The organism is Longimicrobiales bacterium (assembly GCA_035764935.1).
Classification (GTDB): domain Bacteria; phylum Gemmatimonadota; class Gemmatimonadetes; order Longimicrobiales; family RSA9; genus DASTYK01.
Map to the genome: position 1 here is coordinate 1 of DASTYK010000143.1, position 53,149 is coordinate 53,149.

At 68.4% G+C, this 53,149-nt stretch carries 47 protein-coding genes; 21 read left to right on the forward strand and 26 right to left on the reverse strand.

The window, feature by feature from the left end; translation table 11 throughout:
* Positions 1–112 precede the first annotated feature (112 nt).
* The 3 genes from VFU06_11535 to VFU06_11545 form a co-directional block, all read right to left on the reverse strand.
* Positions 113–2,257, reverse strand: coding sequence for a heavy metal translocating P-type ATPase (locus tag VFU06_11535; protein ID HEU5210013.1), 2,145 nt, complete (start codon positions 2,255–2,257; stop codon positions 113–115).
* A gap of 202 nt (positions 2,258–2,459) precedes the next feature.
* Entirely contained in the window at positions 2,460–3,872 is a 1,413-nt protein-coding gene (locus tag VFU06_11540) for a dicarboxylate/amino acid:cation symporter (GenBank protein ID HEU5210014.1), read from the reverse strand.
* A 202-nt stretch (positions 3,873–4,074) separates the two neighbouring features.
* On the reverse strand, positions 4,075–4,641 hold the full coding sequence (locus VFU06_11545; GenBank protein ID HEU5210015.1) for a hypothetical protein: 567 nt from the start codon (positions 4,639–4,641) through the stop codon (positions 4,075–4,077).
* 92 nt (positions 4,642–4,733) lie between these two features.
* On the opposite strand from VFU06_11545, the gene VFU06_11550 reads away from it, so the two are divergent.
* Positions 4,734–5,579 (forward strand): hypothetical protein, encoded by an 846-nt coding sequence (locus VFU06_11550; GenBank protein ID HEU5210016.1) that lies wholly within the window; start codon positions 4,734–4,736, stop codon positions 5,577–5,579.
* Between the two features lie 97 nt (positions 5,580–5,676).
* Here VFU06_11550 and VFU06_11555 read toward each other — a convergent pair whose 3' ends face one another.
* The 6 genes from VFU06_11555 to VFU06_11580 all read right to left on the reverse strand — a co-directional run bounded on the left by VFU06_11555 (position 5,677) and on the right by VFU06_11580 (position 11,565).
* A complete protein-coding gene (locus VFU06_11555; protein ID HEU5210017.1) occupies positions 5,677–6,078 on the reverse strand; it encodes a cupin domain-containing protein in 402 nt (133 codons plus the stop codon).
* Between the two features lies 1 nt (position 6,079).
* Positions 6,080–7,669 carry a PLP-dependent aminotransferase family protein gene (locus VFU06_11560; protein HEU5210018.1) on the reverse strand — a complete coding sequence of 530 codons (1,590 nt, stop codon included), beginning with the start codon at positions 7,667–7,669 and terminating at the stop codon, positions 6,080–6,082.
* A gap of 22 nt (positions 7,670–7,691) precedes the next feature.
* A complete protein-coding gene (locus VFU06_11565) occupies positions 7,692–8,156 on the reverse strand; it encodes a rhodanese-like domain-containing protein (GenBank protein ID HEU5210019.1) in 465 nt (154 codons plus the stop codon).
* Between the two features lie 233 nt (positions 8,157–8,389).
* Complete coding sequence (locus tag VFU06_11570) at positions 8,390–9,364, reverse strand: TIGR03885 family FMN-dependent LLM class oxidoreductase (protein HEU5210020.1); 975 nt, start codon at positions 9,362–9,364, stop codon at positions 8,390–8,392.
* A gap of 9 nt (positions 9,365–9,373) precedes the next feature.
* A complete protein-coding gene (locus VFU06_11575; protein HEU5210021.1) occupies positions 9,374–11,041 on the reverse strand; it encodes an alpha-amylase family protein in 1,668 nt (555 codons plus the stop codon).
* 125 nt (positions 11,042–11,166) lie between these two features.
* A complete protein-coding gene (locus VFU06_11580) occupies positions 11,167–11,565 on the reverse strand; it encodes a helix-turn-helix domain-containing protein (protein HEU5210022.1) in 399 nt (132 codons plus the stop codon).
* Between the two features lie 118 nt (positions 11,566–11,683).
* Here VFU06_11580 and VFU06_11585 point away from each other — a divergent pair, with 118 nt between their 5' ends.
* The 13 genes from VFU06_11585 to VFU06_11645 all read left to right on the forward strand — a co-directional run bounded on the left by VFU06_11585 (position 11,684) and on the right by VFU06_11645 (position 24,312).
* Positions 11,684–12,199, forward strand: coding sequence for a nuclear transport factor 2 family protein (locus tag VFU06_11585; GenBank protein HEU5210023.1), 516 nt, complete (start codon positions 11,684–11,686; stop codon positions 12,197–12,199).
* Positions 12,200–12,412: 213 nt separating this feature from the next.
* Positions 12,413–13,417, forward strand: coding sequence for a transglycosylase SLT domain-containing protein (locus tag VFU06_11590; protein HEU5210024.1), 1,005 nt, complete (start codon positions 12,413–12,415; stop codon positions 13,415–13,417).
* A gap of 94 nt (positions 13,418–13,511) precedes the next feature.
* Positions 13,512–14,075 (forward strand): type 1 glutamine amidotransferase domain-containing protein, encoded by a 564-nt coding sequence (locus VFU06_11595; protein ID HEU5210025.1) that lies wholly within the window; start codon positions 13,512–13,514, stop codon positions 14,073–14,075.
* A gap of 48 nt (positions 14,076–14,123) precedes the next feature.
* Positions 14,124–14,567 (forward strand): YiiD C-terminal domain-containing protein, encoded by a 444-nt coding sequence (locus VFU06_11600; GenBank protein HEU5210026.1) that lies wholly within the window; start codon positions 14,124–14,126, stop codon positions 14,565–14,567.
* A 211-nt stretch (positions 14,568–14,778) separates the two neighbouring features.
* Positions 14,779–15,285, forward strand: a complete 507-nt coding sequence (locus VFU06_11605; protein HEU5210027.1) for a CHRD domain-containing protein — start codon at positions 14,779–14,781, stop codon at positions 15,283–15,285.
* Between the two features lie 214 nt (positions 15,286–15,499).
* Positions 15,500–16,831, forward strand: coding sequence for a Gfo/Idh/MocA family oxidoreductase (locus tag VFU06_11610; GenBank protein HEU5210028.1), 1,332 nt, complete (start codon positions 15,500–15,502; stop codon positions 16,829–16,831).
* A complete protein-coding gene (locus tag VFU06_11615; protein HEU5210029.1) occupies positions 16,828–17,637 on the forward strand; it encodes an HAD-IIB family hydrolase in 810 nt (269 codons plus the stop codon). The genes VFU06_11610 and VFU06_11615 overlap by 4 nt, the downstream gene beginning before the upstream one ends.
* 45 nt (positions 17,638–17,682) lie before the next feature.
* Positions 17,683–19,167: a trehalose-6-phosphate synthase gene (locus VFU06_11620; GenBank protein HEU5210030.1), complete on the forward strand. Its 1,485-nt coding sequence runs from the start codon at positions 17,683–17,685 to the stop codon at positions 19,165–19,167.
* A 20-nt stretch (positions 19,168–19,187) separates the two neighbouring features.
* The gene (locus tag VFU06_11625; GenBank protein HEU5210031.1) at positions 19,188–20,264 is read left to right on the forward strand and encodes an HD domain-containing phosphohydrolase; all 1,077 of its coding nucleotides are present in this window, start codon (positions 19,188–19,190) and stop codon (positions 20,262–20,264) included.
* Between the two features lie 13 nt (positions 20,265–20,277).
* Positions 20,278–21,264, forward strand: coding sequence for a hypothetical protein (locus tag VFU06_11630; GenBank protein HEU5210032.1), 987 nt, complete (start codon positions 20,278–20,280; stop codon positions 21,262–21,264).
* Between the two features lie 246 nt (positions 21,265–21,510).
* Complete coding sequence (locus VFU06_11635; protein HEU5210033.1) at positions 21,511–22,638, forward strand: alkaline phosphatase; 1,128 nt, start codon at positions 21,511–21,513, stop codon at positions 22,636–22,638.
* Complete coding sequence (locus VFU06_11640; protein ID HEU5210034.1) at positions 22,635–23,258, forward strand: YigZ family protein; 624 nt, start codon at positions 22,635–22,637, stop codon at positions 23,256–23,258. The genes VFU06_11635 and VFU06_11640 overlap by 4 nt, the downstream gene beginning before the upstream one ends.
* 49 nt (positions 23,259–23,307) lie before the next feature.
* Positions 23,308–24,312, forward strand: coding sequence for a trypsin-like peptidase domain-containing protein (locus tag VFU06_11645; protein HEU5210035.1), 1,005 nt, complete (start codon positions 23,308–23,310; stop codon positions 24,310–24,312).
* A gap of 106 nt (positions 24,313–24,418) precedes the next feature.
* Here the strand turns inward: VFU06_11645 and VFU06_11650 are convergent, their stop codons facing one another.
* Positions 24,419–24,826 (reverse strand): four-helix bundle copper-binding protein, encoded by a 408-nt coding sequence (locus VFU06_11650; GenBank protein ID HEU5210036.1) that lies wholly within the window; start codon positions 24,824–24,826, stop codon positions 24,419–24,421.
* Between the two features lie 19 nt (positions 24,827–24,845).
* Positions 24,846–25,052, reverse strand: coding sequence for a hypothetical protein (locus VFU06_11655; GenBank protein HEU5210037.1), 207 nt, complete (start codon positions 25,050–25,052; stop codon positions 24,846–24,848).
* Positions 25,053–25,222: 170 nt separating this feature from the next.
* On the opposite strand from VFU06_11655, the gene VFU06_11660 reads away from it, so the two are divergent.
* The 5 genes from VFU06_11660 to VFU06_11680 all read left to right on the forward strand — a co-directional run bounded on the left by VFU06_11660 (position 25,223) and on the right by VFU06_11680 (position 28,557).
* Positions 25,223–25,408: a hypothetical protein gene (locus VFU06_11660; GenBank protein ID HEU5210038.1), complete on the forward strand. Its 186-nt coding sequence runs from the start codon at positions 25,223–25,225 to the stop codon at positions 25,406–25,408.
* Positions 25,380–25,733 (forward strand): DUF983 domain-containing protein, encoded by a 354-nt coding sequence (locus tag VFU06_11665; GenBank protein ID HEU5210039.1) that lies wholly within the window; start codon positions 25,380–25,382, stop codon positions 25,731–25,733. Before VFU06_11660 ends, VFU06_11665 begins: the two co-directional genes overlap by 29 nt.
* 50 nt (positions 25,734–25,783) lie before the next feature.
* Positions 25,784–26,500, forward strand: a complete 717-nt coding sequence (locus VFU06_11670) for a chlorite dismutase family protein (GenBank protein HEU5210040.1) — start codon at positions 25,784–25,786, stop codon at positions 26,498–26,500.
* Between the two features lie 39 nt (positions 26,501–26,539).
* On the forward strand, positions 26,540–27,487 hold the full coding sequence (locus tag VFU06_11675) for an SMP-30/gluconolactonase/LRE family protein (GenBank protein HEU5210041.1): 948 nt from the start codon (positions 26,540–26,542) through the stop codon (positions 27,485–27,487).
* 182 nt (positions 27,488–27,669) lie between these two features.
* The gene (locus VFU06_11680; GenBank protein ID HEU5210042.1) at positions 27,670–28,557 is read left to right on the forward strand and encodes a YihY/virulence factor BrkB family protein; all 888 of its coding nucleotides are present in this window, start codon (positions 27,670–27,672) and stop codon (positions 28,555–28,557) included.
* A gap of 36 nt (positions 28,558–28,593) precedes the next feature.
* On the opposite strand, the gene hybB is transcribed toward VFU06_11680, so the two are convergent.
* The 11 genes from hybB to VFU06_11735 form a co-directional block, all read right to left on the reverse strand.
* Positions 28,594–29,811, reverse strand: a complete 1,218-nt coding sequence (hybB, locus tag VFU06_11685; GenBank protein ID HEU5210043.1) for a Ni/Fe-hydrogenase cytochrome b subunit — start codon at positions 29,809–29,811, stop codon at positions 28,594–28,596.
* Positions 29,812–29,813: 2 nt separating this feature from the next.
* Positions 29,814–30,707: a hydrogenase 2 operon protein HybA gene (gene hybA / locus VFU06_11690; protein HEU5210044.1), complete on the reverse strand. Its 894-nt coding sequence runs from the start codon at positions 30,705–30,707 to the stop codon at positions 29,814–29,816.
* Between the two features lie 2 nt (positions 30,708–30,709).
* The gene (locus VFU06_11695; protein HEU5210045.1) at positions 30,710–31,285 is read right to left on the reverse strand and encodes a hydrogenase maturation protease; all 576 of its coding nucleotides are present in this window, start codon (positions 31,283–31,285) and stop codon (positions 30,710–30,712) included.
* Positions 31,282–32,988, reverse strand: a complete 1,707-nt coding sequence (locus VFU06_11700; protein HEU5210046.1) for a nickel-dependent hydrogenase large subunit — start codon at positions 32,986–32,988, stop codon at positions 31,282–31,284. The genes VFU06_11695 and VFU06_11700 overlap by 4 nt, the downstream gene beginning before the upstream one ends.
* Positions 32,985–34,100: a hydrogenase small subunit gene (locus tag VFU06_11705; protein ID HEU5210047.1), complete on the reverse strand. Its 1,116-nt coding sequence runs from the start codon at positions 34,098–34,100 to the stop codon at positions 32,985–32,987. Before VFU06_11705 ends, VFU06_11700 begins: the two co-directional genes overlap by 4 nt.
* 349 nt (positions 34,101–34,449) lie before the next feature.
* Positions 34,450–35,505, reverse strand: coding sequence for a hydrogenase expression/formation protein HypE (hypE, locus tag VFU06_11710; protein HEU5210048.1), 1,056 nt, complete (start codon positions 35,503–35,505; stop codon positions 34,450–34,452).
* The gene (gene hypD, locus VFU06_11715; GenBank protein ID HEU5210049.1) at positions 35,502–36,593 is read right to left on the reverse strand and encodes a hydrogenase formation protein HypD; all 1,092 of its coding nucleotides are present in this window, start codon (positions 36,591–36,593) and stop codon (positions 35,502–35,504) included. The genes hypE and hypD overlap by 4 nt, the downstream gene beginning before the upstream one ends.
* Positions 36,590–36,856: a HypC/HybG/HupF family hydrogenase formation chaperone gene (locus VFU06_11720; GenBank protein ID HEU5210050.1), complete on the reverse strand. Its 267-nt coding sequence runs from the start codon at positions 36,854–36,856 to the stop codon at positions 36,590–36,592. Before VFU06_11720 ends, hypD begins: the two co-directional genes overlap by 4 nt.
* Before the next feature lies 1 nt (position 36,857).
* Positions 36,858–39,158 (reverse strand): carbamoyltransferase HypF, encoded by a 2,301-nt coding sequence (hypF, locus tag VFU06_11725; protein ID HEU5210051.1) that lies wholly within the window; start codon positions 39,156–39,158, stop codon positions 36,858–36,860.
* On the reverse strand, positions 39,155–39,820 hold the full coding sequence (gene hypB, locus VFU06_11730; protein HEU5210052.1) for a hydrogenase nickel incorporation protein HypB: 666 nt from the start codon (positions 39,818–39,820) through the stop codon (positions 39,155–39,157). Before hypB ends, hypF begins: the two co-directional genes overlap by 4 nt.
* 525 nt (positions 39,821–40,345) lie before the next feature.
* A complete protein-coding gene (locus VFU06_11735; protein ID HEU5210053.1) occupies positions 40,346–43,600 on the reverse strand; it encodes an amidohydrolase family protein in 3,255 nt (1,084 codons plus the stop codon).
* Between the two features lie 140 nt (positions 43,601–43,740).
* Here VFU06_11735 and VFU06_11740 point away from each other — a divergent pair, with 140 nt between their 5' ends.
* Together VFU06_11740 and VFU06_11745 are read left to right on the forward strand one after the other, a co-directional pair.
* Entirely contained in the window at positions 43,741–44,127 is a 387-nt protein-coding gene (locus tag VFU06_11740) for a hypothetical protein (protein ID HEU5210054.1), read from the forward strand.
* A gap of 26 nt (positions 44,128–44,153) precedes the next feature.
* On the forward strand, positions 44,154–45,518 hold the full coding sequence (locus VFU06_11745; GenBank protein ID HEU5210055.1) for a M28 family peptidase: 1,365 nt from the start codon (positions 44,154–44,156) through the stop codon (positions 45,516–45,518).
* 384 nt (positions 45,519–45,902) lie between these two features.
* Here VFU06_11745 and VFU06_11750 read toward each other — a convergent pair whose 3' ends face one another.
* The 4 genes from VFU06_11750 to VFU06_11765 form a co-directional block, all read right to left on the reverse strand.
* Entirely contained in the window at positions 45,903–47,243 is a 1,341-nt protein-coding gene (locus VFU06_11750; GenBank protein HEU5210056.1) for a cation:proton antiporter, read from the reverse strand.
* Complete coding sequence (locus tag VFU06_11755) at positions 47,240–49,336, reverse strand: amylo-alpha-1,6-glucosidase (GenBank protein HEU5210057.1); 2,097 nt, start codon at positions 49,334–49,336, stop codon at positions 47,240–47,242. The genes VFU06_11750 and VFU06_11755 overlap by 4 nt, the downstream gene beginning before the upstream one ends.
* Positions 49,337–49,483: 147 nt before the next feature.
* Positions 49,484–51,544, reverse strand: a complete 2,061-nt coding sequence (treZ, locus tag VFU06_11760; GenBank protein ID HEU5210058.1) for a malto-oligosyltrehalose trehalohydrolase — start codon at positions 51,542–51,544, stop codon at positions 49,484–49,486.
* Positions 51,531–52,841: an NAD(P)/FAD-dependent oxidoreductase gene (locus VFU06_11765; GenBank protein ID HEU5210059.1), complete on the reverse strand. Its 1,311-nt coding sequence runs from the start codon at positions 52,839–52,841 to the stop codon at positions 51,531–51,533. Before VFU06_11765 ends, treZ begins: the two co-directional genes overlap by 14 nt.
* Between the last annotated feature and the right edge of the window lie 308 nt (positions 52,842–53,149).

Below are 53,149 nucleotides of genomic sequence, written 5' to 3' on the forward strand. Positions count from 1 at the left end.
CTACTGCGACCATGAGGTAAACGGAATCCCCACAACGGTCAGCCGCTGTGGGGATTCGTGCATCTGCACACCGGCTCATCGACGCTGGCTGTCGCGCAGTCGCGCCGCGCGCTCACAGGCGCAGCGCACGCATCCCGTTGATGATCACGAGCAGGCTCGCGCCCATGTCGGCGACGACGGCCATCCAGAGGGTGGCGACACCCGCCACGGCGAGCACGACGAACGCGGCCTTGGTGAGCAGGGCGAACGCGATGTTCGCGCGGATGATGCGTTCGGCCTTGCGCGCCAGGCCCACCGCTTCGGGCAGCTTCAACAGATCATCGGCCATGAGCGCGATGTCGGCGGTCTCGAGCGCGACGTCGGTGCCGGCCGAGCCCATCGCGACACCGACGTCGGCGGCGGCGAGCGCAGGAGCGTCGTTGACGCCGTCGCCGACCATGAGCACGCGTGCGCCGCGCGCCCGCAGGTCGCGCACGGCAGCGACCTTGTCACCCGGGAGCAGGCCTGCGTGCACCTCGTCGATGCCGGGCGAGCCGAGCTCGCGTGCGACGGCGCGGGCGCTTGCCTCACTGTCGCCGGTGAGCATCACGACGCGCTCGATGCCGGCCGCGTGCAGCGCACGGAGCGCTGCGTCAGCCTGCGGCCGCGGCGTGTCGGCAAGCGCGAGTGCCCCCCGCAGCACCGGGCGTTCTGAACCTCCGGACGTGCTGCCGACGAGAATGGCAGTGCGGCCGTCGGCGTGAAAGCGTGCGACCACATCCCGCGCCTGGTCGTTCATGGCGCCGAGCTCATCGAACATGCGCTCACTGCCGACGTGGATGCGGGTTCCGTTCACGCGCGCCACGATCCCGCGACCCGGGATGGCAGTCGTGTCCACGGCAGGGTCCGAGCGGACTGTTTCCTCCTCCGCTCGCCGGAGCACCGCACGCGCCAGGGGGTGCTCGCTGCGCCCTTCGGCAGCGGCAGCAAGCGCGAGCACGTCGCGAGGCGATGAGCCGTCGAGCGCGACGACGTCGACGACCTCCGGCTCGCCCCGGGTCAGCGTGCCAGTCTTGTCGAGTGCCACCACGGTCGCGCGACCGGCGTTCTCGAGGTGGAGCCCACCCTTGATCAGGATGCCACGGCGCGCGGCGCCCGTGAGCGCACTCACGACGGTGACCGGTGTCGAGATGACGAGCGCGCACGGGCATGCCACGACGAGCAGCACGAGCGCGCGGTAGAACCATTCACCCCAGCTGCCGGATCCGAGCAGCGGCGGCAACAGGAACACGGCGGCGGCGATCGCAATCACGATCGGCGTGTAGATGCGTGCGAATCGATCGACGAATGTCTGGCTGGGCGCACGGGTTGCCTGCGCCTCTTCGACCGAGTGGATGATCCGGGCCAGGGTGGTGTCGGACGCGGCGCGACTGGAGCGGACCTCGAGCGCGCCGTCACCGTTCAGTGTTCCGGCGAACACGTCCGCCCCTGGCTCTTTGTCGACGGGCAGCGATTCACCGGTGATCGGCGCCTGGTCAACCGAAGACACGCCGGCGATCACGGTACCGTCAACGGCAATCTTTTCACCGGGCCGCACGACCACGATCTCGCCGACCTCCACGCGGTCGGCGGCAACCCGCACCTCGCGCCCACCGCGCAGCACCGTCGCTTCGGCAGGGGAAAGGTCCATGAGGGCGCGGACCGCATGGCGCGCGCGATCCATCGAATGCGATTCCAGGAGCTGCGCCACCGCGAACAGGAAGAGTGCGGACGCGGCTTCCTCGTACTCGCCGATGACGAGTGCCCCCAGTGCAGCAAGCGACATGAGGACGTTCATGTCCAGCGCACGGTTCATGGCTGCACGTACGGCGCGCGGCACGATGAACCAACCACCCGCGACCATGGCCCCGACGGCGAGGGCGGCAGCCAGCGGCTCGATGCGCAGCACATGGCCGGCGATGAGCGCCATCGCCCACAGCAGACCGGACACTGCTGCCAGGGTCAGGCGGCCATGCCGCTCGAACCAGCTTCGCTGCACGACGTCGTTCTTCACGGAATAGCCGGCACGGGTAACGGCGCTCACGAGATCACTGCGTCGCAGCGCGCCATCCACGTAGTCGACGTCGACGCGACCACCGACCACGTCGACGCGCACGCCCTCAACGCCGGCGACCTGCCGGAGCGCCTTTTCCACGGTCTGCGCGCAGCTCGAGCAATCCATGCCGCCCACCTCGAGGGTGCACTGGGCTGGTTGCTGGCGGCTCGTGGCTGTGCTCATCGTGTTCGGACGGGCTGCAGGTGTCTGGTCGCATGGACCGGTGCGCACGGCATGCCGCGTGTGGGGGCTTCAGCCATGCGCACCGGGTCGGCACTGCCGGATAGTATCTCCTCTTCTTCGTTACCGCTGTGGGCGGCTTTGGTTCGCATGCTGCCCTTCGAGGCAGCCGCCGGCAGTCGAGCGGGATCTCACGATGCTTGCCTCAGCCCAGCTGCCTTTCCACCTCCTGCCCGTCCAGCACGACTCCGCCCATGGCCTCGATCGCGGCCTCGGTGGAGAAATCCGGCGCTGTTGCCGGCACCAGGTCATAGCCTTCACTGCGGGCGACCACGGCGGACGCGAGCAGGTCGCCGGTCACATTGGGGACGGTGCGCGCCATGTCGAGGATCCGGTCGACACCGAGGATGAGGGCAATGCCTTCTCCCGGGATGCCGACCATGATGAGCACCATGACCAGCAGCGGAATCGAGCCACCGGGGACGCCGGCGGCGCCGATGGCCGTGATGATCGACATGATGACGACGATAAGCTGCGCGCCGATTGACAGGTCGATGCCGAACACCTGGGCCAGGAACAGCACCGTCATGCCCTCGAACAGTGCGGTGCCGTTCATGTTCATCGTCGCGCCGAGCGGAATCACGAACCCGGCAATCTCGCGCGGCACGCCGAACTCCTCCTCGGCGGTGCGGAGCGTCGTCGGCATGGTGGCATTGGAGCTGGACGTCGAGAACGCCGTGATCATCATGAAGCGCGCGCGGCTGTACAGCGTGCGCGGATGGATGCCGGCGAAAACGTGGCCAACAAGCGCGAGTGTGCCGAACTGATGGATCAGCAGTCCGAACAGGACCATCGCCACATAGAGCGCGAGCGAGCGTAACACGTCCAGGCCGAACTGCGCGGTGACTGAGAAGATGAGGCCCGCGACGCCGTACGGTGCGAGCCTCATGGCGAACCCGATGATCTCGATGATCGCCTGGGCGACACCTTCCAGCCAGCGGATCACCGGGCCCGACAGATCGGGGGGGATGCGCGTCAGCGCGATGCCGAACATCAGGGTGAAGAAGATCACGCCGAGCATGTCACCGGACACTGCCGCGGAGAGCGGGTTACGCGGCACGATGTTCACGAAGGTCTGGATCCCGAAGCTCGTGTTCTCGGAAGCAGTGACGCGGTCGGCGGCCTGCATCGAGTACTCCGCGAGCAGCGCGGACCGGACCGCCGGGTCGATGCTTTCGCCGGGAGCGACGAGGTTCGCCAGTGTCAGGCCGAGCACGACCGCGCAGAAGGTGGTCGCCAGGAAGAACGCGATCGTCTTGCCTCCTACGCGGCCGAGACTGCTCAGGTCGCCAAGGCCGGCCACGCCCACAGCGAGCGTCGTGAACACCAGCGGGATCACGACCATGAACAGCATGCCGAGAAAGACCTGCCCGACCGGCTGAGCGACGTAGGTGATGACCAGCTCGACCCACCTCGCATCTGCCGCCAGGAGGTTGGTCGCAATACCGGCGACCGCGCCGAGCGCCAGTCCGAGCAGGATCTTCGTGTGCAGTGGAATGCGTGGACCTCTGCCGCGCGTTCTCCCGTCTTCCGGTGAACCGTGCTGCGTGCCGTGCATGGACCGCCTCCGTATGCGTACTCTCGTGTGAGCCGGCAGCGCCGCGGCCGGACGGACGCGGCGAAAAGCTGCGGAGCCCGACCTGCGGGGCTCCTCCCGTGGGGCATCGCCTTCCTGTCCGGACCGCGATCATCGGCGGTCTTCCCGGTCAGGGTGTGAGCCGGCTGGTGCCCGGACTCACGGGCGAACGGTCAGTGGCGGATCAGCGGATGGCTGGCGGCGAGCGGGGCGCGCACGCGGGGCTGCCCAGGCTGGCAGCGCGGATCGATTGCAGAACGGCACGATGCTCGAGCGTCGCTGCCCTGCCGCTCGCAAACAGGGCAGCGGTCGTTTCGCGAGAGGTGTCGGGAATGCCGGCGGTGAAGCGGAACGAAACGTCGTTCGGCTGGCGCGTCGATTCGTTGAACAGCCGGAGCGGCTGCCCGGCCGAGACGAGCGGGTGAGATAGGACGTCAATGGATGAGGCGGTGCAGTACTCCGGGGCGCACGCAGCGACCGGCCGGAATGACGCGGCCGCCTGCCCCGGCTGGATCAGCGCGAGCAGGTAGACGAAGAAAAGAAGGGCGGACCTGCATCTTTCTGATGACATTCGGCGATTGCGCCTCCTCCACCGAATATGCTGCAAGCAGCAGCAGAATTCCACGTCGCCGGGGGAATGCGCACCGGTGGCGCTGGTCCGTTCCTGAAAGAGTGGCGCGACGCCCCTCGCCGTGCCCATATTCGCCGCGCCCAGGGACCAGGTGCCCGGCCGGGCGACCCAGAATTTCACAACACGACTACTCCATGACGGAGCTTTCACGGTGCGCGCCGCACGCGCCGCCGACCGGCGGTCTGCCGTTCGCACGTTATTCAGGAAGCGGTATGCAGCGAGTCAAGCTGATGTTGCTGACTGCGGTGTTGCTGACAGTGGCAGCGGCGCCTGCACTGGCGCAGACACAGGCGTTCGAGATGTGCGTCCTCGATGAAAAGGGCACGCTGCTTACAGCGGAGGCCACGTACAACGAGGAGACGGGCGAGACGCTCGTGCGTGGGCGATCCATCGACGCGGTGTATCCCTCGGGCTCACCGCCGTACGCGGCAGGAAAGGCGTGGTACATCAATGGCGAGCCGCTGCAGTTCACGGAAGGCAGGTACATCAAGTTCGGCCTGCCGCGCCTGCTGGGTGTGCACGCGGTGACGCGGGTAGCCGTGTATGACGGGGTCCCGCTCTTCATCGAAACAGCGGATGCTGCCGGGGACGTGCCGGCAGTCGTGTATGCGCCGGTCCGCATGGGCTGCGAGTTCCAGCCGTACAGGCGGAGCGATCTCCTCGAGCGGCGCATCCGGCCTGGTGCATTCGTGGTCGGGGAGGCTCCTGAGGCGAACATCACCATTCAGGAGATCGTGCTCACGCCTGACGTCACCGAGATCCGCCTCCGGATCTGGCCCCTGGCGAGCTATGCGGGAGTGCTGCACGCACCCGGCACCCCCAACGCCTTCGTCGTAACGGATTCGAGTGACGAGCCGAGGCTGCTGGTCAGTCAGGAAGGTTGGCCGGTCGCGCTGGGGGAGAGCTACGAGATGGAGGCAGGCGAGGTGCTCGAATTCGTGCTGCGCTTCGAGCCGTTCGAGAACTGGGCTGACGTCGAGGAGCTGTACCTCTGGGAAGGCAAGTGCGAAACCGGCTGCTGGCACTTCAGCGAGATCGATCTGGTCCCGCTCTACTGACAGCGCCGGTGCGTGGTCGGGTCCGGATGCCCAGCCCGACCACTGCACTGCACCGGAGGGCAACGCCGTCGACGTGCGCGGCGGCGTTCGACAACCTTCACCCCGGCTCCACCCACCCGCGCTTCTGCTCGTCGATCGAGCGGGTGATCGGGGCGACGGTATCGCCCGTGTGCGTCGTCGCAACCGGCTCGAACAGCGCAAGCCAGCACTCCTCCCGGGCGAGCGGCCTGTGGCGGACGCCCTTCGGCACGACGAACATGTCGCCTGCGTTCAGCGTCACCTGCTCCTGACCGTCGATCTCGATCAGCAGCGTGCCCCGGAGCACGAGGAACATCTCGTCCTCGTGCTCGTGGGCGTGCCATACGAAGTCGCCGTGTGCACGTGCGACCTTGACATAATGGTCGTTGACCCTGCCAACGATGCGCGGCGAAAATATCTCGTCCAGGGCACCGGCGGCGTCGGCGAGGTTGACGGCGCGGGACGTCGTATGCGTCTGCATTTCATCGCTCCTGTGACATGGCTGCCGTCTCCAGCAGCCGCGCGAGCCGGGCTGCGCCACTGTGGATTCGATCAGTGGCCGTCCCCGCGAAGTTGATCAGGAACCCGGGTTTCGCCGTTGGACCCGCGTAGTAGCGGGACAGCGCGGGCAGATCGAGACACTCGTCGCGGGCCGCAGCCGAAAGTGCGAGGTCGTCCTGGCGCGCGCGCAGCTGTGCGGTGACGTGCATGCCGGCTTCCGCCGGCCCCAGTTCCACGTGCTGTGTCAGCTGCTGCGCCGCCGCGTCCAGGAGTGCGTCACGGCGCTCGCGATAGATGTCGCGCGTGCGGCGGAGGTGGCTGGCGAACTGGCCGCTGTCGATGAACTCCGCAACGGCGGCCTGCAGGAATGTCGGCGGAGTTCCGCCCGTGATGTCCTGCCCGCTGGCAATCAGCTCCGTCAACCCCGGCGGCAGCACCAGGTACGCCAGTCGCAGCGACGGGTAGAGCACCTTGTTGAAGGTGCCGGCATAGATGACGCGACCGTGCGTGTCGAGTCCCTGGATCGACGCGAGCGGCCTGCCGACGTAGCGGAACTCGCTGTCGTAGTCATCCTCCAGGATCCACGCATCGTTGCGTGCCGCCCAGTCGACGAGCGCCATCCGGCGCGCGAGCGTGAGCGTCACGCCCAGCGGGTACTGGTGTGATGGCGTGACGTACGCCATGCGCGCATCCGGCGCCAGCGCTTCGCCCGCGCGAATGTCGATGCCATCCCCATCCACCGGAACAGGCACCAGCTTCGCGCCCGAAAACATGAACGCCGTGCGCGCACCGGGATAGCCGGGTTCCTCCAGCCACACCGCGTCCCCCGGATCGAGCAGCATGCGACTCGCGAGCGCGATCCCCTGCTGGACACTGCCCACCACGAGCACCTGCCGCCAGTCGCAACGCACACCGCGGGAGGCAACGACATACGTCGCGATCGCCTCGCGCAGCGGACGGTAACCGGCACGCTCCGGCGGCAGCATCTCCGTGCGTGACCACAGCCGGCTGCGCCTCGCGAGGATCTGCTTCCACCCGTTCAACGGCAGCACCTGCGCATCCGGTACGCACGGCGCAAATGCAAAACCGGTTCGCGACGTGATCAGGTGATTCGAGTCGAGCGTCTGCCGTCCTCGTCCCGACAGCGCGCTCGCATCATGCGACGCTTCCGCGGCCGGTGACGTGCGCGCATGCGCGCGAAAGCGCTGCGGCGAACGCGGGTTCGCGGGAAGATCGGGCGCGACGATCGAGCCGGCTCCGACTCGCCGCTGCACGAAACCCTCCGCACGCAGCTGCTCCAGCGCCGATTCCACCGTGTTGCGCGAAACGCGCAGGTCCTCGGCAAGCGTCCGACTCGCGGGGAGCCGCTGGCCCGGAGAAAGTGCGCCGCTCACGATCGCGTCGCGCACGTGCTGATACAGACGCACGTACAAAGGCGCGTCCGCCGTTTCGTGGATGCCTTCCAGGATCTGCAGCACGGGAGCCGCACCCCGCCTCGGCGACGTCGCATCGTCGCCGTTGCCCTGCGCAACCGTCGCACGAGGTCGTCGCTGCTGCTGTACGCTTTGCACTGCTACCTGCCTTGCTGTCGATTCAACCGACCAGCGGCGCGGCGTCGCCCAGCGCGCCTTCCACCGGATGACCCTCGCGCCGCCAGTACTCGATCCCGCCGATCATCTCCTTCACCCGGTAGCCGAGCGCGCTCAGGCGCAGCGCAGCCTTGCTGGCACCATTGCAGCCCGGACCCCAGCAGTAGACCACCATCACATCCTCGGGCGAGAGACCCGCCGCACGCGTCGTGGCGGCATCGATGCTCCGGGCCGGAAGGCTCAAGGCACCCGGGATGTGGCACTGCTCGTAATGCGCGGCGCTGCGCACGTCCAGGAGCCGGAACCCGCGCGCGCCGCGCTCCAGGTCGGCATGCACGTCGGCAGCATCGGTTTCCACGGACAGCTTCGCGGCGAAATGCCGCTGCGCCGTCACCGGCTCCGCCGCCCCCGTCTCCAGCACGAACGAGAACGCGGCCGCGCGTCCCTGTTCCTGAACCCCTGCTCCCATGTCGCCCTCCGCCCTGTTCGAGAATGCGTGAACCACCTCAAGCTCGGCGGGAATTGGTCGCGATGGTAGAGCCAATCCGGCGTCGTTACAGGGTCCAATCGTCCGCGGCCTGGGAATGTGGCGCGGGTGGGGCGAATCACATCCCTGTGACGAAGGAGGGGTGGCGGGAGTGACACTGCGGGGGGAGCCCGGCCGCCCCGGACGTCGAGAACATCCGGCGGCTGGTGCCTGATTCAGGCGAATGCCGGCAGCACGTGCTCGCCGAAGTCGTCGATGAAGCGTTGCTGGTCGCGGCTGACGCTGTGGAGGTAGATCCGTTCGAACCCGAGGGCGACGTCGTCGTGCAGCCATTCGATGTGTTGACCGATGTCGCCGGCGATCCGCACGCGACCCTCGAGATCTTCGCGGCGGATGAAGCGACCGATCTCCTCGAACTCGGCCGGATTGCGGAGGTTCGCGAGCACTCCGCTGCCGGCCATCAGCGAGCCCCACTGGTGAAGCGCATCGTTCCAGGCTTCCTCTTCGGAATCGGCGTAGCTCATCTGGACCTGGAGGAACATCGGCTTGCCGTCACCGCCGCCTCGGCGGAACGCGTCGATGATGCGCCGGAGCGCGTCGCGGGGCTGTCCGGTCGTGACGAGGGCGTCGGCCCAGCCGCCCAGCCATTCGGCGGTTGCGGGCGTCAGTGCAGCACCGACGAGCAGCGGCGGTTCGGGCGGGAGCGTGTAGAGTTTGGCGTCCTCCACGGCAACGAGGCCGTCATGCGTGACCGTTTCCCCGGCCCAGAGTGCGCGCATCACGTCCGCGCACTCGCGCAGCCGGTGGTTCCGCTCCTCCTTGGCGGGCCAGCGATCGCCCGTGATGTGCTCGTTCAGCCATTCCCCCGATCCGATTGCAACCCAGAACCGCCCGGGATACATGGACGCGAGCGTTGCCGCGGCCTGTGCGATGATGGCGGGGTGGTAGCGGTAGCCCGGGGCGTTCACGACCCCGAATGACAGGCTCGTAGACTGCAGCGCCGCACCGAGCCAGGACCATGCGAAGCCGGATTCACCCTGCTGTGATGTCCAGGGGTGGAAGTGATCGGAGCACATGGCCGCGTGGAACCCGGCGCGCTCGGCGTGCTGCACGTGTCGCAGCAATTCACCGGGCGGATACTGTTCGTGGGAGGCGTGGTAGCCGATCAGCGGCTTGCGGGATCTCGTCATGGCAGCGCCTCACTCGATCTTCTGCGGCCTGCTTGCGTTGAGGGCGTAGTTGAGGTTCCCCACGCGGAACCAGCGGTAGCCGTACGGGTCGAGCACGATCTCGTGGGTGCCGGACTTTCCGGCACGTGATTCCTCCTCGATGCGCAGCTCGACCAGTCGGTCGCTGTCCGCGGCGCGGGGACGCACGCGTGCACTGACTGCGCGCTCGGAGAAGTTGTGCAGGATCACGAGCGAGTTGCCGCGCCAGTCGTACTGCATGGCGAGCACGTGCGGGGAGCCGCTCCCGAGGATCCGCCATTCGCCCCAGCCGATCTCCGGGCACTCCTTGCGCAGCCGGATCATCGACGCATTCCAGTTGAGCAACGAGCCCGGATCGCGCTGCTGGCTTTCCACGTTCAGCCGCTCGTATCCGTACACGCCGCCACTGACGACGGGATTGACCGGCCTGTCGGCGAGTGTGAAGCCGCCGTGGCGCTCGGAGGACCACTGCATGGGTGTTCGTACGGCCTCGCGCTCGGGGAGTGACAGGTCGTCGCCCATGCCGATCTCGTCACCGTACCGGAATGTCGGTGTGCCGGGCAGGGAGAACATGAGGCTGTGCGCGAGCTCGTAGTGCTGGCGGTCGCCGAGCATCGGTGCGAGACGACGTCGCACGCCGCGGTTGTATAGCCACATGCCGTCATCCGGTGCGAACCGCTGCGCCACGATCGCACGCCCCTTCGCATCCAGCCGTCCGAGATCCAGCTCGTCGTGCGTGCGCAGAAAGATGCCCCACTGGCACCCGTTCGGTACGCCGCGCGTCGCGCGCAGCGCATCGGCGAGCGGGGCAGCGCGCTCTGTGGCGAGGCTGAGAAACAGGTGCTGGTTGACCCAGAAGTTGAACAGCATCTGCATGCCTTCGCCGCGCGCGCCGAAGTACTGTTTCTCTTCGCCGGGCGGCACGTTGACTTCACCGAGCAGGAGGCCATTGCCGTTGCGCAGCTGGAGCAGCCGGCGCAGCTCGTAGAGGAAGTCGAACTCGCGATTCCAGGTCTTCCTGGTGACGTCGGGCACCTCGAGGATGAACGGAACCGCGTCGACCCGGAAGCCCGCCACGCCGTGCGACAGCCAGTAGCCCATCATGCGCCGGATCTCTTCGCGCACCTCGGGATTCTGCGTGTTCAGATCGGGCTGGAAATCGTAGAAACGGTGGTAGTAGTACGCCCGCGCCTTCTGGTCGTACGACCACGTGGACTCCTGGTGCCCGGGGAAGACCATGCCCTGGTCCCAGTACTTCGGCTTCTTCTTCGACCACACGTACCAGTCCCGGTAGCGCGACTCCGGATCACTGCGCGCCTGCCGGAACCAGGTATGCTGGTCGGATGTGTGATTGATGACCAGGTCGAGAATGACGCGCATGCCGCGCTTGTCAGCCTCGCGCATGAACTCGACGAAGTCCCCGCTCGAGCCGTAGCGCGGGTCGACGGCGTAGAAGTCGCTGATGTCGTAGCCGTCGTCCCGGTCCGGCGACTTCTGGAACGGGGCGAGCCAGAGCGTGTTGACGCCGAGCGCGTCGAGGTAGTCGAGTCGCCGGATCAGCCCCTCGAAGTCACCTACACCGTCGCCATTGGCGTCGAGAAACGTCTCGACGTCCAGGCTGTAGATGATCGCGTTGCGGTACCAGAGGTCTGCAATCATGCGGCGCGGAGCTGGCAGGATCCGCGCCGGTTCCGCACCGGACCAGGTCGGCTCTCACCGGTCTTGTGCCGGATCCTCACCGCCAGGTGCCGGGCCTCACGGATCATGTTCCGGTCAGCGCCGGATCAGGTGCCGGTCCGCGCCTGTGCGCCCGCCTGCGCTGCCCGGTACCGCGCACCCCAGTCGGCCAGCGCCTCCACGACCGGCGCGGTGCTCCTCCCGAGCTCCGTCAACCAGTACTCCACGCGCGGCGGCACCGTCGGGTACACGCGCCGGCCGATCAGGCCCGCTGCTTCGAGTGCACGCAGATGCTTCGCCAGCTCCTTGGGCGTGATTGTTCCAATCCGCCGCTGCAGCTCCGCATACCGCAGCGGCCTGCACCACGTCTTCAGCGCAACCAGGATCGGCACTGCCCAGCGAGACCCGATCACATCGAGTGTCGCGCGGGCGAGTGCAGGGCACAGCGCGGCGCACGGTTCGCCGTCTCGCGGAGCGCGCGGCACATCGTGCTCGTTCGTTCTCATGCTACCCTTCCGGAAAGCTGCTTTCCTGCCGGTGCGTTCTTGAGCGCATCGCGCGGCGTGTCGAGATTCGATCACGCCAGGCGACGTACCCGTTCCGTCTGCTCACAAGGACGACACAATGATCCCATCTGCAACACAGCGCGGCAGCACACGCGCGCTGAATACGCCGGCAACGATCGAAGCGATCGCCGATCTGCACGAGGTCGTCGATGCACTGTACCGCTTTGCAGCCGGCCAGGACGAGCGCGATCGCGAGCTGTTCGAATCGGCGTTCGCAGACGACGCCACCGTTGATTTCACCGGGCCTGCACGCCGGTTCGGTGTGGCGATCCCGGTATTCGTGGGACGTACGGCCATCGCGGATACGATCATGGGCACCACGGCGGGATTGCATACGACGCATACCGTCACGAATCCCCGCATCCGGATCGAGCACGATCGCGCATCCCTGTCCGCGCTGGTGGAGGCGCAGCACGTGTCACGAGACGATCACAGCCGCCACCTGCTCCTCAAGAACCGCTACTCCGTCGAGCTGGTGCGCGAGGGTAGTCGCTGGGCCATCACGCACATGGGGATCGAGAATGTCTGGTTCACGGGCGATCCGGGGGTGCTGTTCCCGGTAGTGGCGGCCTAGACAGCCACGGGAGGCGCTCTGTGGCGTGACGACGTGCTCGTGACGCCCGGCGGGGAGCGCGGCCCAGCCACCTGCTCCGCGGCGCCAGATCGAGGCCGTGGCCCGTTCTGTCCAATTCCGGCGGAACTCCCCGTCCCGGGCGGGGTTGGACAGAGCGTGCCCGGCCCGAATGGGCGTATCTGACTGTCACTGCATCACTTGGAAGGAGGCGCGATGAGGCGCTTTGCACTGAACCGACGGGATGGGGTTCTGCTCGCGACCGGCGCGGCGCTGGCCGTGGCGGGGTTCGGCGTGGCGATCCCGGAGCGGGAATCGGCCGGGCCGGCGGCCGAGCTGGCCGGGCTGGGCGAGGCTACGCCCCTGGCCGGCTCCGGAACGACGGAGGTGACCGCCGGCCTGGGCCCGGAGTGGGACCTGCCGAACCTGGACCATGCACGCGTGGACTACTGGATCGCGCGTTTCGACAGCGTGCCGGACATGCGCGAGAAGTTCCAGGGCTTCCTGGATCGGGGCGGTGAGTATGCGCCTATGATCCTTGCCGCGCTGGAGGAGCGCGACATGCCGCGCGACCTGCTGTACCTGGCGATGATCGAGTCCGGGTTCCAGCCGCACGCGACGTCGCATGCAGCGGCTGTGGGGCTGTGGCAGTTCATCCGCGAGACGGGTGAGCGGTACGGCCTGGACGTGGACCGTGCCGTGGACGAGCGACGCGACCCGGTGCGTGCGACGGAGGCGGCGCTGGACTACCTGGAGGAGCTGCACGACCGCTTCGACTCCTGGTACCTCGCGGCGGCCGCATACAACTCGGGTGAGAACCGGGTGAGCCGCGCGATGCGCGCGCAGTTCGGCCGTGAGCGCGCGCGGAGTGAGGCGGACTACTACGCCATCTGGGACCGGCTGCCGAAGGAGACGCGCGACTACGTTCCGCTGATGATCGCGGCCGGGCGCATCACCAAGGATGCGGAGACGTACGGGTTCCGGCCGATGACGCTGGAGTCCCGTTCGTGGGATGAAGTGACGGTGCCGCCCGCGACGCAGCTCAGCGCGATTGCGGCGACGTACGGCACGACGGTGCAGACGCTGAAGGAGCTGAATCCGCAGTTCAAGCTGGAGCGCACGCCGAACAACCGGCAGTACACCGTGCGGGTTCCCGAGGGCTCCGCCGCGCGGTTCGCGCAGGCGGGCGCAGCGAGCGGGACCACCTCCACGGCCGACTGATCCGCTGGTGCGGGCGGCGCCCTGCCGCCCGCACTCGCGCACACGCCTTGCACCTGTTCGCTGCGTATCGATTCACGCAGCAGCAGGAGGCAGCATGGCGAGAAATCTCAGCGGCAAACGCGTCGCAGTCCTGGTCGACAACGGCTTCGAGCAGGTTGAGCTCACATCACCGATCGAGGCGCTGCGCGACGCGGGCGCCGAGGCGGTCGTCGTTTCACCGCAGCAGGACAAAGTCAGAGCCTGGGACAGGAAGGACTGGGGCGAGACGTTCGACGTGGACATGCCGCTCGATCGTGCGCGCGCCGATGACTTCGACGCGCTCGTCCTGCCGGGCGGCGTGATGAATCCCGACCACCTCCGCACCAACGAGCGCGCCGTTCAGTTCACGCGCGCGTTCTTCGACGCCGGCAAGCCCGTTGCCTCCATCTGTCACGGGCCCTGGCTGCTCGCGGAGGCCAATGTCGTGCGCGGGCGTCGCCTGACGTCGTACCCGTCACTCCGCACGGATCTGCGCAATGCCGGCGCGGAGTGGGTGGACGAGTCCGTGGTGGTCGACTCCGGGCTGGTGACGAGCCGCAACCCGGACGACCTGCCGGACTTCAACCGGAAGATGGTGGAGGAGATCGCGGAGGGCGTGCACGCCGGCCAGTCCGCCTGACGCGACGAACGGTTGCATCCTTCAGTGCGAAGCGGTCCATTGCAGGGCATGGACGCGCACGCACTGCAGGAGTACCTGCACCGCAACATCCCGGTATCGCAGGCGATGGGCATCACGGTGCTTTCCGCATCGCCTGACATCATCGTCCTGCGAGCCGCGCTGGAACCGAATCTGAACCACCGGAGCACCGCGTTCGGCGGCAGTGTCGCGTCGCTCGCGGTGCTCGCGGGCTGGAGCGTGCTCCGGCTCGGTCTCGACTCGTTCACACCCACCCCGCAGATCGTCATCCAGCGCAGCAGCATGCAGTACACGCTGCCCATTGCGGCCGACTTCGACGCCGTGTGCCGGCGACCGGACGCAGCTGCATGGGAGCGGTTCATGCGCGCCTTCGAGCGCCGCGGCCGCGGGCGGCTGGAGGTCGACGTCGACGTGCGCGTCGACGGCGAATCGGCCGCGCACCTGCACGCTGGCTTTGTCGCGCTGCGCGGCTGACGCAGGTTGCACGATCACGATCCGAAGCGCCCCGATTCCCGCCCGCAGGACCCGAACACCCACCGCAGAACGGAACGTCCATCCCGAGGCGCCGCTTGCCGGCGCGGCGGGCAGGGGAGAACGTCCGGAGCGCCGGGGTGACGCGGCCCGCTTCCTTCGCATCGTTTCCCCCAACGGATGTGAGGTGCGTATGTGGAGAGCTGGAGCAGGGATGGGCCTCGCACTGGCGCTGCTCGCCGGCTGCGCGGAAGACAGCGCGCCACCCACGGGGCCGGAGCTGCAGCCACTCGCCGTCTTCGAACAGTCAGCAGCGCACTACGGCGCGCATGCGCGCGGCCGCGATGAGGTGCCGCCGAACGCATCGCGTGCGCAGGGGCAGCTGCTGCTGCGCCTGAGCGAGGATGGAACCGAGCTGCATTACAAACTGATCGTGGCGAACATCACCAACGTCACCCAGTCACACATCCATCTCGCGCCCGCGGGCGTGAACGGCCCCATCGTCGCGTGGCTGTACCCCTCCGCGCCGCCGGCTCAGCTCCTCCCCGGCCGCAGCGACGGAGTACTCGCGACCGGCACGATCACCGCCGCATCGCTGGTCGGTCCGCTCGCGGGCATGCCACTGGAGGCGCTGATCAGCGCCATCGAAGCGGGGACCACCTACGTGAACGTGCACACACAGCAGTTCCCGCCCGGCGAGATCCGCGGGCAGCTCCCGTAACAGGGCGCCAGCTAGCGGTTCTCCAGCGCGGCAGGATCCGGCACAGGGTCCTGCCGCGTGTTACGTTACACGCGCGCTGCCGTGGCGGGGTACGCGGCTTGCCGCACGCGTGCACGTGCGTGTCGGCGTGGCCGACACCGCACATCGCCCGCGAGAGAGGCGTTTACGTGCCGCCCGGCGCGGCGCGCATCGCGACCCCGGCAGCAGGAGCGACGTGGAGGCAAGAGGAGAGGAACAGATCCGGGCAGTGATCATCGGCGCCGGCGCCCGTGGCAACCAGGTGTTCGCCGAGCTGATGCGGCGCCATGCCATGGGCTGGCGCGTGAGCGCCGTCGTGGAGCCGGACGAGCTGCGCCGCAGTGCGTTCTGCGTGCGGCACGAGATCCCGCCCGAGCGTGCCTTCCAGGACCTGGAGCAGCTGCTGGAGCAGCCGAAGCTCGGCGACGTCGCATTCATCTGCACGCCGGACGTGACCCACTACAGCATCTGCGCCCGTGTCTCGGCGGCAGGCTACGATGTGCTGCTGGAGAAGCCGATTGCGACGTCGCTGCCCGACTGTCTCGCGCTGCTCGACGTGCAGCGAACGCATCGTAACCGTATCTTCGTCGCTCATGTCCTGCGCTACTCGCCCTTCTTTCGCACGCTGAAGGAGATCGTGGCGTCGCGCCAGTACGGCCTGGTGCGTAACATCCGGTTGACGGAAAACGTGGGGCACTGGCACTTCGCGCACAGCTACGTGCGGGGGAGCTGGCGCAGGCGCGAGGACAGCGCACCGATCGTGCTGACGAAGAGCTCGCACGATCTCGACCTGATCGCGTGGCTGCTGGAGACCGATCGACCGGCGTTCGTCAGCTCGTTCGGCACGCTGGAGTACTTCACCCCGGTGAATGCGCCGCCCGAGGCGGCGGGTCGCTGCCTCGACTGCGTGCTCAAGGACACGTGCCGCTACAGCGCGACGCAGTTCTACCTGCACGATCGACCGGGCTGGCCGTACGACGTGGTCGCGCCTGCACAGGCGGGCATCGAGGCACGACACGAGGCGCTGCGCACCGGCCCGTACGGGCGGTGTGTCTGGCACTCGGACAACGACGTGTGCGACAACCAGACGGTGTCGATCCAGTTCGAGTCCGGCATTCATGCGACGTTCGGGCTGTACGCACTGAGTGCCGACAACACGCGCCGTGTCACGGTGCTCACCGACGCAGCGGAGATCGGCGGCGACCTGCACCAGGGGCTGCTCACGGTGACGCCGCTGACCGGCCGCGTCGACGACGTGAGACCGGAGGCGATCGAGCTGCCGCAGGCCGAGGATCACCATGGTGGTGGCGATTACATGCTGCTGCGAACGCTGTACGAGCATCTGACGACCGGTGCGCACGCGCACGTGATGAGCTCGCTGGAAAGCTCGATCGCGAGCCACGTGCTCGCGTTCCTGGCCGACGAGTCGCGTCGCATGGGCGGCTCACCGATGCCGGTCCCGGCGATCTTCCAGCTGTCGGGTATGGGCCGGCAGGAGGAGGACAGGGGCGCGGCGTGGAGCGCATGACCATACGATACGTGCTGGCCAGTGACCTGGACGGCACACTCGCGGACGGCAGCGACGAGGCACGTCGGGAGCTGATCGAGTGGCTGCAGGAGCGCGACGACGCCCGGCTCGTCTACGTGACGGGTCGCGCTCCCGCGTCCGCCCGGACGCTGATGCAGCGGGCGGCGCTGCCGGCGCCCGACGTGCTGATCGCCGATGTCGGAACCACTGTCCTCGAGGGTTCCTCGCTCGCGCCGATCGCGCCGATCGAGGCGGAGATGGAGCGGGAGTGGCCGGGAGCGGACGTGGTGCGCGAGCGACTCGCGCAGATGACGTCGCTGCGGCCCCAGGATGTCGACGCGCCGCGCCGCGTATCCTGGTGGATCGAGCCGGTGCGGCAGCAGCGCGCTCCCGGCGACGACCCCTTTGCGGCGCGCGCGCCGGATGATGCATCGATGCAGGCCGACGCAGCACGAATTGCACGGGAGGCCGGTGCCGAGGCGGCCGAGCGGCTGGCGCCACTTGCCGTCGATGTGCTGGTATCGGCGAACGTGTTTCTGGATGTGCTGCCGCGGGGAGTCAACAAGGGCAGCACACTGCTCCGCGTGCTCGAGTGGATGGGAGCGGACCGGGCGAGCTGTGTCGTGGCTGGCGATTCATTGAATGATCTTGCCCTGTTCACCACGGGCCTGCGCGGTATCGTGGTCGGCAACTGCGAGCCCGCGCTCGCGGAACGGGTGAACGGGATGGGACAGGTCTACCGCGCGCGGGAGGCCGGTGCGGGTGGTGTGCTCGAAGGGCTGCGCCATCACCGCTGGCTGGAATGAGCGCGCCGCACCGGACGTCGGCGGTGCAGGAGGGAGGAGGAGCAGATGGCGGGCAGTGATTTCATCGTGCTGTCGCACAGGGAGCCGTACCAGGAGCATACGACGCCGGAAGGCGACGTCGTACTGCGCCGGAAGACGAACGGTGTGTTCACGACACTGGACTCCGTGATGCGACAGAAACGCGGCACCTGGATCGCGTGGCGCGAGCACACGGAGGGCACCGAGTTCGTGCCGCGGGTGCGCGTACCGGATGCGGACGACCCGTCCGCCTACAACGTGCGTCGCATTCCGCTGACCCCGGACGAGGCCCGCCGCTTCTACTACGACTTCACCTCCACAGCGCTCTGGCCGGTGCTCTTCTCGCTGCTCGACAGGGCCCGCTTCACGGCGGAAGCGTGGGAGACCTACCAGCGTGTGAACCACATGTTCACGGATGCGGTGTGCGAAGAGGCCGCGCCGGATGCGCTCGTCTGGGTCAACGATTTTCACCTGATGCTGACTCCGCGGCTGATCAAGGAGCGGCGTCCCGATCTCCGGCTCGCGCTGTTCCTGCACACCACGTTTCCCCCACCCGACGTCTTCGGTATCCTGCCCTGGCGGGAGGAACTGCTGGACGGGCTGCTGCACCTCGACCTGATCGGCTTCCACATCGCATCGTACGCACAGAACTTCGCCGATACGGCCGAGCGCTTCATGAACGCGGAGGTGCTCGCGGTCGAGGAATCGAGCCTGGTGAAGCACGGGCCGGCGGTCGCAGTGCCGCGCTATCCGCGCACGCTGCGGTATGGCGAGCGGCGCATCGAGCTGGGCGAGTTCCCCGTCGGCGCGGACGTCGACTACTTCACGGGCGAGGCGCAGGCGGAGACGACGAAGCACGCCGCGGAGGAGGTGCGCGAGCGGACCGGCGCGGACACGATCATCGTCTCGGCCGAGCGACTGGACTACGTCAAGGGCGTGCTGGAGCGGCTGGAGTGCTTCGAGCGCTACCTGGAGCGTCACCCGGAACGCCACGGCAACGTGTCCTTCATCCAGATCGCCGTGCCGACGCGCACGGGGATGGAGGAGTTCCAGGCGATGCGGCGGCAGGTCGAGGAGGCGGTCGGCAGGATCAACGGCCGCTTCGGCGGGCTGGAGTGGCAGCCCGTGCTGCACCTGTACGGTTCGCTCGACCGTCCCGAGCTGGTTGGCCTTTACGTTGCCGCGGACATAGCGTGGGTCACACCGTTGCGCGACGGCCTGAACCTGGTCGCCAAGGAGTACGTGGCGGCGCAGATTGGCGGGACCGGTGCCGTCATCCTGTCCGAGTTCGCCGGGGCGGCGGCCGAGCTGCGCGGCGCGATCCTGACCAACCCGTACTCGCCCGACGACATGGATCGCGCGCTCGAAGAGGCAATGGACATGGACGAAGGGGAGCGCACGGGGCGCATGCTGATGCTGCGGGACCGCGTGCTGTCCTGGGACGTGCACCGCTGGTCCCGGGCATTTCTCGACGCGGCGGAGCGCGCAGGCGCAGCGACCGCGCATACCTGATACTGAACCGAGAGTCGGATATGGCCGTGCAGGGTCGGCAGACGGAAGACATCACCAGCGCTCGCGTGCTGATCGTCGACGACGAGGAGGCGGTGATCCGCCTGACGGAGCGCGTGCTCAGCCGTCAGGGCATTGCGAACATCCGGACCACGACCGACCCGCGGCGGGTGCTGCCGCTGTTCCGGGAAGTGGAGCCCGACCTGGTGCTGCTGGACCTCCACATGCCCGGGCTCGACGGCTTCGCAGTGCTCCGGCAGCTCACCGCGCGCGTGCCCGAGGGTGAGTACCTGCCGATCCTGGTCGTCTCGGGTGACCTCACGGCAGAAGCCAAGCAGAAGGCACTCTCGTTCGGGGCCAGCGACTTCGTGCACAAGCCGTTCGACGTCGCCGAGCTGCAGCTGCGCGTGCGCAACCTGCTGCGCATCCGCGAGATGACGGGCCGACTCGAGCAGCGGGTGCGGGATACCGCCACGGAGGCAACGGTCGCCGAGCTGGAGCACGTGAGCCGCCTGGCGCTGGTCGCGGAGCTCTCCGATTATGGCGATGGCGCGCACGTGCAGCGGGTCGGGCGCACCTCGGCCCTGGTCGGCGAGCGGCTCGGCATGGAGCCCGACGAGGTGCACCGGCTGCGCTATGCCGCGCCGCTGCACGACATCGGCAAGATCGCGCTGCCGGACAGCATTCTCCTCAAGCCGGACGCGCTCTCGCTGGACGAGTGGGACGTGCTCAAGACGCACACCACGATCGGCGCCCAGATGTTCACGGGCAGCCGCTCCCTGATCCTGCAGATGGCCGAGGAAATCGCGCTTTACCACCACGAAAACTGGGACGGCACCGGCTACACGCCCGGGCTCGGCGGCGCCGACATTCCCCTCGTCGGCAGGATCGTTGCAGTGGCGGATGTATTCGACGCCCTCACGCACGAGCGGCCGTACAAGGCGGCGTGGTCCGTGGAGGACACGGTGGAGTGGATGGAGAGCATGCGGGGGCGGAAGTTCGACCCCGGCGTGCTCGACGCGCTCTTCGCCGTTCTCGGTACGCAGGACCTCGCCACGCTCGACCCGGAGGACGAGGCGCTCGGGTACACGATCATCTGAACGGGGAGGATGCATGGGAAGCACGCGGAGCTGGGTCCGGAGCGGCGTCATCGCGGGCGTCGCGGCAGCAGTCGTCGTGATTCTCTGGTTCCTCGCGGTCGATCTCATCGCCGGCGAGCCGTTCCGTACCCCCGCGTTCCTGGCCGGCGCACTCTTCGGCGCCGATACGCCCGATTTCAGCGCGGGCAACATCGCGCTCTACACCGTCGTTCACCTGCTGGTCTTCGCGCTGATCGGCGTCGTCGTCGCCTGGGTCGTGTCGCATCTCGACGTGGTCCCGCCCGTCCTGCTCGGACTGGCGCTGGGGTTCCTGATGTTCGACCTGATCTTCTACGGCAGTGTCATGGCGACCGGTGTGGACGTGATCCAGTCGCTCGGCTGGCCCGCCCTGCTCGCGGGCAACCTGATCGCGGGAATCGTCCTCGTGGTAACGCTCACGATGCTGAAGGTGGCGCTGCCGGTGAGCTGGTCGGAGGCGCTGGAGTCGTGGGGCACGATCCGCGAAGGCGTCGTCGCGGGGCTGATCGGCGCGGGCGTCGTCGCATTCTGGTTCCTCATTGTGGACCTCGTCCAGGGTCGCGTATTCTTCACCCCCGCGGCGATCGGCTCGGCGCTGATCGGCGGCGCGCGGGCGCCGTCCGAAGTCGACGTGAGCGCGCTCACGATCCTGACGTTCACGATCGTGCACGTGTTCGCCTTCGTGGTGACCGGCCTGGTCGCTGCCGCCGTGCTGCGGGCTGCAGAGCGCACATCCAGTGTCGTGCTGATCGGGGGTGTGCTGCTCTTCTTCGTCTTCGAGGCGTTCTCGATCGGCCTGCTCGCCATCGTGTCGATGTGGCTGTTCGACGCGCTGTCCTGGTGGAGCATCGCCGCTGCCAACCTGATTGCCGCGCTCGCGATGGGGACCTACCTCGCGCGCAGACATTCACGGCTCCTCAGTGATTTCCGCGACATGGACGCCGAGGAGCGCTTCGACAACCCGCCGCTGACGGCGCGGTAGCACAGGACTCCTGTCCCGCGCGGCGAAGTGGCCGCAGGCACGAACGACGTCGTTCGTACGGCTTCTTCATCGGCGCGATGCTGTTCGTGATGCATCTCGGCTTCGTCAGCTACGTGAGTCGGCGACTGCCGATGACATCGATGTGACGACTCAGTGACCAAAACACGGTTGGTTCCGGGGCGCCGCGCGGGCTAGACTGTCGCGCGGCGCCGTCGCGGCGCCGCTCGTGTTCAGCCAGGAGCAGTCATGAAGAATCGGAATACCATGGACCGGGCGGCCGTCCTGATCGCAACCGTGTTCACGGGCCTGGCCTGCAGCACCACCGTCGCGCAGAACAGCACGGGGCACGCTACGGGCAGTGCGGCTCCGCCGACGCGCGTCATCTTCATCGTTGGTGACGGGAGTGGCCTGGCGCAGTGGAGCGCGCTCAGGCTCGCGCAGGACGCGCTTCCCGCCGTTGCGGAGCTGCCGGTGATCGGCCTCGTCGACACGCGCTGCGATTGCCCGCTCACCACCGACAGCGGCGCGGGTGCGACCGCCTACTCGATCGGCATCCGGACCGGCTACACCATGATCGGCGTGGATGCCGACTCGGTGCCGCACACGACCGTCCTCGAAGCGGCCGAGGCGCGCGGGCTGTCCACGGGCATGGTGACGACCACCCACATCACGGATGCGACGCCCGCGGCGTTCGGCGCGCACGTCCCATCGCGCTACGACCGGTACGGCATCGCCGCGCAGTACGCGGACAGGGACATCGAGGTGCTGCTCGGTGGCGGTCGCTGGTTCTTCGAGCACCACCCATCCGGCTCGCTGCTCGAGCGGCTGCGCACGCGCTACACCTTCGTCGCCACCCCGGCGGAGTTCGCCCGGGTGGACTTCGCGAACACGGACCGGTTGCTGGGCCTGTTTGCCGACTCGACGACGTACCCCGACGCGAGCGTGCGGCCGTCGCTGCCGGACATGGCGCGCGCCGCGCTGACCATCCTCGATCGCAACCCGCGCGGCTTCTTCCTGCTGCTCGAGAACGAGGATACCGACGACCTGAACCATGACAACCAGCCGTTCGACCAGGTCGTGGGCGGCATGCGGGAGCTGGACGACATGATCGCGGTCGCGCTGGAGTACCAGCAGCGCAATCCGGAAACGCTGATCGTCGTCGTGGGCGACCACGAGACGGGCGGGCTGATGGTGACACTGCCGCGCGGCCAGGCACCGAAGGCGACGTTCAGCACGCGCGGGCACTCCTCATCGATGGTCCCGCTGTTTGCCGGCGGCCCGGGCGCCGAGGCCTTCGGAAACTGGCTGACGAACGCCCAGGTCGGACAGCTGCTCATGCGTGCCGTCACCGGCGGCAGCGCAAGCGCGCAGTGAGCGGGCAGGGTTACCCGATCCCCGCGACGACGCATCGCACCGAGCAGACGGTCCAGCGCAGTCGCTTTGTCGCAACACTCGCACATGCACCGGACGTGGACGCCGCGCGCACCTTCATCGAGAGGGTGCGCGCGGAGTTTTCGGATGCGACACACAACTGCTGGGCCTTTCTTGCAGGGCGGCCCGGCAGCACCAGCCATGTCGGCTTCAGCGACGCCGGCGAGCCGCACGGCACCGCCGGTCGACCCATGCTCGATGTACTGCTGCATTCCGGGATCGGCGAGGTCGCGGCAGTCGTGACGCGCTGGTACGGTGGCGTCAAGCTGGGCAAGGGCGGGCTCGTCCGGGCGTACGGCGGCGCGGTGCAGTACAACCTGGAAACGCTGCCGACGAAGCTGCTCGTCGAGCGGATCACGCTGGACGTGCATGTCGGCTACCCGGAGGTCGAGCCGCTGCGCCGACTCCTGGCGGAGGCGGGCGCCGACGTGCTCGAAGAGCATTACGGAGCAGACGTTCGCTACCGCACCGCGGTACCGGTCTCCAACGCACCCGCCCTGCGCCAGGGGGTAGCGGATATCAGCGCGGGACGCGCCCGCATCGAGGACGTGGAACAGGCGTGAGGCACCGTTCGTGCTGCCACGGCGCCCGACGACTACATCGGAGGAACCCATGCAGGCCAGGCTCCTGCACGTGCTGCTGCCAACCGTCCTGATCGCGTGCAACGGCGCACCCGCCCAGACGAATGGCGACATCACCACCCAGCAGCAGGCTCAGTTCACCCCCGGCGAGGCCCTGCTGATCGGAATCGTTCGCGACGTCTCACCGGCCGTGGTCGGCATCCGCACGTCCAGCGGCTCCGGCTCGGGCGTGATCATCACACCGGACGGACTGATCATCACCAATGCGCACGTCGTCGGACGTGGCGGCAACGTACGCGTTTCGCTCGCCAACGGCAGCGAAGTCGACGGCCGCGTGCTCGGTATCGCGCAGACGGTCGACATCGCGGTGATCGACATCCAGGGCGACGACCTGCCGCACGCGGTGCTGGGCGACTCGGACGCGCTGCAGGTCGGCCAGTCCGCGATCGCGATCGGCAACCCCATCGGCTTCGAGCGGACGGTGACCACGGGTGTGCTGAGCGCCATGAACCGTTCGCTCGGCTTCGGCTACGAGGAGCTGATCCAGACCGATGCCGCCATCAATCCCGGCAACTCGGGTGGGCCGCTGCTCAACTCGAGTGGGCAGGTGATCGGCATCAACACGGCGGCCGTGCGCGAGGTGCCCGGCCAGGGTCCGCTCGCCGGCCTGGGCTTCGCGATACCCATCAACCTCGCGCGCGACATCGCCAACCAGCTCGCCACGCAGGGCGTCGTGCGACGCGCGCTGCTCGGCATCCAGCACCGCGAGGTGGATCCGGTCATCGCGGATCAGTTCGGCCTGCCCGTGAATCGCGGCGCAATCGTGCTGTACGTGGCGCCCGCGTCGCCGGCGCAGCGCGCCGGGCTCCGGCAGGGCGACATCATCACGCACATCGATGACGAGGAGCTGGATGACGCGAGTGACCTGCGCCGGATCCTGCGGCAGCACGACCCCGGCGACGTGATCACGGTGCGCGGATTACGGCCCCAGGGCCAGTTCACCGTACGCGTGGAGCTCGGCGAAGCGGTGGGCTGATGTCGAAGCGGGCGCACGTCGATGGACGCGCGCCCGCTGCTGACCAGCTCGGTTCCCGTCCGTTCCACCGGCGGGAAGCGCGAGCCTCAGCCGGACTGCCCGCAGGTCACGGGACCAGCGCGCCGATCATCACCTCACACGCCTCTGCACACGCCCGGCACGCTTCGGCGCACACGGCACAGTGCTTCATGTGCTCACCGTGGCGCGCGCACTCGTCGCCGCAGGCACGACAGATCTCGATGCACGCCTGGAGCTGCGCGCGCAGCGCGGGCGCGTCCCGGTGACTCGGCCGCGTCATCAGTGTGCCCGTGACCCGGCAGACCTCCGCGCAATCCAGGTTCAGCCGGATGCACGTCACCATTTCCTGGACGTTCTGTTCTTCGAGACACGCGTCGGCACACACCGTACACGTCTCTGCGCACTCCATGCATGCCTCGATGCAACGCAGTGCCTCCGCACCGTTGTGCCCCGCAGGATGCGGATGCGCGTCCAGCATCTGCTCGAGTCTGCTCATCGTTCCTCCCTCTGCGGTGTCATCGTGTCAGTGGTCGTCCCGGCCGTGTCCGGATCGGGGCCGCGGTGCCGATGCGACCCTGCTCCGGGGCGTCAGCACTGCCGCTCTGACGACCATGCGACGTCCGGTCCGCCGGAGCGTCGCGCACTGTCTCCTCTGGCACATATCGCTCCACGACTTCCGCCGCGAAGCTGGCGAACTCGCCGATGTCGAGCGGTCGGGCCACTCCCGGGCGCCGGGCCGGTACCAGTCACCCCGGCTGATGCCGGTCCGCAGCCGGCTGACGCCGAGCCAGAGCGCCTGGCGCGTGCCGTAGACGTTGGAGAAGCGGAGCGCGACCGCGGGGATACGACCCGTCCGCCCGGCGTGCGCTACAGCCCCTCGCCGTAGGTGCTCATGCTCGAGACGACCGCTGCTGCCACCGGACGCGGCCACTGGAAATCGGCGGGAGAATTGGCCATATTGCGCTATGACAACAAGTTCGGTCACTTCGACGAAGAGCGGCGTCCGGCCGCAGGCGCGGCCCGGCGCCTGGACGGTCATCGGGCGATCCATGCTGCTGCGCTGCCCCGCGTGCGGTGAGCGGCAGGTGCGCCGGACGTACTTCGATTTCGCGGAATCATGCCCGGCGTGCGGGCTGCGCTTCGATCGCGGCGAGCACGACTACTGGATCGGCGGGTTCATGCTGAACTTCGTGGTGGGTGAGCTGATCGCGGTCGCATTCTTTCTCACCGCAATCGTGGTGACCTGGCCGGATGTGCCGTGGTCCTGGGTGCTGTACGGCTCGATCCTGCCCGCAGCGCTCGGGCCGGCGCTGGCGTATCCCTTCTCGCGCAACCTGTGGTTCGCGCTGGACCTGATCTTCCGGCCCGCTGAGCCGCACGAGTTCGTCGAGCCGTTGGCCTGACCGGCTGGATGTGCTAATGTGCGCGGGGCGGCGCTCGCCGCCCGCAGCACATGAATCATATCCTGGAGGTCAGGTTGTCGGAATCGACGCCGCGCACGCTCACCCACTACGCACTCGCGCGGTTCACACAGGAATACTGGAACCTTGCTGAATCCGAGCGTGAGCGGATCCATTCCCGGCTGCTCGCCGATCTGCGCGCAGCAACGCGCAAGCTGGACATCTACCAGGTCTTTCCGACCGAGCATCGCGCTGACATCTGCATCTGGTCAGCGATCGATGCAACCGAGCTCGGCGCGCCGGCGGCGTTCTTCGAGGCGTTCACGCGTGCGCTGAACCAGCATCGCCGCCATATCGAGATCGTCGACACGCTCTGGGGGCTGACACGCCCATCGCAGTACAGCCGCGCGCAGCGCTCCACGCAGGAGATCGATCCGTTTGCAGAGGAGCGGCTGCCCTACCTCGTCATCTATCCGTTCGTGAAAACGGCGGAATGGTACATTCTGCCGCGCGAGGAGCGGCAGCGGATGATGAACGAGCACATCCGCATCGGCAAACAGTATCCCGAGATCACGCAGCTTCTGCTCTACTCGTTCGGGCTGCAGGACCAGGAGTTCGTGGTGGTCTACGAGATGGAAAACCTGCAGCAGTTTTCCGACCTGGTGGCGGAGCTGCGCAGCAGCGAGGGGCGGATCTACACGGTGCGCGACACACCGCTCCACACCTGCATCTATCGGCCGGCGGAGGAGACACTCGCACTGTTCCGGTAGGCGTTACCGGTCGATGCAACGAGCAACCTCGGGGAAACCATGACGAGCACACGGGCGGTTCATGGACGGGACGTGTCGGACGGGTTGCGCCATGTGGTTGCTGCGCTGGCTCTCCTGCTGGCCGGAGGGGCGTGCACGACCGGCGGCCAGTCGGAGCAGGCTGCGTCCGCCACCCTCCAGGACACCACGGCTCGCGTTGCGCAGATCACCGGGCTCACGCGCCCCGAAGCGGTACGTTACGACCCGGAGCAGGATGTCTGGTTCGTGTCGAACTACGGGCCCAGCCAGGACAGCGTGCGCGACGCCAACGGCTACATCTCCAGGGTGAGCGCCGACGGCACCATGGAGCAGCTCCGCTTCATGAGCGGCACGCCGCAGGCGCCGCTGCACGCACCGCGCGGCATGATCATCCGTGGCGACACGCTGTTCGTGGCGGATGCGGACGGCGTGCACGGGTTCCATCGCACCACCGGCGCGCACCTCGCCTTCATCGACATGAGCGCGCTGGAGCCGGGCTTCATCAACGACCTCGCCTTTGACGCGGACGGTGTGCTGTACGCCACGGACACGGGGCGCGCACGCGTGTACCGCATCCGCGGCGGGCGGGCGGAGATCGCCGTCGAAGGAGAGGAGACCGGTCCGCCGAACGGCATCACCTGGGACGCAGCGCGCGCCGCGTTGCTGCTTGCTCCCTGGAACGGCGAACAGCGGCTGCGCGCATGGGACCCTGCAAGGAATTCCTTCACGGTGGTCGGTCGACTGACGGGCGGCAATTTCGACGGCATCGAGATCGTCCCGGCCGGTGTGCTCGTCGCGAGCCAGGTCGATTCGACCCTGTACGTGTTCGACGGTGAACGCTCGACGCCGGTAGTGCGTGTGCCGGGCGCGCCCGCCGACATCGGGTACGATACGCGCCGCGGTCGTGTGGCCGTGCCGTACATCGCGCTGGACCGCGTCGATATCTGGGACCTGGCACAGCCGCAGTAGCTGCGTACGGCTCATAGCCGCGCTCGATGCATCTGCAGACGCCGCGCGGGCTCAGCTCCCCGCGCGGCCTCGTGTACCACCTCTCCCGGGACTCATCGGGCGGTGCCGCACATCGCCACTCCACTGCCTCGACTGGCCCGCATCCTGCCCGCTGCCCGCCGGACCTGGCGCGGAGGTGATGCGTGCTCGACCTGCTGAAGGATACGGTCAGGGAATTCCTGGACGACCGCTGCACGACCCTGGCCGCTGCGATTTCGTACTACACCGTCTTCGCGCTGCCACCACTGCTCGTGCTGATCCTGACCGTGGTCGGTCTGCTCGTCGATCCAAACGAAGTGCAGGGGCGCATCAGCCAGGAGGTCGGCTCGCTGATCGGGCCGGACGCCGCGCGGATGGTGGGCACGATGATCGAACAGGCGGGACAGCTGCAGAGCGGGCCCGCGGCGCTCATCGGCGTGGTCGCGCTGCTCTTCGGCGCGACCGGCGCATTCATGCAGCTGCAGGGTGCTCTGAACCAGGCGTGGGAGGTACCGCAGCAGAAGCAGACAGGCGGCATCAAGGGGCAGGTGGTGAAGCGTGTGCTGTCGCTCGGAATGATCCTCGGCGTCGGCTTCCTGCTCCTGGTTTCCATGGTGCTCGGCGCAGTCGTGACTGCGGCAGGTGATACGCTTTCAGCGTTCCTGCCGGAGTTCCTGTCGGGAACCATGCTGCAGGTGCTTCAGACTGTGGTGAGCCTGCTGCTCGTTTCGGCCCTGTTCGCGGCCATCTTCGAGATCCTGCCGGATGCCAGCATCGCGTGGCGTGACGCGGTCGTGGGTGGCGTGGTCACGGGTCTGCTCTTCGTGATCGGCAAGACACTGATCGGGGTGTACCTCGGCAGCAGCGATCCGGGCAGTGCTTTCGGCGCGGCCGGCGCACTCGCGGCGATCCTCGTGTGGATCTACTACTCGGCGATTATCGTGCTGCTCGGCGCCGAGTTCACGCAGGTGTGGGCGCGCCATCATGGGCGCGGGCCTTCTCAGCAGACGACCGTGCTGGAGGTCCCGCCCGCAGCCGCGTCGGGGGCGTAGCGCTCATCCGGCGCGTGCGGGCGGCACGTCCCCGCTTCATCCCGTTGCGTGCGCGACCGGCGTCTCCTGCCGTGCGACCTTCTGCGCCGGCTTCGGCGGCAGTGCGGCCAGGATCGGGAAGCGCCGGACGATGAAGATGTAGGCCGCGATCTCGGCCGCGACGAGTCCCACCGTGACCATGATCTCCCCGACGGACGGGAAGTACACCGCGCCCGGAGCCGGCTGGTACGCGATCAGAAAGACCGAGAAGCGGTAGAGAGTTCCCGCGAGCAGGATCAGCATGCCGCCGCGGAACAGGTTGCTGCGCGCGATGTTCGGCTGCAGCAGCACACCGATGCTGGCGACGGCGAGCAGCATCTCGACGGTGAACCAGAACGTGAAGCGGTCGAACGCGAGCAGCAGGCCGAGCTGGCCGCGCAATGCGAGGTCGCCGACGCGCAGCACGAGGAACAGGCCCATCAATCCGGCGGCAATGCGTCCCAATGGGGCCAGCAGCCGGTACTCGGACGGGCGGCCGAACGCCCGGCTCGAGACCGACGACTCGAGCACCACGCCGCCATAGCCCATCGCGATGCAGGTGATCAGGAAGAGCAGGGGCAGCAGTGGTGTGCTCCAGAGCGCGTGCACCTTCGGTCCCGCGAGCAGCATCAGCGAGCCGAGCGACGACTGGTGCATCGTCGGCAGCAGGATGCCGAGCGCGATGATGAACGGCAGTGCGCGCTCCATGCGTGGCAGCCAGCGCTCGGAGAAACGGCGCAGTCCGGGATTGCGGGCCGCGCGTCCGCCCTCGAGGAACGCGGGTGCCAGCTCGATCCATCCGACGAACACGTAGAGCGTGATGCAGAGCGCGACCTCGAGCAGGATCGAGTTGAGGTTCCAGCTCCACACGGCAGCGAGGCCGTAGAGGTTCCAGTAGCGGCCGAGGTCGATCACCACGCTCAGCCCCGCGATCGTGTAGCCGAGCGCGCTGGTCAGGATCGCCGACCGCACGAGCGGGTGGTACTGCCCGCGGTTGAGTGCGTAGACGAGGATCGCGACTGCATAGCCACCGCAGGCGATCGCTGTGCCGGTCACGACGTCGAACGCGATCCAGATCCCCCAGGGATACGCGTCCGACAGCGCGGTGACCGAGCCGATCCCGAACAGGAATCGCCAGGCGAGGATCGCCGCGGCAATGCCGACGAGGCCGAGCAGGACCAGGTACGAGGGTGTCATCAGGCGCCCGCCGACGGGCGCAGCCGCTGCGTGTGCCATGCTCATGCCTCCCGGTTCTCTGCGGCGGCGTCGTCCGCGGGCGGCTGCCGGCGATTGCGCCACACCGAAACGGCGAGCACACCGTACAGCGCGATCGGCGCGATGAATCCCTTGTAGACAGCGTGCTGAATCGTTTCCGGCAGGCTTGGCACGGAGCGTGTGCCGAGATCGGGCAGGCCGAGACTGGCAAACTGAACGCCCCGTGGCGCCAGGTAGAGCACCTGCGTGCCGCCGCCGTCGAACTCGCCGTACACCTTCGCCTCGTAGCGCTCCGGCTCTGCCTCGAGCCGCCGATGCGCCTCGGCGAGCAGCTCCTCGCGCGTGCCGTAGATCACGGCCTGGCGCGGGCAGACCTCCACGCACGCCGGAATGCCGCCCTCGGCGATCCGGTGCGCGCACAGCTCGCATTTCACGATCTTCGGCAGGGCCGCGTTCCACTCGAACTGCGGCACGCCGTACGGGCAGCCGATCTGGCAATACCGGCAGCCGACGCACTTGCTGCCGTCCCACGTGACGATGCCGTGCTCCCGCTTCTGGAACGCGCCCAGCATGCACGCCGACACGCACCCCGGATCGACGCAGTGCATGCACTGCATCTTCATGAACGAGGACTGCTCGCCGTCGCTGTAGTACTTGATGATGTTCTTGGTGTTGCCGGAGAGCGAGTCGGGCGAGTCCCAGCGGCTCTCCGGATCCTCCGGCTTCAGACCGTTCGCCTCACGACAGGCGACCATGCATGCCTTGCAGCCGACGCACAGCGTCGCATCGTAGAGCAGGCCGACGGCGTCGGCAGGCGCCTGTTTCGGCTCGCGCGCGTGTGCGGGCGCGACTGTCGAGGCAACTGCCGCCCCCGCGGCGGCCAGCGTCTTGAGCGCGGAACGACGGGACAACGACATGCTCACCTCCCCGCGATCGGGGGTGACAGTGCTGGATGAGACAGTGTTTCCATGCGCAGCCACCAGAGGTCCGGCGCTTCGGGCTCCGACCGTTGCCGGACCGGCCGGCCGAGCCGCGCCAGCTCCTCTGCAACTGCGGCCAGCGCGTCCGGTACGCTGCGGAGTACGGCGTCGCTCAGACCGAGGTGCGTATCCACCGTCTCCGGGACGACGCCGACGAGAACCACGTCCTGCGGCGCGCTGCCCTGCAGCTCGAGCAGCATGAGCGTCGCGCCGAGCCCGGGATCGTGCGGGCTCAGCCGCTCCTTCGGCGGCTGCCGCACCAGGTCCGCCTTCCGATAAATCCGGATGCTGCCGGGCGGCGCGTCGAGCCGGACCGTGTCCAGCACGATGACGGCCTCGTAGACCATGAGGTATGGTGAGAGGTCCAGCCCCGGTGTGCCGACGTCCGTTACGGCGACATCCGGGTGCAGCTCGTACGCGGCGCTGAAGCAGCGGGCCGCGTACGGGCCGAAGCCGTCATCATGCATGAGCACGTTGCCGAGGCCGAGAACGCCGCAGGCCGGTGCCGGTCTCATGAGCCGAGCACCTTCACGCGCGAGACCTCGTTGCCCTCGACGTCCTGCGTGTGGATCGCACAGGCGATGCACGGGTCGAACGAATGGATCGTGCGGATCACCTCGAGCGGCCGCTCGGGGTCGGCCACCGGATTCGCGATCAGCGACGCCTCGTAGGGGCCGAGCCGGTTGCGCTCGTCACGCGGGCCCGCGTTCCATGTGGAGGGCACGACGGCCTGGTAGTTCCTGATCGCGCCGTCGTCGATCACGACCCAGTGGGACAGCGTGCCGCGCGGCGCCTCGTGGAAGCCGAAGCCGCGCACCTCGCCCTTCGGGAAGACCGGCTCGTTGAACGTCGCGGTGTCGCCCGACCCGATGTTGTCGAGCAGCAATTGCCAGTGCTTCGGGCCGAGGTCAGCCAGCACACTGGCGCGGATCGCGCGCGCGAGATGGCGCCCCAGCGTCGAGTGCAGTGCACCGATACCGACCTCCGTGCCCGCGATCGATGACGCAGTTGCAAGTGCGAGGTCCACGTACTGACGGAAGCGCGGATCACCCGCCGCGTAGCCGACGAGCACGTGCGCCAGCGGTCCGACCTGCATGGGTTCGCCGTTGAAGCGCGGCGCCTTCACCCACGAGTACCTGCCGTCGTCCTGGAAGCCGGTGTAGTTCGGGACCGTATCCTCCTCGTAGGGATGCCGCGTCCAGTCGCCATCGTACCACGCATGCGCGATGGACTCGGTGACACCATCGCGGAAGTAGGCATCGTCGAACCGGGTGATTGGCCGGTACGTGCCGAGGTCCCGGTTCATGATCGTGCCGCCGGGCAGGTCGAACTCCGTGCCGGCCGTGTCGAGCGGCAGGTCGGGCACGGCGAGGTAGTTGGTGACGCCGGCACCGTGGCCGAGCCACTCCGGGTACATCGCGCCGACCGCGATCACGTCCAGCAGATACACCTGGTGCACGAACTGCGAGACCTCGCCGAGCAGGCTCTGCACCTGCGCGAGCTTCGTCATGTTCAGCGTCGCCTGGTTGTCCAGGTTGATCGCGTTCGCGACACCGCCCACGGCCAGGTTCTGGATGTTCGGCGTCTTGCTGCCCAGGATCGCGACGACCTGGTTCGCCTTGCGCTGGTACTCGAGCGCCTGCAGGTAGTGCGCTGTGGCCAGCAGGTTCACCTCCGGCGACAGCCGCATCGCCGGGTGCCCCCAGTAGCCGTTGGTGAAGATGCCGAGCTGACCGCTGTCGACGACCGACTGCACCTTGTCGCGCACGGCGGACAGCTCGCGCCAGTGGTTGTGCGGCCACTCCGAAATGCTGTCCGCGATGCGTGCGGCCTCTCGCGGGTCGGCCTTCAACGCAGACGTGACATCCACCCAGTCCAGCGCCGAGAGGTGATAGAAGTGCACGATGTGATCGTGCAGCGCGTGCGCGATCAGGATCAGGTTGCGGATGTACTGCGCATTCTTCGGCACTTCCAGATTCAGCGCGTTCTCCACAGCGCGCACCGATGCGATCGCGTGCACGGTGGTGCACACGCCGCAGATGCGCTGCGTGAACAGCCAGGCCTCACGCGGATCGCGCCCCTCGAGGATCAGCTCGATGCCGCGCCACATCGTCCCCGAGGACCACGCATTGCGCACCGCGCCACCATCGACCTCCACGTCGACGCGCAGGTGACCCTCGATGCGGGTCACGGGGTCGACCACGATTCGCTGACTCATGCGTTGCTCCCGGGCTCGGGCTGCGTCTCCGTTTCCATCTTCTTCGCGGCGCGCACACCGGCCCCGACGAGACCGCCAACGACCAGTCCGGCAACGCCGGTAGCGATCGCGCCGACATTCCCGGCAGGTGCCGATATGGGCGCATGCCCGGCTCCCGGTGTCGTGAAGGGAATGCCGATGGTGGCGTGCAGCGGGACCTTGAAGGCGATGTCCTGCTCCGTGCATCCGAAGCACGGGTGGCCGATGCCGATCGGCCATGCGTCCGGCACGTCACAGAACGCCTGGGTCGAGCAGTTCGCGAAGGTCTGCGGCCCCTTGCAGCCGAGCTCGTAGAGGCACCAGCCCTGGCGGTGCCCCTCGTCACCGAACTTCTTCGCGAAACGGCCCGCATCGAAGTGCGGCCGGCGCGGGCAGTGCTCGTGGATCGTGCGGCCGTACGCGAACAGCGGGCGGCCCTTGTCATCGAGTGCCGGCAGCGACCCGAGTGTCGCGTACTGCAGCACCACGCCAAGGAAGTTGTACGGGTTGGGCGGGCAGCCCGGGATCGTGACCACGGTCTTCCCGGCCAGCACCTGCGGTGCGCCCTGCGCGCCGGTCGGGTTGGGACCGGACGACGGGATGCCGCCCCAGGATGCACAGCTGCCGATGGCGATGATCGCGCCGGCCTGCGCGGCAGTCTCCTCCAGCATGTCCACGGCCGTCTGGCCACCGATCATGCAGTAGATGCCGTTGTCCTTCGTCGGGATCGCGCCTTCGACCACGAGCACGTACTTGCCGGCATTGTCCGCCATGGCCTGGCGGCGCGCGGCCTCGGCCTGGTGGCCTGCGGCGACGAACAGGGTTTCGTGGTAGTCGAGGGACACGAAGTCGAAGATGACGTCGGCGATGTCGGGGTGGCTCGCGCGCAGCAGCGACTCCGTACACCCCGTGCACTCCTGGAAGTGCAGCCAGATGACCGACGGCTTGCGACCCGCCTGCGCCTCCTGCGCGAAGCTCGCCGCCACCTGCGATGGCAGCCCCACCGCCGCCGCGGCGAGCGAACACACCTTGAGAAAGTCACGGCGGTCGACCACCGTGGCCGCGGACTTCCGCAGCAGCATCTCCGGAACCATGCGACCTCCTGTAACCGTCGCCGTCAGGCGGGAGCCTGTGGCCGCTGCGCAGGAGGACGAACACTCGTTCGAGGTCTGCGACAGCGATGAATCGCACGTCGCCGGCAGAGGGGGGAGTACCGCCGATGGTCCTATTCCTAGGGTGCGGTGCTGTGCGCGGGTGTAGGGCAGTGGCGGAACCTGCGTAGGGCAGGCCCCCAGCCAGGCAGGGTGCGGCTGCCGCATCTGCCGGAAATGGGCAGAACTGCGACGTGGTGCCGCGTGCCGACGCTGCGTGCAGGGCGCCGGCACGCGGGGGCGGGAGCCGCGGAGCGATGCGGAGGATACGACGGCTGCGCGCCCGCCGTCGTCAGCAGATGCGGGGCAGCTGCTCGCCGCTCAGCATCTCGATCGCGCGCAGCCCGCCGATGCGGCTGCGCTGGAGCACATGACCCGGGTGTTCGTCCGTCACCGTTCCGATGCGCGCGGCGTCCCTGCCGAGCGGATGCGCGCGCAGCGCGTCGAGTGCCTGCTCGGCACGATCCGCTGCCACAAAGGCGATCAGCTTGCCCTCATTGGCGACGTACAGCGGATCGAAGCCGAGGATCTCGCATGCGCCACGCACCTCGTCGAGCACCGGGATCGCAGCCTCGTCGATGCGGATCCCGACGCGGGCCGAGTCCGCGATCTCGCACAGCGCGGATGCGACGCCGCCACGCGTCGGATCGCGCAGGACGTGCACATCGGTGCCGATCGCATCGAGCAGGGCGGCGACCATGCCGTGCAGCGCCGCAGAGTCGGTCGCCAGCGCGGTCTCGAATTCGAGGCCTTCGCGGATCGACATGATGGCGATGCCGTGGGTGGCGATCGAGCCGCTCACGAGCACGGCGTCGCCCGGCCGGGCGCGGCGCGGCGCGAGCTCGATGCCGGCCGGCACGATGCCGACACCCGTCGTGTTGATGAAGATGCCGTCGCCCTTGCCGCGGTCGACGACCTTGGTGTCACCCGTGACGATCGGCGTGCTCGCGGCCGCCGCGGCGTTGCGCATGGACAGTGCGATGCGCCACAGGTCCGCCATCGGGAACCCCTCCTCCAGGATGAACCCGGCGGACAGCGCCAGTGGCCGCGCACCGCACATGGCCAGGTCGTTGATCGTGCCGTGCACCGCCAGCGACCCGATGTCGCCGCCCGGGAAGAAGGGCGGATCGATCACGTAGGAATCGGTCGAGAAGGCGACGCGGCCGCCGTGCACGTCGAGCACGGCGCCGTCGTGCAGCGCGGCGAGTACGTCGTTCGGGTACGCGCCCAGGAAGATCTTCTCGACCAGTGTGCGCGACAGCCTGCCGCCGCCGCCGTGCGCGAGCACGACGTTCGGGTAATCGACGATCGGCAGCGGGCACTCGAGCTGCATCGTCTCCACGCTCATACGAGCACCCTCCCGTAGTTGTAGTACGCGGCGCAGGCACCCTCGGAGGAGACCATCGGTGCGCCGAGCGGGTGCTCCGGTGTGCAGCGCCTGCCAAAGGCGGGGCACTCGTGCGGCTTGTGGTGGCCCTGCATGATCGCGCCGGAGATGCACTCCGCAGGCTCATCGGCGGTGATCGCGCCGACCTGGAAGCGCAGCTCGGCGTCGTGTGCGGCGAACTCGGGGCGCAGCGACAGCCCGCTCGCGGGGATCTCGCCGATGCCGCGCCACTTCCGCTCGCCCGCCATGAACACCTGCGTGACGATCTGCTGCGCGAGCGTGTTGCCCTCGCGGCGCACGGCGCGCACGTACTGGTTCTCCACGCCGATGCGCCCGTCCTCCAGCATGTCGATGAGCATCAGCGTGCCGTGCAGCAGGTCGAGCGGCTCGAACCCCGTGACGACCATGGGCACCTGGTACTTCTGCGCGATCGGCTCATACTCGTGGTAGCCCATGATCGCGCAGACGTGCCCCGCGGCGAGGAACCCCTGCACGCGGTTGGTCGCGGCACCGAGGATTGCCTCCATGGCGGGCGGCACGAGCACGTGCGAGACCAGCATGCTGAAGTTGTGGACACCGCGGTGCGCGGCTTCCCACACGGCCATGGCATTCGCGGGCGCTGTCGTCTCGAACCCCACGGCGAAGAACACCACCTCGCGCCCGGGGTTCTGCTGCGCGATGCGCACGGCATCGAGCGGCGAGTACACGATGCGGACGTCGCCACCCGCGGCCTTGACGCTGAGCAGGTCCGTCTCGCTGCCCGGCACGCGCAGCATGTCTCCGAACGACGTGAAGATGACGCCCGGCATGCGCGCGATCGCGATCGCGCGGTCGATCATCTCGAGCGGCGTGACACACACCGGGCAGCCCGGGCCGTGCACGATGTGCACCTGCTCCGGCAGCATGCGGTCGATGCCGAACTTGATCAGCGTGTGCGTCTGTCCGCCGCACACCTCCATGAGCGTCCACTCGCGTGTGACGCGCTGGTGGATCGCGGCGAGCATCTTCTGCGCGTCGGCCGCATCGCGGTACTCGTCGACGTATTTCATGATGCCGCCTCCGGCTGGGGTATCGCGAGCTCACCGAGCTCGTCCATCGACTCCAGGTACGCAAAGACGCGCGTGGCCTCCTCCTCGTCGATGATCGAGATCGCGAAGCCGACGTGCACGACGACGAAATCGCCGACGCTCGCCTCCGGTGTGTATGCGAGGCAGACCTCCTTCACGATGCCCGCGAAGCTGACCCGCGCCATGGCCATGCCGACCGGGCTCTCGTCGATGCTGATGATCCTGCCGGGAACGCCGAGGCACACGTTACACCTCCTGTTGCGCGAGCCGGGCGGCTGCGACCGCGATCTGGCCGAGCGCAATGCCGCCGTCATTGGGGGGTACCTGCGCATGCAGCAGCACCTCGTGCCCCTGCGTGCGCAGCAGCGAGACCGTCCGCTCCAGCAGCAGCCGGTTCTGGAAGCAGCCGCCGGACAGTGCAACGGTCTCGACGTCAGCGCGCGCGCACACCTGCGCGATGCCGGCGGCGAGGCCGTTGTGGATGCGGGCGGCGATACGGGTGCGATCGATGCCACGCACCAGGTCGGCGAGTACTGCATCGAGCAGGGGCCGCCAGTCGAGCACGAGCGCGCCGTCCTCGCTCTGCAATGCCAGCGGATACCGGGCGTTCTCCGTGCCGGCGGCCAGCGCCTCCAGCTCGATTGCCGCCTGGCCCTCGTACGTGGCGACCGGTGAAAGGCCGAGCAGTACTGCAAGCCCATCGAGCAGGCGACCGGCACTGCTCGTCACTGGCGTGTGGAAGTTGCGCTCGAGCATGCGCAGCAGCAGATCGCGCCGGTTCTCATCGATGCTCTCGAGCGCGAGGAGACTGCGGGAACGCAATGCATCCGCACCGAACCGCTCGTGCAGCAGCGCGAGCGTGGACCGGCGCGGCTCCTGGATCGCCGCATCGCCCCCCGGCAGCCGGAACGTGCGCAGGTGTGCCACGCGCGTGACGCCGGCAGCGTCGCCGAGCAGGAACTCGCCTCCCCAGATCGTGCGATCCGTGCCGAGGCCCGTGCCGTCCCACACGACGCCCAGTGCCGGGCCCTCCCGGCGGTTCTCCGCCAGGCACGCGGCGTGGTGCGCATGATGGTGCTGCACACTTATCAGCGGGACACCGGACTCTGCTGCAAAGCGCGCTGCCCACTGTGTCGCCGCGTAGTCCGGATGCAGGTCGTGCGCGATCGCGACCGGGCGGCCCTGGTACATCCGCAGGAAATCCGAGATCACCCGCTCGAAGGCGCGCTGCGCGGGCACGGCCTCCAGGTCCCCGATGTGCTGGCTCAGGAAGACGTCGCGGCCGCGTGCGAGTGCGATCGTGTTCTTGAGCTGGGCGCCGACCGCCAGCAGGTCGGGCACGGGCCGCCGCAGCGTGACGGGCAGCGGCGCATAGCCGCGTGCGCGTCGCAGCAGGCGCGGTGCGCCGGCAGCAAAGAAGGCGACACTGTCGTCCACGTGGCGGGCAATCGGACGGTCGTGCGTGAGGAACAGGTCGGCAACGTCCCGCAGGCGATCGAACGCCTCTTCGCTGCTGATGCAGATCGGCTCGTCGCTCAGGTTGCCGCTGGTCGCGACGACAGGACGCCGGAACGCTGCGAGCAACAGGTGCTGCAGCGGCATTGCGGGCAGCATCACGCCCAGCCGCTGCTGGCCGGGCGCCACCGCTGCAGCCGCGCATGCATCCTCGCGCCTGTCCAGCAGCACGATCGGTGCGGCGGGCCCGCGGAGCAGCAGTGCCGCTTCCTCGCCGACCGTGCATAGAGCACGCGCTGCGTCCGCGTCACGCACCATCAGTGCGAACGGCCGCACCGGCCGGTGCTTGCGCTCCCGCAGCCGCCGCACCGCAGGCTCGCTGGTGGCGTCCACCATGAGATGAAAGCCGCCCAGCCCCTTGATTGCCAGGATGCGGCCGGCCTCGAGCTCGGCGACCGCACGCCGGATGATCGCGCCGTCGTCGCCGGCATCGAGGACGTCACCGGCGGCATCGTGCAGCGCCAGGTGCGGCCCGCACGAGGGGCACGCGTTCGGCTGCGCGTGGAAGCGACGATCGAGCGGCTCGTGGTACTCGGCGTCGCACGTGCCGCACATGCGGAAGCCGCTCATGGTCGTGTTCGGCCGATCGTAGGGCAGCGCCTGTATGATCGTGAAGCGCGGGCCGCAGCTGGTGCAGTTGGTGAACGCGTAGCCGGATCGGCGGTCCGCAGGATCGAGCACCTCCGCGAGGCACTCGCCACACGTCGCCAGGTCGGGCAGCATGACCGTTTCGAGCAGGCCAGTGGTCTGGCTCGGCAGAATCGAGAAGCCGGCAGCACCCAGTGCGGCGATCGGTCGCTCGTCCACGGCCTGGACCCTTGCCTGCGGCGGCGCCTGCTGCGCGAGAGCGGCCAGGAACGCGCGCAGCACCGATGGCGCGGCTTCCGCCTCGATGATCACGCCGCCCGTGTCGTTAGAGACCCAGCCCGCAACGCCGAGCGAGTGCGCGAGCCGGTACACGAAGGGGCGGAAGCCGACGCCCTGCACCGCACCACGCACGCGGATGCGCAGGCGCGCGGGTGCCCCGCTCACGCGGGCTGCAGGGCGAGCTGCTGCAGCAGTTCGGACAGCCATGCCTGCACGCCGTCTCCTGTACGTGCCGAGACGCGGTGGATGGGAGCGGTCGGGTTGACCATGCGGACGCCGCGCTCGAACGCGGCATCGTCGAACTCGAAGACGTCGGCGAGGTCGTACTTGTTCAGCACGACGAGGTCGGCGCTCGCGAACATGCCCGGATACTTGTACGGCTTGTCGTGACCCTCCGGCACGCTCGCGATCACCAGGTTCAGGTCGGCGCCGAGCCGGTAGTTCGCCGGACAGATCAGGTTGCCGACGTTCTCGATGAACAGCAGGTCGATCGAGTCGAGCGGCAGGTGCTCCAGTGCGGAGCGGATCATCGGCGCGTCCAGGTGGCAGTTGCCGCCCGTGTTGATCTGGACGACGGGCACACCGTGCGCCGCGATCAGGTCGGCATCGATGCTGGATGCGATGTCACCCTCGATCACCCCCGCCCCGAGCTGCTCCGGCAGACTGCGGAGCCGCTCCAGCACCTGCAGGATCAGCGATGTCTTGCCGGCCCCCGGCGACGCCATGACGTTGACCACGCGCACGCCGTTCGCCCGGAAGGTCTTCTCGTTCTCCAGCGCGACCTGGTCGTTCGCCTTCAGGATCTGCTGGACCACCGGTACCTGCATCTTCCACCTCGATGCTCTCCACGTGGAACGACTGGCCGCCGTGGACGGTGAGCGTGAGCGCGTCGCAGGCGGGGCATGTGAACGGGAGCGGTGGCGCGACGTCGCGCTGCAGGCCGCAGCCTGCACAGGTCAGCACCGCGGGCTCGCGGCGCGTCCGCAGCACGGCGTTCTCCGCCAGGGTGCCGCGGCTGAGCACGTCGAAGTAGAACTGCACGGAATCGTCGACGATGCTCGTCAGTTCGCCGATCGCCAGGTCGATCGCGAGAATGCGCCGGCCGCCCGCCTGTCGCGCGGCCTCCAGCGCCGTCGCCAGGATGCCCTGTGTGGCAGGCAGCTCGTGCATAGGCCAACGCTATGGCCGGCCGCACACGCGTCGTTATGGGGACGCGGCGGAATCCTGCGTGGGGAAGCGACCCCGCCGCGTCAGGGAATGGATTACGGAGGGGAGGGTGTGAAATGGTGCAACGCGCGCACGCGCGTGAGGGCGGCCCGGCAGCGGAGGCCGGACCGCCCCTTCGGCTGGCTCTACGGGTTCTCGAAGTACAGCGGCGGCCGCTCGGCCCAGCGCTCGCGGCCAGCCAGCTCCTGCAGGGTGGCGGCATCGAAGAGACGGCCGTTGACCATGACCATCTGCACGCTGTCGGTGTTGCGGATGTTCTCGAGCGGGTTGCGCTCCAGCACGACGAGGTCCGCGAGCTTGCCCGGCTCCAGTGAGCCGAGGTCGCGGTCCATCCCCAGGTAGCGGGCGCCCATCAGTGTAGCGACGTCCAGCGCCTCGATCGGGCTCATGCCGCCCTGCTCGAACATCCACAGCTCCCAGTGGGCGCCCAGCCCCTGGAGCTGGCCGTGCGCGCCCAGCTGCACGAGGCCACCGGCGTCGTACACCTCCTTCGCGCCCTGCATGATGCGGATGTGATTCCAGTCGTCGTCCGCGGCCATGAGCCGGCGCCGCGAGCGGGGCAGCACCACGTCGCGCGGCGTGAAGCGGTTCAGCAATTCGTGCCGCCACACGTCCATGTGCTGGTAGAAGTAGTACTCGCCAGACAGTCCGCCGTAGCCGACGATCGCGGTCGGCGTGTAGCCGACCTGGCTCTCGGCGAACAGCGTCACGATGTCATCGTACAGCACGGGCACCGGCAGCGAGTGCTCGACACCGGTGTGGCCGTCCAGGATGTGCGAGACGTTGAAGTAGTAGAGCGAGCCGCCCTCCGGCACGACCATGATGCCGGTCTCATGGCCCGCCTTCACGATCATCTGCCGCGCGTCGCGCCGCTGGTGGTTGTAGCTCTTCACGCTGATCGCGCCGACCGCCTTCATGCGGCGCAGGTGCGAGAGCGCATCCTCGTAGTTCTCGACCACCGCCTTGAACGGCGTCTCCGCGCCGTACAGGATCGTGCCCGTCGAGTACAGTCGCGGCCCGAGCTTCAGCCCCGCACGGATCATCTCGCTGTTGGTGAAGACCGTCTCCGTGCTGTTGGACGGGTCGTGCGAGGTGGTCACGCCGAAGGCCAGGTTCGCCAGCAGCGGCCAGCTCTGCTGCGCGAGGATGCCGGCGCTCTCGCCTCCCACGTGCGCATGGACGTCGATGATGCCGGGGATGATCGTGCGGCCGGTGACGTCGACGCGCTCGGCGTCGCCGGGCACCTGCACGCTGGCGGCAGGTCCCACCGCGACGATGCGGTTCTCGCGCACGACGATCGTGCCGTTCTCGATCACGCGGGGCGTGCTGCCGCCCTCGGGCGCCATCGTGATGATGCGGCCGCCGGTCAGCGCGACCGTGCCGGTCGGGGTGTCGGCCGACGTCGTGAAGCCGATCTGCACACCGGCGGCTTCCGGCTCGGCAGGCTCTGCACCGCCGTCGGAGAGGAACGCGAACGTGCGGTCGAGCGTGCGGGTGAAGTATTCCGGCCCCAGCGTCCAGTGCACGCGGCTGCCGTCGCCCGACCAGTGCAGGTACATGCCGGCGTCGCGCGAGATGCGCGCGACGGGGTAGCCGCTCACGCGCGGCCCGAGCGTGATCGTGCGGCCGGTGTGCGGGAACGCAGCGACGTAGGCGTGATACCGCTCGGCGAATGCCACCCACTGGCCGTCCGGTGACGGCACGATGTCCGTCGCGTTCTCCGACTCGAAGTGCACGACCTCGTCGGCGCCGTTCAGGTCCACCGAGTACAGCGTCATCTTGCCGTCACGGCTGCCGCGCAGGTAGATGCGCTCGCCCGTGTGATCGAACATCGGCGCGTTGCCGCTGTCGGTCACCTTGCGCGGCTCGCCGCGGCCGTCGGCGCTCACGACGAAGACGCCTGGGCTCTCGGCATACATGAGGCCGCGGATGTCGTCGTCACCGACGGCGCGATAGACGATCCAGCGGCCGTCGGGCGAGAACGACGGCTGCGTGTAGTGGCCTGGCGTGGTCACCACGTCGCGCAGGTTGGAACCGTCGACGAGCGCGACGCGGATGCGGCCGGCATCCGTATCGTCCCAGCTCGCGAATACGATCGAGCGGCCGTCGGGCGAGAAGCGGGGCGCGGATTCCGTGGCATCGCCGCGCGTGAGCCGCCTCGGCTCGCCGTCGGGCATCTGCCTGACGTAGATGCGGCCGAGTGCGGAGTAGGCGACGTGGCGCCCGTCGGGTGACGTCGTGACGTCGCGCAGCATGCGCACCGGGAACTCGTCCGGCGCGACCTCGACCGGGAACCGCAGCGGCTCGTGCACCACCTGCTCGACCTGCACGCGATACGGGATCTCCGCGAACTGCTGCGTCTCCGTGTCCACACGCCAGAGCTTGCCCTCGCCCCAGATCACGATCGTGCGGTCGTCCGGCAGCCACGCGTACTGAGGGTAGACGCCGTGGATCGACCAGGCCTCCTGCATGTCGCGGTCGAGCCGGTCGAAGACCGGCCACTCGCGCCCCGTCTCGACGTCCTTCAGGAACAGCACGGTCTCGAGATCGACGCGGCGGATGAACGCCAGGCGACGTCCGTCCGGCGACGGCAGCGGCGTGATCGAGCCGCCCGGCCGGTTCACGTACCGCTCCTCCTCGCCGGTCCGCAGGTCGCGCCGGATGATCGCGTAGATGGTGCCGTACGGGTCCTTGTTGTACTCGAACGTCTGGCCCGGCGTGACGTCCCTGCTGTAATACAGGTAGCGGCCGTCGGGCGAGATCGCCGGCTCACCCGCATCCTTCTGCCAGCCGTTGCGCTCGGTGACCTGCAGCCCGTCGCCGCCGCTCACGTGGTACATCCACACCTCGCCCGCCCCCAGCGAGCGCTGCTGCACGAAATGCTTGCGCACGTAGATGTACTGGCCGTCCGGCGACCAGGCGGGGCTGTTGACCAGGCGCTGCTGCTCCTCGGTGAGCTGGCGCGGATTCGTGAAGTCCGCGTCCATCACCCACACGTTGTGGCCGCCGCCCGCGTCGCTGATGTACGCGATCATGCTGCCGTCCGGGCTGTAGCGCGGCTGCATGTCATACGCGGGGCCAGACGTGATCCGGCGCGCCTCACCACCCGTGATCGGCATGGCATAGAGGTCACCCAGCACGTCGAAGACGATCGTGCCGCCGTCGGGGCTCACCGTGACGTTGACCCACGTCGCCTCGTCGGTCTCGAACCGGATCGTCTGCGTCGGGCCGAGGCTCCGCGCGACGTCCCACTTCCCGTTCGACGTGTCCGCCGAGTCCTGCTGCGCGCTCAGTCCGGCGGGCGCCAGCAGCAGCATGAAAGGGGCGATGATGGATGCGGTCGCCGCGCGTGCTCGCGCGGCGGTGAGCAGTCTCGACATGAAGAGAGCCTCCGGCAGATGGCGATGGGTCGCGCGGGCAAAGTAGGCCTGGGCGCAGGCGGCGCGAAAGCCGTCCTTCCGCTCCGCAGCGCGTCGCAGTATCCTATCCGCCCCACGTCAGCCAACCAGCCGGAGGCGGCATGCGCGAGCGCAAGTTCTACGCTGAACGAGTACGTCGATACGTCCAGAAGATCGAGGGCGTCCTCTATGACGCCTACCTCAAGATCGACGAGGAGCGCGAGAAGGCGGGCCTCGATCACCCCGCACCCGAGGACATCGACGTCCTCTCCTGGCCGCAGACCTGGACCGACACGCGCGCCGGCTTCGACAGGCCGCTGCGCGACACCCGGCTGACCGAGCAGACCAATGTCGTGCTCGATTCCGTGCTGGGCATCGCCCTCGTCTATCACGCCGGCCACTTCGCCCGGCGCGTGGAGCAGCGCTCGGAAGCGTTCTGGGACGCGGTTCGCCAGCGGAAGCTGCCCGGCGCAACCGACGAAGCCGCATGGCAGGCGCTCGGCGCCTGAGTCTCTCTTCGACCAAGGAGGTCCACGTGGCCAGGCTGGGAACCGCCACGCTGCTGCTGGCACTCGCACTGCCCGCACCCCTTTCCGCGCAGGCGACGTCCGCCACCGTACCACCCGCCCGCGATCCACGCATCCGCGCCATCGCCGAAGCACCGCAGGCGGACCGGATCGAGCGTGACATCCGGACGCTCGTCGGGTTCGGCACCCGCAGCACGCTCTCGGACACGCTCTCCGATACACGCGGCATCGGCGCGGCCCGCCGCTGGATCAAGGCGGAGTTCGACCGCATCTCCGCCGCGTGCGGCGGCTGCCTCGAGGTCGGCTACCAGCGCATGCTCGTAAAGGGGGACCCGGAGAGCCGGATCAAGGAGGACACCTGGGTCGTCAGCGTGGTCGCCATCCAGCGCGGCGCGACCATGCCGGACCGCTACGTCATCATGAGCGGCGACATCGATTCGCGCGTCTCCGACGTGATGGACGCGACCTCGGAGAACCCCGGCGCGAACGACAACGCCAGCGGGATGGCCGGCGTGCTCGAGGCCGCACGCGTCCTCTCGCAGTACGACTTCGACAAGTCCATCGTCTATGCCGGGCTCTCGGGTGAAGAGCAGGGTCTGTTCGGCGGGCAGCACATGGCCGACGTCGCCGTGCAGGAGGGCTGGATCATCGAGGCCGTCCTCAACAACGACATGATCGGCAACATCCAGGGCGTCAATGGCGTCATCGACAACACCAGCTTCCGCGTCTTCTCCGAGCCGACGCCGGTCACGGAGACGGAGCGCGCGCGCCAGCGCCGCCGCTTCACCGGCGGCGAGGTGGATGGGCCGTCGCGACAGCTCGCACGCTACGTCGATCGCATCACCGGGATGTACTTCACCAACCTCGACGCCATGATGATCTACCGTCTCGACCGGTTCGGTCGCGGCGGCCACCACCGCCCGTTCAACGATCGCGGCTTCCCGGGCGTGCGCATCATGGAGACCAACGAGAACTACAACCGGCAGCACCAGGACCTGCGCACCGAGAACGGCGTGGAGTACGGCGACGTGATCGAGTGGGTCGACTTCGATTATGCCGCGAAGCTGACCGGCGTCAATGCGGCCGTCCTCGCGGCCCTCGCCTGGGCGCCCGCGCCACCGCAGAACGTGCGCATCAGCGGCGCCGTACGGCCGTCGACGACGTTGGAGTGGGAAGCGTCCCCCGGACCCAACGTCGCGGGCTACAAGGTCTACTGGCGCCTGACCACCGAACCGCAGTGGACCGACTGGGTCTGGGTCGGCAACGTCAACGAGCACACGCTCGAGAACGTGGTGATCGACAACTACCTGTTCGGTGTGGCGGCCGTGGCGCCAAACGGCAACGAGAGCGTGGTGGTGTTTCCGGGAAGCTGATCTCGTTTTTCTTCACACAGAGGTCACTGAGGGGCACCGCGGACACAGAGGTTTGTCGCGGTGCTCCTTTTCACGCGGGCTCCTCCTTTTCACGCAGAGACGCGGAGGAGCGGAGACGCAGGGTCTAACTTAGAGGTGCTGCGTCCGGATCCTCGCGCAGCGCTCTTTTTTTGGTTTGCGGTTCCGTTGCGTGTGCACTACCCGGGTGGAGTGCACTTCAAGAAGATGAAGCAAGCCGGCGTCGCACGTTCGGATCCACGAGAGCGCCCTCTGCGCCTCTGCTCCTCTGCGGCTCTGCGTGAAAACGAGCACCTCCGAAACACCTCTGTGTCCGCTGTGCCCCTCCGTGACCTCCGTGTGAAAACCTCCAGAGGACGAAAAAAACTACCGCTGACCCATCTCCCCAGCCCGCCGCAACCCGTACTGCATGGCGACCGGCCCGATCAGCTCGTGGATCGCGACCATCGACACGAACAGCGTGCGCAGCTCCGCGCCCCATTCCGGGAAGGCCCGTCCCGCGATCACGACCATGCCGAGTGTGACGCCGGCCTGCGAGATGAAGCCGAGCCAGGCATAGCGCTGCACTTCCGGCTCGGCGCCGGCCATGCGGGCGCCCGCAACCGTTCCCCCGAAGATCGCCGCAGCGCGCAGCCCGACGAACAGCAGCGCGAACATCCACAGTTCGCGCAGCTCGCCGATGTGGATGCTGGCGCCGGCGAGGGCGAAGAAGAGGGCGTAGAGCGGCAGCGAGTTGCGGTGCACGCCGTCGACGAAGGGATCGGCCTCGACGGGGCTGATGTTCTCCAGGAAGAATCCCGCGGTGAGCGAGACGAGCAGGATCTCGAGGTGGAGCTCGCGTGCGAGCGTCGCATTGATGAACGCGACGGCGAACGTGAACAGCACGATGTTGGTGCCGACGCGGCGCAGGTAGACCGAGATCAGCCAGCCGATGATGGCGCCCGCGACGATGGAGCCGCCGATCTCGCGGCCGATGTCGAAGAAGAACGCAGTGTCGAAGCCCACGCCTTCGGCGACGAGCGTGCGCGCGACCGAGAGTGCGATCGCGAACAGCACGATCACGACGACATCCTTGATCACGGTTACGCTCAGGATCGTCGTCGTGACGGGACCGGCCGAGCGCGTGTCGTTGATCACGGCGATCGCGACCGACGGAGAGTTCGCGATGGCGATGCTTCCGAGGATCAGGGCGATCGCGCCGACCTCGATGACTGGCAGGCCGGCGGTGAACGGCAGCACGCTCTGCAGCAGCAGGACCGTACCCGCGACGACCACGAATACGGCGGCCATCTCGAAGGACATGATCGAGAGGATCGCGCGCATCCGCTCGCGCAGCTCGCTCAGCCGCAGCTCGGCGCCCGCGGACAGCGCGATCAGGCTGATCGCGAGGTCATCGATCAGGCGGAGCTGTGCGATGTCGCGCTCGGTGACCAGCCCCAGCACGCCCGGGCCCGCGACGAGGCCGAGCAGGATGTAGCCGGTGATGCGGGGCAGCCCCACGCCGTTGAGGATGCGGCCGGCGACGAAGGAGCTGAGGAGCAGGAAGCCGAGCGCGAGGGTCGCGAGGATCGGCGCGGGCCGGCTGCCCACCAGGCCGAGCCCCTCGCGCAGCAGCAGCATGAACGCGAGGATGACCACGAGCGTGAAGGCACGCTGGATCGTCGCCCGGGCCGGCTCCGTCGCCTGCGTCGATTCCGCGGCGGTCATGCGGGAGGGTAGGCGCCGCTCCTGCCTCCGGCAAGGTCGTCTTCCGCACCCAGGCGCCAGCAGCGCAGCACCTCCGCGACGCTCCATGCCTGCGCCACGCAACCTCGTCCCGTGTACGGCTCCTCGGCGTCGAAGATCTCCGCGATGCTGCCGACACCGAAGTCATCCAGGTGCTGGATCAATCCCCGGAGCAGCGCGCGCGTTTCGTACGCGCGCTCGGGGTGCACGCGGCGCCACGCACTGATGTAGGGGCCGATCAGCCAGCCCCACACGGTTCCCTGGTGGTACGCGGCATCGCGCGCGCGCAGGTCGCCCCAGTAGCGGGAGGCGTAGCCCGGTGAGCCCGGCGCGAGCGAGCGCAGCCCCACGGGCGTCAGCAGCTCGCGTGATACGACGTCGAGCACCTGCGTCCAGCGCGACTCGTCGAGCACGGCATGCGGCAGGGAAATCGAGAACACCTGGTTCGGCCGCAGCGCCGCGTCGTCGCCGTTCTCGCCGTCCACGACGTCGTACAGGTAGCCGCCCTCGTCGAACCAGAACCGTTCGTTGAACGATGTGCGCGTGCGCTCGGCCGCGGCGCCGAGTCGATCCGCTGCGTCGGTGTTGCCCGCTTCTCGCTCCCACCCCTCCAGCAGCCGCTGGGCGTTGTACCACAGCGCATTGATCTCCACCGCCTTGCCACGCCTGGGCGTCACCACCCAGTCGTCTACCTTGGCGTCCATCCAGGTGAGCTGGTAACCCGCTTCGCCCTGCCGCAGCAGCCCGTCCACCGGGTCCACGCCTATGCCGAAGCGCGTGCCGCGCATGTGGTGCTGCACGATGTCGCGCAGCACCGGGAGCAGGCGCTCGAGCGTGTCGCGGTCACGGCTCGCCTGAACGTAGCGATCGATCGCGTGGAAGAACCACATCGTCGCATCGGCGGTGTGGTAGAGTCCTTCCGTCGCGTGGTCCGGGAACATGTTGGGAATCAGCCCGTCCCGGACATGGCTCGCGAACGTGCGCAGGATGTAACCGGCCTCGCGCCGGCGTCCCGTCGAGAGTGTCAGTCCTTCCAGCGAGATCATCGTGTCGCGGCCCCAGTCCGTGAACCAGTGGTAGCCGGCGATGATCGTGCGCGCCTCGTCGCCCGCCGCGTGCGCACGCGCCAGCTCACCGGCGCGCGTCGCGGGCCTGACGATGAACTGGTCCGCCGCAAGCACGAGGTGACCGGCGATCGCGTCGTCGGGCGGAACCTGCGCGAGCTGGATCAGCCGGTCGCGCCGCTGCAGCTCGGCCTCGATCACGTCGTCTGCCCGGAGGTCCTGTACCGATTCGTACGGCTCCGTCGAGGCGATCAGCATGACCTCGCCGCCCGGCTCGATCGGCGCCCGGAAGTAGCCGGGTGTCCACAGCTCGCCATGGTCACGAAAGCCGCGGTTCGCCTCCACCCGGTAGAGCAGCTCGTTGACGCGTCGCTCCTCCTGCACGAGCAGTGCATCGCGGCAGAGGAGTCGGAGCGGCGGATGCGGACCGCCGCCGATCAGGCGGAACCGGTGATCACCGTCCGCCAGGATCGTGTGCGGCTCGAGCAGCGGGGCGCTCACCGGATCCTCGTGTCCGCGGAAATGCGCAAAGGGATGCAGCCGCAGTGTGGCGTTCCCCGGCCCCTCGAGCAGCCGGTACACGATGCAGGTCGTGTTCTGCCCGTGGGGCATCAGCACGCGTCGTTCGATGCGGTAGCCCTGGATGTCGAAATCCCAGATCGGCAGCCCCGCCTCGAGACGGAAGGCGACCAGGTAGTCGGACGCCGGAACCTCGGTTGCACTCGCCGATTCCGTAGCGCCGAACGGGATCACCGTTCGATCCTCGAGCTCCAGCTCTTCCCACAGGTGGTTCAACATCACCGAGCGGCCGAGCGGCGCGGGCAGCGCAGCGACGAGCAGGCCGTGGTAACGACGCGTGAGCGCACCCGCGATCGTCGTCGACGCATACCCTCCGAGTCCGTTCGTAACGAGCCACTCGCGCTCCAGCAACGGTTCCGGCCCGGATCCCGGCTCCAGCGTGAGTGGTCTCCGTATCTGACAGCGATGCATCCGCTCGACCGTCGAGCTCATTCGTTCCCCTTCCGCACTGTTTCGGTTCGGGCAGCGCGCGAGACCCGGCGCCGCGCCCTCTCCGCCTTTCCACTCGTGCCGCTCACGACGTCGAAACGCCGAGCGTCCACGTTCCCGTCTGCGCGTCGTTGCAGGTTCGGCGCCGCTTCACTGCTTCCGCTCACGCAACGCTTCGGCACTCGGCCGCAGAAGCACGGCAGCATGCGCCGGCAGCTGCCAGCCACGCGCGGTCTCCACCTGCGGTGTGCCCGGACCGCCGTAACGGACGTCGTCACTGGACCACTGCACGGACCATGCATGACCCGGCGGCGGCGCGAGCAGGGGCTCGGCAATGGAGCGACGCCGGATGCGACGTCCCAGGTTCACGAGCAGCAGACGTGCGTCGCGCGGAGCGTCACCGTCCCAGCGCAACGCGAACGCGCGAGGGCCGAGCACTGCGCCGGCGGGAATACGGTCCTGCAATGCCGGCTCGGAGCGGCCAAGCGCAATCAGATCGCGGTGCAGCGCCAGCCAGTGCGCATGCGCAGGGTCGTCGCGCTCGGAAATGTCGAGCGTGCTGCGCTCGAGTGTCTGTCGCTCGCGGGGGTCGGCAGGCGCGACGCCGGCAGCGGCAAAACTCTCGAACTGCTGCAGGAACTCCACCCTGCCCTTTGCAACGTTGCTGCCCAGCTCACCCGAATGATCAGCCATGTAGAGGTAGGGCTGGGCCGCCGCGTACTCCTGGCCCTGGAAGAGCAGGGCATGCGACGGGCCGAGCAGCAGGAACGCCGTCAGTGCACGTACGACACCCGGATCCGCGATCGCATGCAGTCGCTCGCCGCGCAGCGAGTTCGCGACCTGGTCGTGGTTCTGCAGGTATGCGACCAGCCGCATCGGCCCGATGTCGGTGGCATACGCGCCCCGACGCTTGTCCTGCCACGCGTAGCGCTGCCCTTGGAACAGCCAGCCGCGCGTCGCGAGCGACACCAGCTCCTGCGCGCTGCCGGTGTAGTCCGCATAGTACGCCTCGTTGCGCCCCGTGGCGGCCACGCGCGCGCTGTGGTGAAAGTCGTCGTTCCACAGCGCATCCATGCCGTGGCCACCCTCCCCGGGTGGACGCAGCATGTGAGGCTCCTGCGGCTCGTTCTCCGACGTGATCAGTATGCGACGTCCCGCCGCTGCGTCCCGCGCCGTGCGCACGATCTCGGCAAGGATGTGCGGCTCGCTCGTGTCCTTGACGTCCTGCGTCGCGTCGAGCCGCAGGCCGTCGAAGTGGAACGCGCTGATCCAGTACGCGACATTCTGCAGCACGTATGCGCGTGCGATCGGCGCCCCCGGACCATCGAAGTCCGGGCACTCGCCCCAGTCGGTGACATGACGCTTTGAGAGGAACTCCGGCACGTAGTGCAACATGTAGTTGCCGTCGGGGCCGAAGTGGTTGTAGACGACATCGAGGATCACGGCCATGCCCAGCGCGTGCGCGCGATCGACGAACGCACGCACGTCGTGTGGCGTGCCGTACGGGTGGTACGGCGCGAAGTGCAGCACGCCGTCATAGCCCCAGCCGAACTCGCCCGAAAACTCCGCGATCGGCATCACCTCGATCACCGTGATGCCCAGCTGCGCGAGATGCTCGAGCTGCGCCGTCGCCGCACGCCATGTCCGCTCCGCGGTGAACGTCCCGATGTGCATTTCGTAGATGTACTGCTTACCCGCGGTGACGCCGGTCCAGTGCTGGTCGGTCCAGTCGAAGGAGGGATCCACCACGCACGACGCGCCATGCGGGCCGTCCGGCTGCCAGCGCGACCACGGATCCGGCAACGCCTCGCCGCCGTCCAGGCTGTAGCGGTAGCGTGCACCGGCACCGATGCCCGGAACACGCGCAGCAAACGTTGTCGAATCGACGCGCTCGAGCGGAACACGCGCATCGTCGAGCACGACGTCCACGCGACGCGCACGCGTCGCATGAACGCGGAACTCGACGCCGTCAGCGTGCAGTGTTGCGCCAGGCAACGGTGTCGCAGTGGCGGCAGAGGCGGATCGTGGGCCGCCGCGCGGCGTGCTCGACGGATGCGCGGCGGTGTCCGCGCGTTGGATCTTCGAGGACGGCGCGGCCCGGCGGTCGCGCTGCGCGCCCGGCGGCTGCGCGATCGTGTCCTCGGGTTGGGTCTTCGAGGACGGCGCGGCCGGGCGATTGCCCCGCCCGCCCGCGCCTTCAGTGCGCGACACGGGAAAGCACCTGCTCCGCTGCCGCCAACCCGCTGGCAAGCGCGCCATGCACGGTTCCTCGCGCCGCACCCCCGGCGCACGCTTCGCCAGCAAAGAAGAGCGTGTCCGCGACCGGGCGCGTGATCAGGCCGCCCGCGCCCATCCCGCCGTTCAGCATGTAGCTGTACGCCCCGCGCGCGAACGGATCCGTTTCCCAGCGCGAGCGCCAGAACCCCTCCAGCTGCCCGTCCAGGCGAGTGCGGTCCACCCCGAGCTGCGTCGAGAGCACATCCAGCGCGACCGTGCGCAGCGCCGCATCATCCAGTGAAGACAGCTCCAGCGCCGGCGGGCCGCCCGCCCAGCCGACGAGAAGCGGGACGTCGCGAGGATGCTGCGTCCACCAGACGGGCAGCCGCTCCGACGTCGTATGGAAGAACGACGCATCGGCTGCGGAGTGGCCGCGCCCGTCGGACAGCTCCGTCCAGAACCGCTCACGGAACAGCAGCACCACGCGCAGTGCAGCACCCATGGCGATGGCATCGAGTGTCTCGTCCAGCACCGGCGGGTCCGGCTCGAAGTCGATGTCCGGCACCGCAGACGTGAGCACTCCGAGCGGCACCGTGACAATAACGCTCGACGCGCTGTCCGCGCGGGACGCGCCCTGCGGGCTCAGTGAAGTCACCCGGACGTCGCCGACCCGCCACGCGATCCGCGCGACCCGCGCGCCAAGTGTGATCGCGTCAGGAGGCAACGCAACTGCGAGCGCCTCCACGAGCGCGGCGTACCCGCCGCGCACCCGGTACTGATCGCCAGCGACGCCACCGCCATCCGATTCGGCATCGGCGATCGCGGCAATGCTTGCACGCGCGGGATCCGCAGCGTGAAACCCGCGCACGTACTGCAGCACGCTGCGCCGGTCGTCGTCGGAAACATCGGACAGCAGCGCCAGTGCCTCCTCGACGCTGCGATCCGGCGGCGTCGTGCGTCCCATCCGCTCGATGATGTCCGCGACGCGCGAGAACGTGCGCTCATCCCGCGTCAGCCGGCCATGATCCGCACGCCACTGCTCCCCCTCCAGCGGAATCAGCTCGATGCTCGCGCGCTCCAGGACCGACCGCAGCGCGGGCGTCAGGTCGTGCACGAATTCCGCCCCCAGCTCGACAGGCACTGCGAGCGAAGCGTCCCGCAGCGTGTGAATCCGCCCGCCGATCCGATCCCGCGCCTCCAGGACCCGCACGCGCACCCCGGCGCGCGCCAGTTCGCCCGCCGCCGCCAGACCGGCCACGCCGGCGCCAATGACCAGCACATCTGTGTTCACGTTCGGAAGCCTCCTCCCCGTGCCGCCGCCCAGACTTGCACGGAGCGAGCCGGGGCGCGGGTATCGGCGGGTTCGAAGGGATGGCGGCAGGGGATCGGGATCCGACGGCGCCGAGCGGGTGGGGTTCCGTCGCCGCCACCGCACGCGCCGAAGCACGCCCGCCGATCGGTTAGCCCGGGAGCGGATGGGGGGGCTTCACTGGGCAAGGCTGCCAGGGCTGGGGCGGTGCCAGGTGTGTGTTTCCGCCCCGAGAGCGGAGCGCGGGCCCTCCGCAGAGGAGGGTGCGCGGGCTCGGGTGGCGCCGCGTG

Bases quoted from the DNA above. Each gene is read 5' to 3' on its own strand.
- VFU06_11535 (HEU5210013.1), bottom strand. From the start codon at position 2,257: ATGAGCACAGCCACGAGCCGCCAGCAACCAGCCCAGTGCACCCTCGAG.
- VFU06_11540 (HEU5210014.1), bottom strand. From the start codon at position 3,872: ATGCACGGCACGCAGCACGGTTCACCGGAAGACGGGAGAACGCGCGGC.
- VFU06_11550 (HEU5210016.1), top strand. From the start codon at position 4,734: ATGCAGCGAGTCAAGCTGATGTTGCTGACTGCGGTGTTGCTGACAGTG.
- VFU06_11555 (HEU5210017.1), bottom strand. From the start codon at position 6,078: ATGCAGACGCATACGACGTCCCGCGCCGTCAACCTCGCCGACGCCGCC.
- VFU06_11565 (HEU5210019.1), bottom strand. From the start codon at position 8,156: ATGGGAGCAGGGGTTCAGGAACAGGGACGCGCGGCCGCGTTCTCGTTC.
- VFU06_11570 (HEU5210020.1), bottom strand. From the start codon at position 9,364: ATGACGAGATCCCGCAAGCCGCTGATCGGCTACCACGCCTCCCACGAA.
- VFU06_11575 (HEU5210021.1), bottom strand. From the start codon at position 11,041: ATGATTGCAGACCTCTGGTACCGCAACGCGATCATCTACAGCCTGGAC.
- VFU06_11580 (HEU5210022.1), bottom strand. From the start codon at position 11,565: ATGAGAACGAACGAGCACGATGTGCCGCGCGCTCCGCGAGACGGCGAA.
- VFU06_11585 (HEU5210023.1), top strand. From the start codon at position 11,684: ATGATCCCATCTGCAACACAGCGCGGCAGCACACGCGCGCTGAATACG.
- VFU06_11590 (HEU5210024.1), top strand. From the start codon at position 12,413: ATGAGGCGCTTTGCACTGAACCGACGGGATGGGGTTCTGCTCGCGACC.
- VFU06_11595 (HEU5210025.1), top strand. From the start codon at position 13,512: ATGGCGAGAAATCTCAGCGGCAAACGCGTCGCAGTCCTGGTCGACAAC.
- VFU06_11600 (HEU5210026.1), top strand. From the start codon at position 14,124: ATGGACGCGCACGCACTGCAGGAGTACCTGCACCGCAACATCCCGGTA.
- VFU06_11605 (HEU5210027.1), top strand. From the start codon at position 14,779: ATGGGCCTCGCACTGGCGCTGCTCGCCGGCTGCGCGGAAGACAGCGCG.
- VFU06_11615 (HEU5210029.1), top strand. From the start codon at position 16,828: ATGACCATACGATACGTGCTGGCCAGTGACCTGGACGGCACACTCGCG.
- VFU06_11620 (HEU5210030.1), top strand. From the start codon at position 17,683: ATGGCGGGCAGTGATTTCATCGTGCTGTCGCACAGGGAGCCGTACCAG.
- VFU06_11625 (HEU5210031.1), top strand. From the start codon at position 19,188: ATGGCCGTGCAGGGTCGGCAGACGGAAGACATCACCAGCGCTCGCGTG.
- VFU06_11630 (HEU5210032.1), top strand. From the start codon at position 20,278: ATGGGAAGCACGCGGAGCTGGGTCCGGAGCGGCGTCATCGCGGGCGTC.
- VFU06_11635 (HEU5210033.1), top strand. From the start codon at position 21,511: ATGAAGAATCGGAATACCATGGACCGGGCGGCCGTCCTGATCGCAACC.
- VFU06_11645 (HEU5210035.1), top strand. From the start codon at position 23,308: ATGCAGGCCAGGCTCCTGCACGTGCTGCTGCCAACCGTCCTGATCGCG.
- VFU06_11650 (HEU5210036.1), bottom strand. From the start codon at position 24,826: ATGAGCAGACTCGAGCAGATGCTGGACGCGCATCCGCATCCTGCGGGG.
- VFU06_11660 (HEU5210038.1), top strand. From the start codon at position 25,223: ATGCTCGAGACGACCGCTGCTGCCACCGGACGCGGCCACTGGAAATCG.
- VFU06_11665 (HEU5210039.1), top strand. From the start codon at position 25,380: ATGCTGCTGCGCTGCCCCGCGTGCGGTGAGCGGCAGGTGCGCCGGACG.
- VFU06_11670 (HEU5210040.1), top strand. From the start codon at position 25,784: ATGAATCATATCCTGGAGGTCAGGTTGTCGGAATCGACGCCGCGCACG.
- VFU06_11675 (HEU5210041.1), top strand. From the start codon at position 26,540: ATGACGAGCACACGGGCGGTTCATGGACGGGACGTGTCGGACGGGTTG.
- hybB (HEU5210043.1), bottom strand. From the start codon at position 29,811: ATGGCACACGCAGCGGCTGCGCCCGTCGGCGGGCGCCTGATGACACCC.
- hybA (HEU5210044.1), bottom strand. From the start codon at position 30,707: ATGTCGTTGTCCCGTCGTTCCGCGCTCAAGACGCTGGCCGCCGCGGGG.
- VFU06_11695 (HEU5210045.1), bottom strand. From the start codon at position 31,285: ATGAGACCGGCACCGGCCTGCGGCGTTCTCGGCCTCGGCAACGTGCTC.
- VFU06_11700 (HEU5210046.1), bottom strand. From the start codon at position 32,988: ATGAGTCAGCGAATCGTGGTCGACCCCGTGACCCGCATCGAGGGTCAC.
- VFU06_11705 (HEU5210047.1), bottom strand. From the start codon at position 34,100: ATGGTTCCGGAGATGCTGCTGCGGAAGTCCGCGGCCACGGTGGTCGAC.
- hypE (HEU5210048.1), bottom strand. From the start codon at position 35,505: ATGAGCGTGGAGACGATGCAGCTCGAGTGCCCGCTGCCGATCGTCGAT.
- hypD (HEU5210049.1), bottom strand. From the start codon at position 36,593: ATGAAATACGTCGACGAGTACCGCGATGCGGCCGACGCGCAGAAGATG.
- hypB (HEU5210052.1), bottom strand. From the start codon at position 39,820: ATGCAGGTACCGGTGGTCCAGCAGATCCTGAAGGCGAACGACCAGGTC.
- VFU06_11735 (HEU5210053.1), bottom strand. From the start codon at position 43,600: ATGTCGAGACTGCTCACCGCCGCGCGAGCACGCGCGGCGACCGCATCC.
- VFU06_11740 (HEU5210054.1), top strand. From the start codon at position 43,741: ATGCGCGAGCGCAAGTTCTACGCTGAACGAGTACGTCGATACGTCCAG.
- VFU06_11750 (HEU5210056.1), bottom strand. From the start codon at position 47,243: ATGACCGCCGCGGAATCGACGCAGGCGACGGAGCCGGCCCGGGCGACG.
- VFU06_11755 (HEU5210057.1), bottom strand. From the start codon at position 49,336: ATGAGCTCGACGGTCGAGCGGATGCATCGCTGTCAGATACGGAGACCA.